Source organism: Arthrobacter sp. Soil761 (genome assembly GCF_001428325.1).
GTDB lineage: Bacteria > Actinomycetota > Actinomycetes > Actinomycetales > Micrococcaceae > Arthrobacter.
In genome coordinates, this window is the sequence record NZ_LMSF01000009.1 from 1 (window position 1) to 57,347 (window position 57,347).

A 57,347-nucleotide genomic window follows, 5' to 3' on the forward strand; every position below is an offset into this window, starting at 1 on the left:
TGTATTCAAAACAGTATGACGCCCGGTCCCATTCCGAACCCGGAAGCTAAGACCCACAGCGCCGATGGTACTGCACCCGGGAGGGTGTGGGAGAGTAGGTCACCGCCGGACACACATTGGTCGAGGCCCCAACCACCAGGTTGGGGCCTCCCACATTTAACCCACCAACACCACAACACGATCCCGCACCTGGGCCCGGTGACGCGCCATCAGGTCCTGTGCGGTTTGTGGGTGACGCGCCATCAGCTTTCGTCCCCTCACCGGAGACGCGCCATCAGCTTTCGTCCCCTCACCGGTGACGCGTCACCAGGTCCCGCGCCACGACAGAAGACTCTCACGAAGTGATGAGGCGTGGCCGGCGAACGGGCAGGATGTGATGGGGCGTCGCCTGTGAAGATGGCCACGATACCGCTCCCAAGGGGCCCGCTGTCCCTTGGGATTTCGCGGCTCCACTAGAATTGATGAAGATGTACGGACTTCGAAGCGCTTGATTTCGGGTTGCGTAGGAAACGAAACGAGCGGCTGCAGTTGCGCCAGTGGTCGGCTCACAACAGGAGGAATCCATATGGCCGAGCACAACGGGGGCAACCGCGGCAACGACCGCGGCGCGTTCCGCGGCAACAACAACTCCGGCGGGGATCCCCGCGGATTCCGGTCCCGCTCCGACCGCGACGGCAACAGCCCCTCCCGCGGCGGTTCCGGGGCCGGCGGTGAGCGGAAGCCTTTCGGTGATCGTGATCGTAAGCCGTTTGGTGACCGTCCCCGCCGCGACGGCGAGGGTGACCGTCGTGGTTTCACCGGTGGTACTGGTGGCGGTGAGCGGAAGCCTTTCGGTGATCGTGATCGTAAGCCGTTTGGTGACCGTCCGCGCCGTGACGGTGAGGGTGACCGCGACCGGAAGCCTTTCGGTGATCGTGATCGTAAGCCGTTTGGTGATCGTGATCGTAAGCCGTTTGGCGACCGTCCGCGCCGTGACGGTGAGGGTGACCGCGACCGGAAGCCTTTCGGCGACCGTGATCGTAAGCCGTTTGGTGACCGTCCCCGCCGCGACGGCGAGGGTGACCGTCGTGGTTTCACCGGTGGTACTGGTGGCGGTGAGCGTAAGCCTTTCGGTGATCGTGAGCGTAAGCCCTTCGGCGACCGTGATCGTAAGCCCTTTGGTGACCGTCCGCGCCGTGACGGTGAGGGCGACCGCCGCAGCTTTGGCGGTGGTGACCGTGACCGGAAGCCTTTCGGTGACCGTCCGCGCCGCGAAGGCGAAGGCGACCGCCGCGGCTTCGGTGGCGAGAACCGCAAGCCGTTTGGTGACAGGCAGGATCCCGCACCGCGCAGCTTCGACCGCGGCGACTCCCGGGCCGAATCAGGTCGTGGCGGCTCCGGCCCCCGCGGCTTTGGCCGCGACCGCCAGGAGGAGCGCCCTGTCCGCGTGCCCAACGCCGCAGACCTTCGCAGCGCCAACCGCCCTGACCGGGAACGCTCACCCGAGATCGATGAGGACGTCACGGGCAAGGAACTGGACCGAGCCACGCACCACCAGATCAAGACCCTTGAGCCCAAGAGCGCAGAGTGGGTTGCCCGTCACCTGGTGATGGCCGGCCGCCTTATCGACGACGAGCCCGAGCTTGCCTTCCAGCACGCCCTCGCCGCCAGTCGTCGTGGCGGACGGCTCGCAGCCGTCCGCGAGGCCGTTGGCCTGACGGCCTATGCTGCCGGCCATTACGGTGAGGCACTCCGCGAGTTCCGCACCTTCCGCCGGATCAGTGGTTCCAACGTGCACCTCCCCGTGATGGCCGACTGCGAGCGTGGCCTGGGGCGCCCCGACCGTGCCCTCGATGTTGCCCGCTCGGAGGAAGCCCGGGACCTTGACGCGCCCGGCAAGGTGGAACTGGCAATCGTGGCAGCCGGTGCACGGACCGATCTGGGCCAGCTGGACGCGGCAGTAGCGGAACTGGAGATTCCGCAGCTGGACATCAACCGTGCCTTCTCCTACAGTCCGCGACTCTTCCGTGCCTACGCCGATGCACTTGCAGCGGTGGGACGCCAGGAAGAGTCGGAAAAGTGGAACCGCCAGGCGGTCGTGGCAGAAAACGCGCTGGGCCAGGGTGCGGACCAGGAACCCGAAATCATCGACCTCGGCTGGGACGAGGAAGAAGAGGCACGGGAAGAGGCTGAGCGACGCCGGCTGCTGGAGCGTGCCTCCGGCGCCGCCGAAACCGAAGCTCCCGCTGAAACCCCCACCGCCGGTGACGCAGACGCCGAAGCTGAAAGCACCCGCGCTACCGAAGCGGAACCAGCCCAGGACAGCAACCTGGACGACCAGGACGCCGACTACTTCGTCTCCGACGACGCCGAATCGGACCAGGACTCGGTGGAACGGGACGAGCTGGATTCCGAAGCTGCCGGTGATGCCGAAGCGGAGGACAGCGGTGCCACCCAGCATGATGAAGAACGCCGGGAAGACTGACAAGCATGAGTGACGTTTCACTGGTTTCCCGCTTCGACGCACTGCTCGCCGACCTGGACGGCGTGGTCTATGCCGGGCCCCACGCCATTCCCGGAGCTGTGGATTCACTGCAGCAGCTCTCCGGCCTGGGTATCGGCCTGGGCTATGTGACGAACAACGCCTCCCGCTCCCCGGCGGAGGTGGCAGCGCATCTCCGTGAGCTTGGTGCCCCCGCCGAGGACAACCAGGTGGTCAGTTCCTCGCAGGCGGCAGCCGAGCTCCTGGCCTCGCTGCTTCCACCAGGGTCCAGGATCCTCATCACGGGCAGCACGGCGCTTGCCCGCGAAATTGAACTGGTGGGCCTGGTGCCGGTGGGCAGCCAGGCGGAGGAACCGGTCGCGGTCGTCCAGGGTTTCAGCCCAACCATCGGCTGGAAGGACCTGGCAGAGGCCACCTACGTGGTGTCCGCCGGGGCGCTTTGGGTGGCCACCAACACGGACATGTCCATTCCCCAGGCGCGTGGCATCGCCCCGGGAAATGGCACCTTGGTTGCCGCTGTCGCTGCTGCCACGGGGCAGCAGCCCAAGGTTGCTGGAAAGCCCGAAGCTCCGCTGTTCCATTCGGCAGCCAAGCGCCTCGGGGCCGAGCGTCCCCTGGTGGTCGGCGACCGGCTGGACACGGACATCCTGGGCGGCAACAACGCGGGCTTTGCCACCGTTGCTGTCCTGACCGGCGTCGACACGCGCGAAACCATTCTGGCCGCGAGGTCTGCGGAACGGCCCAACTACATCATCGAAAACCTGGCCGGCCTGCACCGCCCGTACCCCGAAGTGACGCACGACGACGGCACGTATACGTGCGGCCAGTCAACGGCGCGCGTGGCCAACGGAGCCGTGGGCATCATTGGCAGCCAGGACCAGCTCGACTCCTGGCGGGCCGCATGTGCGGCCTGGTGGGCGGCGACGCCGGACGCCGCAGCCCCGAAGGCGCCCAAGCTGGTGTGGCTGGATCACTAGACTGGTTGAATGACCGAGCTGACCGAACCGGACGACGCGACAGCCCAGCCGGCCCCGGAGTGGCCGCAGCCAGGCGGGATGGACCTCACCGATCCGCGGGTTGCGCAGGCCGTAGCCAGGCTTTTCGACATGCCCGGGCTCCCTGTCCCGGACCACGGGACCGTCTACGACGACCTCCACGATGAACTGCTGGCCGCCCTCAACGCCGATCCCGCAGACACCGATCCTGCAGACGCCGATCCAGCAGGTGCTGATCCCGCAAAGACCGCCCCCACCGGGACCGGCTCCACACTGCCCGGTCCCGCCGGGGGTGCAGCCTGATGCCGGTTCGCCTCGACCAGGCACTGGTGGCACGCGGGCTGGCGAGGTCGCGCACCCATGCCGCGACGCTCATCGCCGAAGGCAAGGTCAGCTCCGGTGGCCAGGTCCTCGCCAAGGCCTCCCTCCAGGTTGATGACAGCCGGGACCTCGCCGTCGAACACGATGACCAGGACAGCTACGCCAGCCGCGCGGGCCATAAGCTGGCCGGGGCCCTCGACGCCTTCCCCCAAGTTTCGGTGGCGGGCAAGAGGTGCCTGGACGCCGGCGCCTCCACCGGGGGCTTTACCGATGTCCTGCTTCGGCGGGGTGCCGCGCACGTGGTGGCTGTCGACGTCGGACACGGCCAGCTGGTGCCGCACCTCCGCGACGACCCCCGCGTGGACGTCCATGAAGGCATGAACGTCAGGTACATGGCGCCGGAAGACATTGGCGGCCCGGCAGCGCTGACCGTCGCCGACCTGTCCTTTATTTCCCTCACCCTCGTGGTCCAGCCACTGGCCGGCTGCACCGAACCAGGCGGGGACCTGGTGCTGATGGTCAAGCCCCAGTTCGAGATCGGCAAGGACCGCCTGGGCCGCACCGGCGTGGTCACCTCGGAGCGTGAGCGGCGGATGGCCGTGGAGAAGGTGGCCAGGGCAGCGCTCGACGCCGGCCTGGACCTTTGCGGGCTGGCGGCCAGTCCGCTGCCGGGGCAGGACGGAAACGTCGAATACTTCCTGTGGATAAAACGCAGGATCAGCAAAGACTTGCCTAAGATCGAAGAGCGAGAGGCAGCAGCCGCTGCGTTGCTCGGACAAATCTGGCCTAACCACTAGAGAGCGGAACCTGATGAGCAGGCGTGTACTGGTCCTTGCCCACACCGGCCGCGAGGAATCACTGAAAGCCGCCTGGGAAGCCTGCGCCCTGCTGCACGCCTCCGGCATGGTCCCCGTGATGCAGGAGTCCGAACTGGGGGACATGGAAAGGTTCTTTGGGCACCTGGCCCAGCCGGTGGAGGTCCTCCACGACCACGTCCAGCTGCCCGATGTGGAACTCGTCATGGTCCTTGGCGGTGACGGCACCATCCTGCGGGCCGCCGAACTGGTCCGTGAGGTGGATGTGCCGCTGCTGGGCGTCAACCTGGGCCACGTGGGCTTCCTGGCCGAAAGCGAGCGGGCGGACCTTGCCCAGACCGTGGAGTGGGTTGCCAGCCGCGAGTACACGGTTGAAGAGCGGATGACCATCGATGTCCAGGTCTGGGTCCGCGGCCAGAAGATTTGGCACACCTGGGCTTTAAACGAGGCCGCCATCGAGAAGGCCAACCGCGAACGCATGCTCGAAGTCGTGACCGAGGTGGACGAGCGCCCGCTGACGTCCTTCGGCTCAGACGGCATCGTGCTGGCCACCCCCACCGGATCCACGGCCTACGCGTTCTCGGCGGGCGGTCCGGTGGTCTGGCCGGAGGTGGAGGCCCTGGTCATTGTGCCCATCAGCGCCCACGCGCTCTTCGCCAAGCCCCTGGTGGTGTCGCCCAGGTCGAAGCTTGCGGTGGAGGTGCTGGGCCGGACCGACGCCCAGGGCGTGTTGTGGTGCGACGGACGGCGCTCGGTGGACCTGCCGCCGGGAGCCCGGGTGGAAGTGACCAAGTCCGCCACTCCTGTCCGGCTGGCCCGCACCCACCAGACGCCGTTCTCCGCCCGGCTGGTCCGCAAGTTCGAGCTGCCCATCCACGGCTGGCGCGGGCCGGTACCCAAGTCCGACGCCGTGCACACCGGCCCCATCCCCATTGTGCGGACGCCGCGGCCCATGCCGCCGCTGCCCGTGCCGCATGTGGAGAACTCCGACAGCGATCCCGATCCGTCGACTGCAAAGTGAATCCATGCTTGAAGAACTGAGAATCCGCGATCTGGGCGTCATCACCGACGCAACGCTTCCGCTCGGCCCTGGACTGAGCGTCGTCACCGGCGAAACCGGCGCCGGCAAGACCATGGTGGTCACCGCCGTTGGCCTGCTCCTGGGCGCCCGTTCGGATGCCGGGGCCGTCCGCAGCGGCGCCAAGAGCGCCACCGCTGAAGCAGTCCTGAAGCTCGACGCCGGCCACCCGGCCATTGCGCGTGCCCTGGACGCCGGTGCCGAGGCGGAAGAGTTCGACGGCGGCGCAGAGCTGATCCTGGCCCGGCGCCTTGGTGCGGATGGACGCAGCCGTGCCTTCCTGGGCGGCCGTGCTGCACCCGTGGGCGTACTGGCTGAGATCGGTGAGACCCTGGTGGTGGTGCACGGACAGTCGGACCAGATCCGGCTCAAGAGTGCCACGGCGCAGCGTGAAGCCCTGGACAAGTTCGCCGGCGACACCCTGGCCGGTCCACTGGCCGCGTACCAGGAGCTGTATGGCCGGTGGAAGTCCAGCCAGGCCGAGCTGGACAACCTCCGCAGCGCCGCCCGCGACAGGCTCCGCGAAGCTGAATCCCTGGAGGCTGCCCTTGCCGAGATTGACGAGGTGGATCCGCAGCCGGGGGAGGATGAGCTCCTGAAGGCCGAGGCCGTGAAGCTTGCCAACGTGGAGGAACTGCGAATCGCCGCGAGCACCGCCCACCAGGCACTCATTGCAGAGGACTTTGGTGAAGCCGGTGACGCCACCACATTGGTGGACTCCGCCAAGCGGACCCTGGAGCACGTGTCCGAGCACGATGCGCAGCTGGGATCCGCAGCCGCCCGGCTGGCCGAGGTGGGCTTCCTGCTTACTGACATCGCCGCCGAGCTGGCCAGCTACCAGGCCAGCCTGGACTCCGAGGGCCCGGAGCGGCTCGCCGAGATCGAGGACCGGCGCGCTGCGCTGGCCAAACTGGTCCGGAAATACGCCCCCACCATCGACGAGGTGCTGGAGTGGGCGGAGCAGGCGCGCGTCCGCTTCGACGAGCTCCAGGACGACTCGTCCCGCATCGAGGCCCTGGACGCTGAGGTGGTCCGCGCCGAGGCGGAGCTGAAGAAGCAGGCAGCGGGCATCAGCAGGATCCGCGCCAAGGCCGCAAAGGACCTGTCCGGCCGCGTCAGTGCGGAGCTCAAGGCCCTGGCCATGGCCGATGCCACGCTGGTGATCAACCTCGAGCCGACCGGTCAGCTGGGCCCGCACGGCGCGGACGACATCAGCTTCCTGCTGCGGCCGCATTCGGGCGCCCCGGCCCGGCCGCTGGGCAAGGGGGCGTCCGGCGGTGAGCTGTCCCGCGTCATGCTGGCCATCGAAGTGGTGCTTGCCGCCGTCGATCCCGTCCCCACCTTTGTCTTCGACGAGGTGGACGCCGGCGTGGGCGGCCGCGCCGCCGTAGAGATCGGCCGCCGCCTGGCCATGCTGGCACGCCACGTGCAGGTGCTGGTGGTCACGCACCTGCCGCAGGTGGCAGCGTTCGCGGACCAGCACATCACCGTCACCAAGACTTCCGTCAGGGGAGCCGACGGCGGCACCGCCACCGGGTTCACCTCCAGTGACGTCCGCCTCCTCGACGGCCCGGAGCGGGTCCGTGAGCTCGCCCGGATGCTGGCCGGCCAGGAAGACTCCGAAACCGCGCAGGCCCACGCCCAGGAACTCCTGGATGACGCCAAGCTCCTGCCCCAGCGGGCCTGACAGGGACAACCACGGGAGGGACGAATTGATGATAGGCTCGAATTCCGTGGTGCAGCGATCAAATTCCCGTGTAAATTCCCGGTTCCCGGGCTCCTCCAAGACGACGAAGCACATCTTTGTCACCGGCGGTGTGGCGTCCTCGCTTGGTAAGGGACTGACGGCGTCCAGCCTTGGTCACCTGCTCCGGGCACGCGGCCTGTCCGTGACAATGCAGAAGCTCGATCCCTACCTGAACGTGGATCCGGGCACAATGAACCCCTTCCAGCACGGCGAGGTCTTCGTCACAGACGACGGCGCCGAAACGGACCTGGACATCGGGCACTACGAGCGCTTCCTTGATGAAAACCTCGAGGGGTCCGCGAACGTCACCACCGGCCAGGTGTACTCCACGGTGATTGCCAAGGAACGCCGCGGCGAGTACCTGGGGGACACCGTCCAGGTCATCCCGCACATCACGGATGAGATCAAGCGCCGCATGCGTTTGCCCGCCGAGGGCAAGAACGCCCCGGACGTCATCATCACCGAAATCGGCGGCACCGTTGGCGACATCGAATCCCAGCCGTTCCTCGAATCGGCCCGCCAGGTCCGCCAGGACATCGGCCGCGGAAACGTGTTCTTCCTGCACGTCTCCCTGGTGCCGTACATTGGCCCCTCGCAGGAGCTGAAGACCAAGCCCACCCAGCACTCCGTGGCCGCGCTGCGGTCCATCGGCATCCAGCCCGAGGCGATCGTGATCCGTTCGGACCGTGAAGTGCCGGAGGCCATGCGGGAGAAGATCGGCCGCATGTGTGACGTCGATATCGACGCCGTAGTGAACGCCGCGGACGCCCCCAGCATCTACGACATCCCCAAGACCCTGCACGGACAGGGCCTTGACTCCTACATCGTCCGGGCCCTTGACCTGCCCTTCAAGGACGTTGACTGGACCAGCTGGGACAAGCTGCTTGAAGCCGTCCACAACCCCAAGCACCACGTCGAGATTGCCCTGGTGGGCAAGTACATCGACCTGCCTGACGCCTACCTCTCGGTCACCGAAGCGCTGCGTGCCGGCGGCTTCGCCAACGAGGCCAAGGTCAAGATCCGCTGGGTCCCGTCCGACGAATGCGAGACCCTCGAAGGCGCCATCAAGGCCCTCGACGGCGTGGACGCCATCTGCGTTCCCGGCGGCTTCGGCATCCGTGGACTCGAAGGCAAGCTCGGCGCCCTGAAGTTTGCCCGCGAAACCAAGCTGCCCGTGCTGGGCCTGTGCCTCGGCCTGCAGTGCATGGTGATCGAGTACGCCCGCAACGTGGTGGGCCTGGAGGGTGCCTCCTCCAGCGAATTCGAGCCGGACTCCAAGTACCCGGTGATCGCCACCATGGAGGAGCAGCTGGAGTACGTGGAAGGCCGCGGCGACCTGGGCGGCACCATGCGCCTTGGACTGTACGAAGCCAAACTGGATGAAGGCTCGGTCATCGCCGGAACCTACGGCAAGACCACCGTGAGCGAACGCCACCGGCACCGCTACGAGGTGAACAACAAGTACCGCCAGCAGATCGCGGACAAGGGCCTGGTCTTCTCCGGCACTTCCCCGGACGGCAAGCTGGTGGAATTCGTTGAGCTGCCCGCCGACGTGCACCCGTACTACGTGGCCACGCAGGCCCACCCCGAGCTGAGCTCGCGGCCCACCCGCCCGCACCCGCTGTTCGCCGGCCTGGTCAAGGCTGCACTTGACCACCAGAACGCAGGCCACCGGAACGCAGGCGGCCAGGGTGCAGGCCAGGAGGGCGTTGCCGACACGGCTGTGCCCCCGGCCGGCGAACATGCGGCATCGGGTACCGTTACCGCTAAGTAGTCGATAGAACACACAAAGGACGGCGCGATGCCTGGTACACCTGAAGCCACCCCTGCCAAACAGGTTTCGGATGCACCAAGCCCGCGCCGTCTTTTGTCTACGGAGAAGGTCTACCAGGGCAGGATCTGGGATGTCGTCAGCGACACCTTCCAGCTCTCGGACTCCGGGGACGCCCTCACCCGCGATTACATCGACCATCCCGGCGCCGTAGCCGTCCTGCCCATGAACGCCGAGGGCCAGGTCCTGCTGTTGAAGCAGTACCGGCACCCCGTGGGCATGGACCTCTGGGAGGTTCCGGCGGGCCTGCTGGATGTTGAAGGCGAAGACTTCGTGGTGGGGGCGGCGCGCGAACTGGCCGAGGAAGCGGACCTTGCTGCCGGGACCTGGAACGTCCTGGCGGATGTCTTCAATTCCCCGGGATCCTCCAGCGAGGCCATCCGTATCTACCTGGCCCGTGACCTCACCGAAGTGCCGCACCACGAACGCCACGAACGGACGGACGAGGAGGCGGAGATCGAGTTCCACTGGATCGGCCTGGATGATGCCGTGGCGTCCGTCCTGGCCGGACGCCTGCACAACCCGTCCGCCGTCGTCGGAATCCTGGCTGCCGCTGCCGCCCGCGCCAACGACTATGAAGGCCTCCGCCCCGCCGACGCCCCCTGGCCCGCCCACCCCAGCCAGCGCTGATGGCGCCTCCTTCGGCTGAAGCAGCGCCGGCGGTCGAACCGGGCCCGGCGGAGGCTGCCGCTGCCCCGGCACCTGTACCTTCCGCCATCGACCGTGCAATTACCGACTACCTCCAGCACATGGGTGTGGAACGGGGACTGGCAGCGAATACCTTGGCAGCCTACCGCCGGGACCTGGCCCGCTACGCCCGGTATGTTGCCGCAGCCGGCTGCGGCCGGCCGGAGGACATCACCCGGCACCACGTCACGGGTTACGTCCGCGCCCTGTCGGACGGTTCCGACGGCGGTTCCACCCTGGGGGTCCGGTCCGCGGCCCGGACGGTGGTTGCGGTCCGTGGCCTGCACAAGTTCTGGGCCCTCGAAGGTTATACGCCGGCCGATCCAGCCCGCGACGTCCACCCACCCATGGCAGGTAAACGGCTGCCCAAGGCCATCAGCGTTGACGAAGTGACCCGCATCCTGGAGGCGGCAGGAACGGACACCGCCGCCGGACTGCGGGACCGCGCCCTGCTTGAATTCCTCTACTCCACGGGAGCCAGAATCAGCGAAGCGGTGGGACTGGACGTTGATGACATCTCCCTTGCCGGGCCGGAATCCGGGCCTGCCATTGTCCGGCTGTTCGGCAAGGGGTCGAAGGAGCGGCTGGTGCCGCTGGGCTCCTACGGGGCCCGGGCGCTGGACGCCTACCTGGTCCGCGGCCGGCCGCTGCTTGCTGCCAAGGGCAAGGGCACGCCTGCGCTGTTCCTGAATGCCCGCGGCGGCCGGATCAGCCGGCAGAGCGCCTGGACCATCCTCAAGGCGGCGGCGGAGAAGGCCAACATCACCCGGGACGTCTCACCGCACACGCTGCGGCATTCCTTCGCCACCCACCTGCTCGAAGGCGGCGCGGACGTCAGGGTGGTGCAGGAACTTTTGGGCCACGCATCGGTGACCACAACCCAGGTGTACACGCTGGTCACGGCTGATACGCTCCGGGAAATCTACGCGGCCGCTCATCCCCGCGCGCTGGGCTGACGTTCCGCCAGGCAGGGCACGTCCGGCCGCCAGGGTCGCGCGGACAGCTAGAACATGGCCTCGATGGTCAGTTCCACGGGCCCCAGCAGGAAAGCCAGCACAGAAGTTCCCATGCAGGCGACCAACATCAGTCCGGGATGTGCCAGGCCGATCACCACCCGGCGCAGCCGTGGCCGGCCGCGGAGGAAGGATTTCGGTACGCGGGAGAGCGTGGGCACCTGCCGCCAGCCGCGAAGCCGCCGAAGGAACCAGGCGCACCGGGCGACAAACGCCAACCACAGGACGGCTACCACCAGCGGCACCAGGGCCGCCATCAGGGTGAAGCCCAGAGCCGTCACCTCGCGCTCTGAGTCTCCCGCCACCGCTTGGACAGTGGTTGAGATGGACGCACTCAACACCACCGAGATGGCCCAGACCATGAAGGCCGCAACAAGTGCCAGGAACCGCACGAAGAACAGGCCCAAAACCGACTCCCGGGCGGCTTTCACCTGCTGCCGGGGAGTCACGTGGAGAACGGCCAGGGTGCTGAGCAGCGTGGGCAGGGCCGCTGCTGCCACCAGCAGGTACCACGTCCAACCAGCCAGGTTCACGAACTCATCTGCAAGAATGAGCGCTGTCCAGACACAGGCCCAGGCCCAGCCCCAATACAAAGGGTTGCGCACCAGCCACCCCGGCAGGCGGGTGTCAATGGCCGAAATCCTGGCGGGCCGTATTCCGTGTCCTGTTTCGGGAGTCACACCTAGAGCTTGGCATATCCGGCGTCCCTTGGCGCTTCCCCGATGACAACTCCCGGACCCCATAGGCTTGAAGGCATGACCACAGCCTCTGTGACCCTTTGCTTCCTGCTCCGTGACGGGCCGGGCGGCCCCGAGGTACTCCTCGGGCTGAAACAGACCGGGTTCGGCAGGGGCAAGATCGTGGGCATCGGCGGCCACGTGGAACCGGGGGAGTCGGACGCGCAGGCCGTCATCCGGGAGGTCCTGGAAGAGACCGGTGTGGTGCTGCGGGTTGAGGACCTGGCGGACGCCGGATCGGTCCAATTCGTCTTTCCGGCCCGCCCGGAATGGAATATGCGGACCACCCTCTTTACCGCCCGGACCTGGCAGGGCGAGCCGGCACCCAGCGACGAGATCCTGCCCGAGTGGTTCCGGGTGGATACGCTGCCCGTGGACCGCATGTGGCAGGACGCCGACCACTGGCTCCCGGTGGTTCTGGAAGGCCGAAGGATCAACGTGGTGGTCACTATGCACACAGACAACGAATCAGTCGCCTCATCCGAGAGCCTGCTGGACTGAGCAGGCAATTAACGGCCGACGGCGGCCCGGGCACCTGGGTGCCGGGCCGCCGTCGGACGTTCCTGCCAGGAGTCAGGGGAGGTGCCGCTCCTCCGGACCGATGTACTCGCTCAGCGGCCTGATCAGGGAGTTCGCGTCCAGTTGCTCCATGATGTGGGCGGTCCAGCCTGTGATCCGGCTGGCCACGAACAGGGGAGTGAATGTGGGCGTATCAAAGCCCATCAGGTGGTACGTGGGCCCGGCCGGGTAGTCGAGGTTCGGCTTGATGGCCTTGGCTTCGTCCATGGCCTGCTCGAGCCCGTTGTACAGCCCCAGCAGTTCCGGCCGGCCGTAGTGGGCGATCATCTTGTCCAGTGCGGCTTTCATGGTGGGGACCCGGGAGTCGCCGTGCTTGTAGACACGGTGGCCGAAGCCCATCACCTTCTTCTTCTGCGCCAGGGCGTCTTCCATCCATGCCTTGGCCCGGGCCGCTGCTTCCTCCAGGGACTCCTCCTGCCGGATGCCGATCTCGTCGAAGGTGTGCATGACGGCTTCGTTGGCGCCGCCGTGCAGCGGACCCTTGAGGGCGCCGATGGCACCGGTCACGGCTGAATGCAGGTCCGAGAGCGTCGAGGTGATCACACGGGCGGTGAATGTGGAGGCGTTGAAGGAGTGCTCGGCGTAAAGAATCATCGAGACGTTGAAGGCATCCACCACCTCCGGCACCTGCTCCTCGCCGAAGGCCATCCACAGGAAGTTGGCCGAGTAGCCAAGGTCTTCGCGGGGCTCCACCACATCCTGCCCGTGGCGGCGGCGCTGGTCGTAGGCCACCACCGCGGGCATGGCGGCGAACAGGTCCACGGCCTTGGCCATGTTGGCTTCCCGGGAGGAATCCCCAGTCAGGGGATGCCGTGCCCCCATAACGGAAGCAGCAGTCCTGCAGACGTCCATCGGGTGCGAAGTGACCGGAAGGGTATCGATCACCTGCTTCACCACCGGATCGAGGGCGCGGCCGGCGCGTTCCTTCGCGCTGAACTCGGCAAGCTGGTCCTTGGTGGGCAGTTCACCGTTCCACAGCAGGTACGCCACTTCCTCGAAGCTGCACCGCGCTGCCAGTTCCTGGACAGGGTAGCCGCGGTAGAGCAGGGAGTTGGTGTCCGGATTGACCTTGGAAACGGCGGTGTAGTCCACCACCACGCCGGCAAGGCCTTTTTTGATCTCATTTTCAGCCATGCTGAAACTCCTTTGTTCCTAAAGCCTGTTCGTCCGGCGGAGGCCGGCCTTCCGATTGGGTGTCAGGTGCCGGGTGTCACGTTCCGGGAATCTGGAAATTGAACACGCCGGTGTCGAAGCGGTTGTAGGCCTCGTAGTCAACGAGGTCATAGAGCCGGGCACGGGTCAGCATGTTTGGAACCTGCGCCTCCTGGGTGCCGTCGGATTTGATCGATTCCAGAGTACGCTCAGCAGCCCCCATGGCACTACGGAGCAGCGTCACCGGATAGATCACCATGTTGACGCCGACGCCGGCCAGTTCATCCACGGTGAAGAGGTCGCTCTTGCCGAACTCGGTCATGTTGGCCAGGATCGGCACGTCCACCGCGTCGCGGATGGCCTTGAACTCGCCCAGGTCCTTCATGGCTTCGGGGAAAATTGCGTCGGCGCCGGCTTCGACGAGGGCTTTGGCGCGCTGCTGTGCGGCTTCCAGCCCCTCGGTGGCGCGGATGTCGGTGCGGGCCATGATCAGGAAGTTCGGGTCCCGCCGGGCGTCGGCCGCGGCCCTGATGCGTTTGGTGGCGGTGTCCTGGTCCACCACGTTCTTGCCGTCCAGGTGGCCGCAGCGCTTCGGGTTGAACTGGTCCTCGATATGGCAGCCGGCCAGGCCTGCGTTCTCGAGTTCCTGGACGGTGCGTGCCACGTTCATGGGCTCCCCGAAGCCGGTGTCCGCGTCAACGATCGAGGGCAGGTCAGTCATCCGCGCGATCTGCCCGGCCCGGGTGGCTACCTCGGTCAGGGTGGTCAGGCCGATGTCCGGCAGGCCGAGGTCGTTGGCGAGGACGGCGCCGGAGATGTACACCCCGGCGAAGCCCTTTTCCTCGATCAGCCGGGCGGAGAGCGGGTTGAACGCGCCGGGGAACTGCTGGATGGTCCCGGAGGCCAGCAGTTCCCGGAAGCGGACCCGCTTCTGTTCCGGGGTGGTCTTTGAGTACAGCATCTAGAACAGTCCCTTCGGTGCCGCCGCGAGGTCGATGACGCCGGGAGCGGCGGTGATGTTCAGCTGGTCCAGCTCACCGGCGGCGAGCTGTGGGAGGCGTTCGACGGCGGTGAGGAACCTTTCGATCTCAGCCTCCTCCACGAGCCCGGCGGCGAGGGTGCGGAACTTGTTGATGTACTGTTCCCGGGCGAAGGAACGGGCGCCGAGCGGGTGGGCGTCGGCAACGGCGATCTGGTCGGTGATGACGGTGCCGTCCTTGAGCGTGATCTCCACCGAGCCGCCGAAAGCCTTCTCTGCGATGTCCAGGGAGTGGTAGCGGCGGGTCCATTCGGGATCTTCCACCGTGCTGACTTTGTGCCACAGTTCCACGGTGTCTGGACGGGCGGCGCGCTGCGGGGCGTAGGAGTCCACGTGGTGCCAGGCCCCGTCCTGCAGGGCCACGGTGAAGATGTACGGGATGGAGTGGTCCAGGGTTTCCCTGGACGCGGTGGGGCTGTATTTCTGGGGGTCGTTGGCGCCGGAGCCGATCACGTAGTGCGTGTGGTGGCTGGTCTTGATCAGCACTGACTCGACGTTGGCCGGATCGGTGACCTCGGGTTGTTCGCGGTGCAGCTTGCGGGCAAGGTCGATCCACGCCTGGGCCTGGTACTCCGCGGAATGTTCCTTGGTGTAGGTGTCCAGGATGGCGCGCTTGGCTTCACCCGGGGTGGGAAGCGGGACCATGTAGGAGGCGTCCGGGCCATCGAGCATCCAGGCGATGACGCCGTCTTCGCCTTCGTAGATGGGCACGGGGGAGGTCTGGCCGCGCATGGCCCGGTCGGCGGATTCGATGGCCATCTTGCCGGCAAAGGCCGGGGCGTGGGCCTTCCAGGTGGAGATCTCGCCCTTGCGGGACTGCCGGGTGGCGGTGGTGGTGTGCAGCGCCTGGCCCACTGACTGGAAGATGGTCTCCACATCGAGGCCAAGCAGGGTGCCGATCCCGGCCGCGGCCGAGGGGCCGAGGTGGGCCACGTGGTCGATCTTGTGCTTGTGCAGGCAGATGGCCTTGACCAGGTTGACCTGGATCTCGTACCCGGTGGCGATGCCCCGGATCAGGTCGTGGCCGCTGGCGCCAACGTGCTGGGCGACGGCGAGGATCGGCGGGATGTTGTCCCCGGGGTGGGAGTAGTCGGCCGCGAGGAAGGTGTCGTGGTAGTCCAGTTCCCGGACAGCCACCCCATTGGCCCAGGCTGCCCACTCCGGGGACACGCGGTCCTCGATGCCGAAGACCTTGGACCCCTTGCCGCCGGTGCTGGGGCCGTGGGTGAGCGCCTGGGCACGGGCGGCGACGATCGGCGCGCGGTTCAGGGAAGCGATCGCCACCGAGGCGTTGTCGATGACGCGGTTGATCACCATAGCGGTCACGTCGTCAGACACAGCCACCGGGTCCGCGGCGACCTGGGCGATTTTGTAGGCCAGCTGGTCCTCGCGGGGCAGGTTTTCTTCGCTTTTATAGACGCGGACGTGGTGTTCCTTGACCATGGTGCTCCTTCGGGTGGGATGCGTGGGTTGCTTTGACGTGGGAGAGGCTTCGGTGCAGGTGGACGATGGTGGCCGCCTCGGCGAGCCTGGGGTTGCCGGCCGCGATGGCCTCCGCGATGGCGGCATGCTCGGCGGCTGCGGCAGTGAGCCGGCAGGCATCGTCGGCGGCAAGCCGGCGGATCCGGACCAGGTGAACGCGCAGGCTGCGCATGGCCTGGGCCAGGTAGGAGTTGGAGATGGCGGCGTCGATTGCTGTGTCCAGCCGGCCCACCAGTTCGTAGTAGTCATGCAGGGCCGGGTCGTCACCGCCAATCAATGCGGGAGCCTCGAGCAGTTCGCGCTGCAGGCGCTCGAACGTCGCAGCCTCGCCGCGCCGCGCAGCCAGTGCCGCCGCCCTGCCCTCAAGGGTTTCGCGGAGTTCGAACAGTTCGTCAATGTCCTCAAGGGAGATGTCGGTGACGACGACGCCGCGGCCGCCTGCCGTTGTGAGGCCTTCCGCCGTAAGGCGGCCCAAGGCTTCCCGCAGCGGTGTGCGCGAGACGCCCAGACGCTCGGACTGTTCCACCTCGGCAAGGACCGTACCCGGCGCCAGGCGCCATTCGATGATGTCATCGCGCAGGGCGGCATAGGCCTTGTCGCTGGCGCGCATGCTCGTCTCCTTCCTCGGCTGACTGCATCAGTGTATACACAATTGGGCTCAAAAGAATGGACCTTTGAGAAAATATGCCAGAAATTGACTTCCTTGTATACAGCGACCCTTGTGGTGGTTAACTCCGCCAGCTAGCATGAGCTGCATCACAACGTCGTGGACGGGATTACGTTATGATCACCACCAGCTATCGGGACAGTTACCGGCGCAGCATCGAAGAGCCCGACGACTTTTGGCTGGAGGCCGCGGGAAACATCGCCTGGAGCTCTCCTCCGGCGCAGGCGCTGGACTCCACGCGGGCACCGCTCTACAGCTGGTTTCCCGACGGCACACTGAATACCTGCTACAACGCCCTTGACCGGCATATCGCCGAAGGCCGCGGGGAGCAGGTGGCCCTGATCCATGACTCGGCCATGCTGGGAACCCGGCACCGCTACACGTATGCCCAGCTCACGGACGCCGTGGCACGCTTTGCCGGTGTGCTGCGCGGCCATGGCGTGGGAAAGGGGCACCGCGTGGTGATTTACATGCCAATGATCCCGGAAGCCGCTATCGCCATGCTGGCGTCGGCCCGGCTGGGCGCGGTCCATTCCGTGGTGTTCGGCGGTTTTGCGCCCAAGGAGCTCGCGGCCCGGATCCGGGACGCCGCACCCACGGCGGTGGTGACCGCTTCGGGCGGGATCGAACCCGCCCGCCGCATCGAGTATCTGCCGGCCGTCGCGGAGGCGCTGGAACTGGCGGGCACGCCGGACCTTCCCGTATTGGTCAAGGAGCGCGACGGATTCGCGTCCAAGGCTGCGGACCATGCGGGCTGGCTGGACTGGGACACGGAAATGGCTTCCGCAGAGCCTGCCGCTCCCGTTGAGGTGAAGGCCACCGATCCGCTCTACATCCTCTACACATCCGGAACCACCGGCACGCCAAAGGGAGTGGTGCGGGACAACGGCGGCCACGCCGTCGCCCTGCGCTGGACCCTGGAGAACATTTACGACGTCGGTCCGGGCGACGTGATGTGGACCGCGTCAGACGTCGGCTGGGTAGTGGGGCACTCCTACATTGTCTATGGCCCGCTGCTGGCCGGCGCCACCACGGTGATGTACGAGGGCAAGCCCGTAGGCACCCCGGATGCCGGCGCATTCTGGCGCGTGGTCCGGGACCACAGGGTCAATGTGCTCTTCACTGCGCCCACGGCACTCCGGGCCATCCGCAAGGCGGATCCGGCGGCGTCGCTGCTGCGGAAGTACGACATCTCCAGCCTGCGGACCCTGTTCACTGCCGGCGAGAGGCTGGACACGGACACTTTCCATTGGGCATCACGGGCCCTCGGCGTGCCGGTGGTGGACCACTGGTGGCAGACCGAGACCGGGTGGGCCATTTGCGCCAACCCGCGTGGCCTGGAGCAGTTGCCCATCAAGGCCGGCTCCCCGAGCGTGCCCATGCCCGGGTTCCGGCTGCAGATCCTCGACGGCGCAGGCGGAGAGGTGGAACCCGGCACCGAGGGCAACATCGTGCTTGGACTGCCGCTGCCGCCGGGCACCCTCACAACGCTGTGGCGGAATGATGAGCGCTACATCTCTTCCTACCTTCAGGCTTTCGAGGGCTGCTACGCCACCGGCGATTCGGGTTACCAGGACCGGGACGGGTACATCTTTGTCATGGGCCGTACGGACGACATCATCAATGTTGCCGGCCACAGGCTCTCAACCGGCGCCATGGAACAGGTGATCGGCCAGCATCCGGCCGTTGCGGAGTGCGCCGTGATCGGCCTCGCCGACCCCGTGAAGGGCCAGCGTCCCAGCGGCTACGTGGTGCTCAAAACCGGGGTGGACATCGCCGAAGATGTCCTGGCCAATGATCTAGTGGCACTGGTCCGGCGGGACATTGGTGCGGTTGCGGACTTCAAACAGGTGACAGTGGTGGATGCACTGCCCAAGACCCGTTCGGGAAAGATCCTCCGTAAGACCATGCGCCAGATAGCGGACGGCGAGGAGTACACCGTTCCGTCCACCATCGAGGATCCAGGCGTCATCGATCAATTGATCGGAGCACTCCGGGCGGGGGAGGCGGAGGCTGGCTGAGGCGCATGGCCGGGGCGCGCACGTCCAACCCCGAGCAGCTCAGCGGGTGTTCCAGCGGTATTCGTTCTCCGGCCTGCCGGGGGTGCCGTAGCGGGCGGTCCGGGAAACTGTTCCCGCATCGGCCAGGTACTCAAGGTAGCGCCGAGCCGTCACGCGCGACATCCCCAGGGCGTCCATGACCTCCGTGGCGGACACTGCTTCAGGCTGCCCCCGGAGGAACACCTGGACGGATCCGAGCGTCGAGGTTGAGAGTCCCTTGGGCAGCGGGAGTTCGGATGGCGCCCGGAGGCTGGCAAAGGCCTGGTCCACTTCGCTTTGCGAGGCGCCCCCCTTGCCGGGGCCACCGCCGGAACCGGCCAACTGCTGCCGGAACTGGCGGTAATTTTCCAGCTTGTCGGAGAACGTGGCGAACGTGAAGGGCTTGATCAGGTACTGGACCACGCCGATTGCCACGGCGCTGCGGACGATCGCCAGTTCGCGCACGGCGGTGATCGCAATGATGTCCGCCAGGATCCCCGCCGAACGCATCCGGCGGGCGATGTCCAGGCCGTGCAGGTCGGGCAGGTTCATGTCCAGCAGGACCAGTTCAACGGGCTCTCCCGCGGCCACGAATTCGTTCAGCAGCCGCAGGGCCGACTGGCCGTCGGGGGCTGTCCCGGCGAGCTCGAATCCTTCCAGCCTCCCCACGTAGGCCGCGTGCGCTGCCGAAGCGATGGCCTCATCTTCGACGACGAGGACCCGGATGTTGCTCACTGTCTGTGCTCCTTCTCCGCGGACACCGCTGCAGGCAGGAATACTTCGAACTTGGCGCCGCGCCGGCCGTTGATGGCCAGCGTACCGCCCAAACGCTGCACCGCCTGCCGCACCAGGGCCAGGCCGATGCCCCGGCCCCCGGCCCCCGCAGGCTTGGTGCTGAATCCGTGCCGGAAGATCTTTTCCGCATCGGTGGGGTCGATGGGCGTTCCGGAATCGTTGACGGCGATGTCCAGGCCTTCTTCATCGGCCTCCAGCGTCAGCACCACCCTCCGCGGAGGGGGTGCATCGGCGGCGGCATCGATGGCATTGTCCAGCAGGTTGCCCAGGATCGTCACCAGGTCCTGGACGGCCACCCCGGGTGCCGTGCCGGAGCCCAGGGTGGAGAGATCCAGCTGGACGCCGCGTTCGTGGGCCTCGGCCACCTTTCCCATGAGCAGGGCGCCCACCACCGGTTCATCGATCGAACTCACCATGTCATCTGTCAGCTGCTGGCTCAGGGCCAGGTCCTGGGTTGCAAAGTCCAGGGCTTCCCTGGTCCGGCCGAGTTCCAGGAGCGAAACCATGGTGTGCAGCCGGTTGGCGTGCTCGTGGGTCTGGGCGCGCAGCGCGTCGGAAAGGGTGCGCATGGTCTGCAGTTCGTTGCCCAGCGCTTCGATTTCTGTCCGGTCCCTGAGGGTGGCCACGGTCCCGTAGACGGGGACCTTTCCGCGGGTGCCCCGGGCCTCGGGACCCCGGGCCGGCCCCTGGTTGACCACCAGCACGCGGGAGCCGGTCAGGACCATCTCGTCCTTGGTGGTCCGCCCGGACTCGAACAGGCTGCGCAGTTCGTCGTCCAGGGGAAGGTCTGCCAGCGATGGGGGCCGGGTGGGGTCATTGTTGCCGGTGTCGGCCAGGCCCAGCAGCTCGGCAGCCTGGTCGTTGTACATCACCACGCGCTTCCGGGCATCGATCAGGATCAGGCCTTCCCGGACCGAGTGCAGCACCGACTCGTAGTAGGCGAACAGCTGTGCCAGCTGTTCGGGACCCCAGCCCCGGGTAACCCGCCGCAGGTACCTGCCCAGCAGCCACGACGCCAGTGAACCGCCCACCAGGAGGGCCATGCCGACGGCCAGCAGGACGGGAAGGCGCCCGGCAAAGGCGATATCGACGCTGCGGACGGTAACACCCACCGCTACGAGGGCCTTGACTGTCCCCGCGGAATCCTTGACCGGAACAATGGTCCGCACCGACGGGCCCAGCGTACCTGCCGTCACTTCGGTGTAGGTGTGGCCGCGGAGTGCTTCATCGATGGAGCCGATGTAGGGCCGGCCCAGCTCCTCGTCCCGCGGGTGGGTCCAGCGGGTACGGTCCGGCGCCATGATCGTGATGAAGTCCACGTGGGCCGCGGTGGTGACGTCTTTGGCATACGGCTGCAGGACGGTGGACGGGTCCGGCGTGGCAGCAGCCTGGAGCACCAGGGGATTGGCGGCGATGGAGGCAGCCACGCCTTCCATCCGGCGGCCCGCTTCGTCATACGTCCGGTCCCGCGCGTCCACGTAGGCGGCCGTTCCCACGATGGCGATAAACGACACGACGATCAGCAGGTTCGCCAGGAAGAGCCGGCGGGCGATACTCCAGCGGTGGATCATGCCTGCCTCCCTTGGACCCTGCCGTTACCGCGACCAATATGAACGCAACGGTGAGCTGGATCACGGGGTGCCCAATGATGGATATCACATTGGACGGACGTGTTGAGCCCAGAGACTGCGCCGCAACGTCTATCAGAATATCCACAAGGAGACACATCATGGCTTCTCAACGAGGAGAGTCGCTCGAGACCGCGACCCCGCGGCGCAAGGGACTGGACAAGTCCCACTACCTCTACATCGCAGTTATCGCCGCCGTCGTCCTCGGCGCGGTGGTGGGCCTGCTGTTCCCGGAGGTGGGCAAGTCCCTCAAGCCCCTGGGCGACGGCTTCGTCAAGCTCATCAAGATGATGATCGCACCGGTCATTTTCTGCACCATCGTCCTGGGCATCGGCTCCATCGCCAAGGCAGCCACCGTCGGCAAGGTCGGCGGCCTGGCACTGGGCTACTTCATCATCATGTCAACCTTCGCCCTGGCCATCGGCCTGGTGGTAGGCAACATCATCCACCCCGGCGAGGGCCTGAAGCTGACGCCGTACGACCCCAACAAAAAGGCGGCGACCGACAGCACCGTGGACTTCCTGCTGGGCATCATCCCCAGTGACGTCCCCGTGCTGCCCACCCTGCTGGCAGCCATCCTGGTTGGCTTCGCGCTGCAGAAGATGGGCGCCCAGGGTGCCCCGATCCTCAAGGCTGTCGGCTACGGCCAGGCACTGGTGTTCCGCATCCTCATCATGATCATGTGGCTCGCTCCGGTAGGTGCCTTCGGTGCCATCGCCGCCGTCGTGGGCGCAACCGGCGTGCAGGCCATCGTCAGCATGTTCACCCTGATGATCGCCTTCTACATCACCTGCGCACTGTTCATCGTGGTGATCCTGGGCGGCCTGCTCCAGGTGGTGGCCGGCGTCAACATCTTCAAGCTGATGAAGTACCTGGCCCGTGAGTACCTCATCATCTTCTCCACGTCGTCCTCGGAAGCGGCACTGCCGCGGCTGATCGCCAAGATGGAACACCTCGGCGTCTCCAAGCCGGTCGTCGGCGTCACCGTTCCCACCGGCTACTCCTTCAACCTGGACGGAACCGCCATCTACCTGACCATGGCGTCCCTGTTCGTGGCCAACGCCATGGGCACCCCGCTGGACCTCGGCGCCCAGATCTCCCTGCTGGTGTTCATGATCATCGCCTCCAAGGGTGCCGCCGGTGTGACCGGTGCCGGCCTTGCAACCCTCGCGGCCGGCCTGCAGGCACACAAGCCCGAACTGCTCGGCGGCGTGGGCATGATCGTCGGCATCGACCGGTTCATGTCCGAGGCCCGCGCCCTGACCAACTTCACGGGCAACGCGGTGGCCACCGTCCTGATCGGCACCTGGGTCAAGGAGATCGACGGCGGCCAGGTTGGCCGGGTGCTGTCCGGCGAAGAACCTTTCGACGAGGCAACCATGATGGTCCACCATCACGGCGAAATGGCACCCAAGGAAGAGGGCGCCCGCGAGGCTGCCAAGGCCTAGCCACCGCCAGGACACCCCACGAGACCGCCCCCGCAGCCATGTTGCGGGGGCGGTCCTGCGTTCCCCGGCAGCGTTCCCCGGCAGTGCAACCTTCGACCTCAGCTAGAGGGTCAAGGCTCAACATTCGCGGAAAGTCAAGTTCCGTCGAATGCCGTGTCGGGCGCTGTAACCTAGGGAGCAGAACGAACGGCGCTGGTGAGCCAGCGGCAGGAAATCACCGTCATCGAAAGTGTGGACAGATACGTGAGCAGCGAACAGGGTTCAGCAACTCTGGAGGGCACGGAATTCGACCTGGAAAACGCGGTGATGGGGCCCACCGGGCGCCCATACCGGGAGTTCCCGGAACCCGCGCCGCTGTCCTCCCACGGTCCGGCCCGCGTCATCGCCATGGTCAACCAAAAGGGCGGCGTGGGGAAGACCACCTCCACCATCAACCTCGCCGCGGCGCTCGCCGAGTACGGCCGCCGCGTCCTCCTGGTGGACTTCGACCCCCAGGGCGCGCTCTCCGCCGGCCTTGGTGTCAACCCGCATGAGCTGGACCTCACGGTGTACAACGTCCTGATGGACCGCAAGGTGGATATCCGTGACGCCATCCACCACACGGGCGTCGAGAACGTCGACCTGCTGCCCGCCAACATCGACCTCTCCGCCGCGGAAGTCCAGCTGGTCAACGAGGTGGCGCGCGAACAGGTCCTGGACCGTGCGCTCAAGAAAGTCGAAGACGATTACGACGTCGTCCTCATCGACTGCCAGCCCTCCCTGGGCCTCCTGACCGTCAACGCCCTCACGGCAGCCCACGGCGTCATCATCCCGCTCATTTGCGAGTTCTTCGCCCTTCGCGCCGTGGCGCTGCTGGTCGAAACCATCGACAAGGTCCAGGACCGGCTGAACCCTCGCCTTCAGGTGGACGGCGTACTGGCCACCATGTACGACGCAAGGACACTGCACAGCCGCGAAGTGATCACCCGTCTGGTGGAGGCGTTCGGCGACAAGGTCTTCGAAACTGTCATCAAGCGCTCCATCAAGTTCGCAGACGCTACCGTGGCCGCGGAGCCCATCACCAGCTACGCCGGAAACCACGTGGGCGCCGACGCCTACCGCCGGCTGGCAAAGGAGCTGATCTCCCGCGGCGGCGCACCCTAACCACGCCGTGGCCGAATCCAAACCCGGCTTCGAGGTGCGGCTGGCCAACTTCACGGGTCCCTTCGACCTCCTTCTGGGGCTGATCGCCAAACACCAGCTGGACATTACAGAAGTGGCCATTGCCACCGTCACGGATGAGTTCATCAAGTACATCCGTAAACTGCAGCGGCTCGGTGAAGAGTGGGCCCTGGACGAGGCGAGCGAATTCCTGGTGATCGCCGCCACGCTGCTTGACCTCAAGGCGGCACGGCTCCTTCCCGCGGGTGAGGTGGAGGACGACGAGGACATCGCCCTTCTGGAGGCGCGGGACCTCCTCTTTGCCCGGCTGCTGCAATACAAGGCTTTCAAGCAGGTGGCAGGAATCCTGGGCGAAACCCTGCACCAGGAAGGCCGGCGCTTTCCACGCCAGGTGGCCCTGGAGGAGCACTTCGCGTCGATGCTCCCTGAACTGGTGTGGAAACACACGCCGCAACAGTTCGCCGCGCTGGCCGAGGCCGCGCTCCGGCCCAAAGCGCCCGCCCAGCCGCCGCAAGTGGCACTCGGCCACCTGCATGGGAGCAACGTCAGCGTCAAGGAACAGGCCCGGATGATGGGGCTTCGCCTGCAACAGGAGTCGCCCCAGACCTTCCGTTCCCTGATTGCCGACGCCGATTCCACCCTGGTGGTGGTGGCCCGCTTCCTGGCGCTCCTGGAACTGTTCCGGGACCGGGCCGTGTCGTTCGATCAGCTGTCCCCGCTGTCCGAGCTTGCCATCCACTGGACAGCCGAAGGCCGCGACTGGTCGGCGGAAAACCTGAGCGAAGAGTATGAGGAGCAGGCGTGAATTCCAAGCCGCAGGACCTGGCCGTGGAAGGCGGGGCAATGCTTGAGGACACAGGGAAGCCGGAGGACACGGCGCCACGGGAGGACGCGGACCACGGCCCGGACTTCGACGACCTCCCCGGCGGTGCCAAGGCTGCCCTCGAAGCGGTGCTCATGGTCCTGGACCAACCCGCCACGGAGGAAGAGCTGGCAGCCGGGGTAGGCCTGACGGTCACAGCGGTCCGCTCCCTGCTGGCAGAACTGCAGCGTGAGTATAACGGCTATACTGTTAAAGCCCCGGAGATGGAGGATGCCAGCCACACTGGCATTGGTTCCAGCCCCCGGGGTTTTGAATTGCGGAACATCGCCGGTGGCTGGCGGATCTACTCGCGCACGGAGTTTGCCGACATTGTCGGCAAATATGTGCTTGAGGGGCAGACCGCCAGGCTTACCCAGGCGGCGTTGGAAACGCTGGCAGTCATCGCGTACCGCCAGCCCGTTTCCCGGGCCCGGGTGTCTGCAATTCGCGGTGTCAATGTTGATTCCGTCGTACGGACGCTTGCCCAGCGCGGGCTGATCGAGGACGCGGGAACGGATCCCGAGTCCGGCGCAATCCTCTACCGGACCACCTCCTATTTCCTTGAACGGATGGGAATCAGTTCAGTGGAGGACCTGCCCCAGCTGTCGCCGCACCTTCCGGGACTCGACGGGATCGCAGAGTTCTACGACGCCGGGACCATGTAGGCAGGACCCTTCTGCCGGCAGCGGTCTCATGAGCAGTTTGTTTATCAGGTTTTCTATCAGGGCAGACGAAGTCTGCGCGGCTGGCTAGGGTTGTCCTTGGACATCTCTGCCGGCCAAAACACATTGAAGGACGGGTCATGACACAGGCGGGACGCCAGGGTTCACCACGTAACAGTTCGGGACGCGGCGGCAACGAGCGCAACAACTCCCAGCAGCGCAGCGCACAGGGCGGCGGCTTCAGCGGCGGTTCCCGCGGCGGAACAGCCAAGCGGGCAGCAGGATTCGGCGGGGACCGGCCCCACCGCGCCCCCAAGCCGCGCGAGGAACGCTTCATCGACCCCGATCTGGCGGGGGACCAGCAGGCACGGGCATCGGAGGGCGCCCGTGGCGCCAAGCCGTCGTCGCGCAAGCCCGCGGCACGCAAGCCCGGCGCCAAGAAAGCTCCCGGAACTCCCGGTGCCCTCAAGCCCAAGCCGCGTACCGGTGCACCCGGGACAGCCGCTTCCCGTGCATTCGGCAGCGAACGCTTCGGCCAGAACCTGGGTCCGGTCCGCAAGCCCGGCCGGAAGAAGGGCCCCCGCGGTAACGTTCCGCAGTCCGAACTCCATGATGCAGACGGCGTGCGCCTCCAGAAAGTAATGGCGTCCGCCGGAGTCGCATCCCGGCGCGTCTGCGAAGAAATGATCGCCGAGGGCCGCGTTGAGGTGGACGGCCAGGTGGTTACGGAACTCGGCATGCGCGTCGATCCCAAGACCGCCGTCATTCATGTTGACGGCTTGCGGATCCAGTTGGACGAGAACCTGGTCTACATGGTGTTCAACAAGCCCAAGGGCGTGGTGTCCACCATGGAGGATCCCGAGGGCCGGCCGTGCATCAGCGACTTCCTGAAGAGCAACAAGAACACCGGCGAACGCCTCTTCCATGTGGGAAGGCTCGACGTCGCCACCGAAGGCCTGCTGCTGCTGACCAACGACGGCGAACTCGCCAACAGGCTGACCCACCCGTCCTACGAGGTTCCCAAGACCTACCTGGTGCAGGTGCGCGGGCCGTTCCCGCAGGGCGTAGGCGCCCAGCTGAAAGCCGGCGTGGAACTGGAGGACGGGTTCGCGTCCGTTGACTCCTTCCGCCTGGTGGACTCCACCCCGGGCCACGTGCTGATCGAGGTTGTGCTCCACTCGGGTAAGAACCGGATTGTCCGCCGCCTCTTTGATGCTGTCGGCTTCCCGGTCCAGCGGCTGGTCCGCGTCAAGGTGGGCCCCATCGGACTCGGGGACCAGCGCCAGGGCAGCATCCGCAACCTGGGCAAGCAGGAAGTCGGCCACCTGCTGGCATCCGTAGGACTCTGACGCATGTCCGCGTTCAAAAGCCAGGGCCGCGGCCACCTGGATGGCCCGGTGGTGGTGATTGGTACCGGACTGCTGGGCGCCAGCATTGGGCTGGGCCTGCGGGGGCGTGGCGTACCTGTGTTCCTTTCTGACCCGTCACCCACCAACCAGGCGGTTGCGGTGGACATCGGTGCCGGGCGTCCCCTGTCCGAGCTGGGCAGCCGCAAAGCGCAACTGGTTGTGGTTGCCGCCCCGCCGGACGTGACGGCCGGCGTCGTGTGCCAGGCGCTGGCTGACTACCCCGACGCCGTCGTGGTGGACATAGCCAGCGTCAAGGCTGACATCCTGGCCCGTCTGCGCAGCCTCGGTGCCGACCTCACCCGGTACGTGGGCACCCACCCCATGGCCGGGCGGGAAAAATCGGGACCGGTGGCCGCCCGCGGCGAGCTGTTCACCTCCATGCCTTGGGTGCTGTGCCCCTCCGGGGAGACCTCCGGCGCTGCCCTGCAAGTGGCACGGTCGCTTGCCTCGGATCTTGGAGCGGTTGTCTCGCAGTTCACGGCGGACGAACATGATGAAGCAGTGGCCCTGGTGTCGCACCTGCCCCAGGTCATGTCATCCCTGCTGGCCAGCCGCCTCCAGGGAACGCCACTGCACGCCCTGTCGCTGGCCGGCAACGGCCTCCGCGACGTCACCAGGATTGCCGCGAGCGATCCCACCCTCTGGGTGCAGATCCTCGGCGGGAATGCAGCCAAGGTCGTGGAGATCCTCTACGGCGTCCGCGAGGACCTGAACCGCCTCATCGGAACCCTGGAACAGCCCACGGCACCGGGAGCCCGGCTGGACCTGGCACAGCTGATCAGTGAGGGCAACGCCGGCCAGGCCCGGATTCCCGGCAAGCACGGAGGCCCGCCGCAGGCATACTCCTGGCTCACCGTCCTGGTGGATGACAAGCCCGGCCAGATCGCGCAGCTGCTCACCGAGATCGGTGAAATCGGTGTGAACGTCGAGGATCTTCGGCTGGACCATTCCTCCGGACAGAACGTTGGCATGGTGGAATTGTCTGTGTTGCCGAACAAGCACGACCACCTGATCGAAGCTCTCAACGACCGCGGATGGCGGGTACTTCAGTAATGACACAGGAACTCCTCGAGACCATGCGGGCCCTGCGCATCGGCCGGCCGCTGGTGGTTGCCATCGACGGACCGTCCGGCTCCGGTAAATCCAGCGTGAGCAAGGAGGTTGCCCGCAGGCTGCGGCTGGCCTACCTGGACACCGGAGCGATGTACCGCGCACTGACCTGGTACTGCGTAAACCAGGGGATTGACCTTGATGACACGCCGGCCGTGGAACAGGCCTCCCGGGACTTTGCGCTGGAACTGAGCACCAGCCCCCAGGAGGAATACGTGCGGGTAGGCGGCGTGGACGTCACCGATGCCATCCGCGAACCGGCAATTTCCGCCGCGGTCAGCTCCGTGGCCACCACGCTTGGTGCCCGGACCGAACTGATCCGCAGGCAGCGGGACCTGATTGAAAAGCACCACCGCCGAATGGTGGTGGAAGGCCGGGACATCACCACCGTCGTCGCGCCCGGAGCCGAGGTGCGCATGCTCCTCACCGCAAGCGAGGAAGCCCGCCTCCGCCGGCGCGGCATCCAGCTGGGCGGTACCCAGAACGCCGAACAGCTGGCAGCCCAGGTGACCCACCGGGATGCCAGGGACTCAACCGTGGTGAACTTCACCCAGGCGGCAGACGGCGTGGTCACGCTGGACTCCTCGGACCTGGACTTCGAGCAGACCGTCAATGCCGCCCTCGTGATAGTTACAAAGGTCCTCAACCGTGACTGAGGCCCGGGCGGGTGTGCCAACCCGACTGACCATGGCGTGGAGCAGGCCGGTGGGATGGATCCTGGACCACGTGGTCTACCGGACCACGGTGACGGGCAGGAGCAACGTCCCCACCGGCGGTCCTGTGATCTTCGCAGCCAACCACATCAGCTTCCTCGACGGGCCGGTCATGTTCGGCGCGGCGCCGCGGCCCATGCACATCCTGGTAAAACAGGAGATGTTCCAGGGCTTCCTGGGCCGGGTACTCACCGCCTCCGGGCAGCTTCCGGTGGACCGGCAGGGTGACCGGGCGGCGCTGCAGCGCTGCAAGGACGTGCTCGACGCCGGACGCTGCGTTGGGATTCTTCCGGAAGGGACGCGGGGGAGCGGGGCAGCCGCGGACATCAACGGGGGCGTGGCCTGGCTGGCGCTGAACTCCGGGGCACCGGTTGTTCCGGTGGCCATCCTGGGCACCCGGCAGGGCGACGAGCACCTGGACTTCGTCCCGCGGCCGGGGCGGCGATTCCACGTCAGCTTCGGATCAGCCCTTACCCTGGCCCGCCGGGCTGGTGAAAGCGGGCGTGCTTCAATGGACAGGGCGGCGCAGGACATCCGTGCAGCGCTGGCCGGGCACGTCCAGGACGCTATCCAACTCAGCGGGCAGCCTTTGCCTTCCGCTGACCACAACGACTTGACAGCAGTAGCCGGGGACGCCGGCAGATGACCACTAAGGACAGTGCAATGAGCGACACCACCCAGACTTCCGGGCCTTCCGGCACCGACGACGAATACACTCCCACCGGCACCGACCAGGTTGCCGAACGGCTGGCAGCGATTGGCGACGACGAAGCGGAGCTGCGTGCCGCCTCCCTCCGGGCCGGCCTGGAGGATTACGAGCTTGACGAGGACGATGCCGCCCTGCTGAGCGGGGAGTACGGCGACGAGGACTTTGACGGTCCCGTCAAGCTGGATCCCGTCCTGGCAATCATCGGCCGGCCAAACGTGGGGAAGTCCACGCTGGTGAACCGCATCCTGGGCCGCCGCGAAGCAGTGGTGGAGGACACCCCGGGCGTCACCCGTGACCGGGTCATGTACTCCGCGAACTGGAACGGCCGCAACTTCACGCTGGTGGACACCGGCGGCTGGGAGCACGACGCCCGCGGCATCCACGCCCGCGTCGCCGAGCAGGCCGAGATGGCCGTGGAACTCGCCGACGCCGTGCTTTTCGTGGTGGACTCCGCAGTGGGCGCCACCGCCACGGACGAAGGCGTCATGAAGATGCTGCGCCGCAGCAAGAAGCCGGTCATCATGGTGGCCAACAAGGTGGACGACTTCGCCCAGGAAGCGGACAGCGCCGCATTGTGGGGCCTCGGTTTCGGCGAGCCCTACCCGGTCTCTGCCCTTCACGGCCGAGGTGTCGCGGACCTCCTGGACCACGTCATGGACGTGCTCCCTGAATACTCAACGATCGAGGGAACGGACCGCTCAGGCGGCCCGCGCCGTATCGCCCTGATCGGCCGCCCCAACGTGGGCAAGTCCTCGCTGCTGAACAAGCTTGCAGGATCCGAGCGCGTAGTGGTGGACAACACCGCAGGAACCACGCGTGACCCCGTTGACGAATTCATTGAACTCGGCGGCCGCACCTGGCGCTTTGTGGACACCGCCGGCATCCGCCGCCGCCAGCACATGGCGCAGGGCGCTGACTACTACGCCTCACTTCGGACGCAGGCCGCGCTCGAGAAGGCGGAGGTCGCCGTCGTGCTCCTCGCCGTGGACGAGGTCCTCAGCGAACAGGACGTGCGCATCCTGCAGCTGGCCATCGAGTCCGGCCGCGCGCTGGTCCTGGCATTCAACAAGTGGGACCTGCTCGACGATGAACGCCGCCGTTACCTGGAGCGCGAGATCGAGCAGGACCTGGCCCATGTGGAATGGGCGCCGCGGGTCAACATTTCGGCAAAGACCGGCTGGCACAAGGACCGCCTGGTCCCGGCCCTGGACCTTGCCCTGGAGAACTGGGACAAGCGGATCGCCACCGGGCGCCTCAACGCCTTCCTGGGTGAGCTCGTGGCCGCCCACCCCCACCCGGTCCGCGGCGGCAAGCAGCCCCGCATCCTCTTTGGCACCCAGGCCTCCAGCCGCCCGCCCAAATTCGTGCTGTTCACCACGGGATTCCTGGACCCCGGGTACCGCCGTTTCATCACGCGCCGCCTGCGGGAGACCTTCGGATTCGAGGGAACTCCGATTGAGGTCAGCATGCGCGTGCGCGAGAAGCGTGGCCGGAAGCGTTAATTGCGACACACCTTGGGCTGATCACCGGAAAGTGTCACAGGCACCCCTCCGGATCGTGTAAGCTCTTCTAGGTGGTTCGGCCGGACTGCTGATGAAAACCCTCGGGTTGAGTTCAGCGGAGAACGGCGGAACCAGCGGGCTGTAGCGCAGCTTGGTAGCGCACTTGACTGGGGGTCAAGGGGTCGCAGGTTCAAATCCTGTCAGCCCGACCAGAAAGCCGCGGAAACCTTAGGGTTTCCGCGGCTTTTGCGTTGGTGGGATATGGACCAGTCCGTCGTTGGCCCAGCTAGCCGAGGGCGGCGTCGAGGGTGACGAAGCCGTAGCCTGCCGCCCGGAGCTGGGAGATCACCTGCGGGAGGGCCGCGGCGTCGAGCGTTGAACCGTCGTCGGGGTTCGAGCCGAGGTGCATCAGGACAATCTCCCCGGGCTGTGCGGAAGCCATGATGCGCTGGACGACAAAGCCCGGGCCGCGCGTTCCGTTCATGGTGCCTTGCCAACCCAAGGTGTCGACGGTCCACCGGATCGCCGCGTACCCGGCGGCGTTGGCGTCTGCAATCGTGCGGGAATCGCGGGCGCCGAACGGGAAGCGGAAGAACGGGAGCGGGTCGCCTCCAGCGGCCTCGATGGTCCTCTGCGCGCTGCTGATCTCAGCCGTGATCTGGGCGTCCGTCAGGGCGGTAAAGTCCGGGTGGGTCATGGAGTGATTGCCGATCCGATGCCCCGCGTTGTAGATCAGCGCCGGGTCGGAGGGGAACTGGTTGACCCAGTCTCCGGTGAGGAAAAACGTGCCCGGGACGCCGTTGGCTGCGAGGGTGGCGAGGATCGATCGGAGGCCGGCGTCGTTGGCGCCGGCGTCGAACGTGAGCGCGACAACCTTCTGCGCAGTCGGAATGCGCTCAAGATCCACGCCCAGGAGCGCCGGCGGGATGCTGGTATAGATGACCTCGATCCTGCCGCTGGCCGAGTGCCACAGGATCGAACCGTGCTGGAAGTCATTGCGGCGGCCGCCCGTGATGCCGTACTCGCCGCTGGTTGGGTAGCCGAGCCGGCTGCGCTCCCAGCCGAGGGCCGCCCACTGGGCCCGGATTGCGCCGTACACCTCGTGGGCTCCGGTGGCGGGCGACCAGTAGATCGACGAGCCGGCATTCGAGCCGCTGAAGTGGTTGTACCGGCCGACCCCGTCGGGGGTGCCTGTCTCGTCCGTCAGCGGGAATCCGAGCACGCCTGCCGGGCCGCCGAGCTCCAGATAGCGTCCGCGGATTGCCCCATGCACCTCGTGCGCTCCGGTGGCGGGGCTCCAGTAGATGGATCCTGCGGCGAAGTCGTTGTATCGGCCGGGGGCGCCCGGGGCGGCGGTCTCGTCAGTGAGTGGGAAGCCCAGGAGGCCTGCGGGTCCGCCGAAGGCGAGATAGCGTCCGCGGATTGCCCCGTGCACCTCNCGCTTCCTCTAGGAGGCTTCGTTGCCCCGGGAGGGTATTGCCCCGTGCACCTCGTGTGCTCCGGTGGCGGGGCTCCAGTAGATGGATCCTGCGGCGAAGTCGTTGTATCGGCCGGCGGCGCCCGGGGCGGCGGTCTCGTCAGTGAGTGGGAAGCCCAGGAGGCCTGCGGGTCCGCCGAAGGCGAGATAGCGTCCGCGGATTGCCCCGTGCACCTCGTGTGCTCCGGTGGCGGGGCTCCAGTAGATGGATCCTGCGGCGAAGTCGTTGTATCGGCCGGCGGCGCCCGGGGCGGCGGTCTCGTCGGTGAGTGGGAAGCCCAGGAGGCCTGCGGGTCCGCCGAAGGCGAGATAGCGTCCGCGGATTGCCCCGTGCACCTCGTGTGCTCCGGTGGCGGGGCTCCAGTAGATGGATCCTGCGGCGAAGTCGTTGTATCGGCCGGCGGCGCCCGGGGTGGCGGTCTCGTCGGTGAGTGGGAAGCCCAGGAGGCCTGCGGGTCCGCCGAAGGCGAGATAGCGTCCGCGGATTGCCCCATGGACCTCGCGTGCTCCGGTGCCGGGGCTCCAGTAGATGGTGCCGGCCGTGTAATCCTGGGCGCGGCCCCCAGCGATGTCGTACGCGCTCCCGACTGGCGTGCCGAGGAACGATGCGCTGCCGCCGAGCTGCTCGTAATGCTGGACAATCGCGTCGTCACCGGCCTGCTGCACCGCCATCGACGCCGGACCGCTCCGCTGCACCGCCACCGCTGGTACGGCGGCCGCGGCGGGCACCAGGGCCGTGCCCCCGAGACCACCGCCGAGGGCGAGGGCCAAGGCCATTCCGATGACTGTGGGGCGGGACCTGCGCATTGTGACCCCTTCGTGGTGACCGAGACATGCGAGCCTTGGTCAAGACGCTACGCCCCAGGGGTGTGCCGGGGCAGGGCCAGAGGTCCCGAACCGCAATCCGGTCACCCGCGACACCGTCCGCAGCCGCGGGATGCCTTGGATGCCGGATCTTCCTACTTCAGGAACTTCGAAGTCCTGCGGTCGGCCAGGATTTTGCCTTTGGTCTGGCAGGTGGGGCAGTACTGAAGGGCAGTGTCCGCGAATGAGACTTCCCGTACCGTGTCGCCGCAGACGGGGCAGGGCTGTCCGGTCCGGGCGTGAACCCGCATGTGGCTGCGTTTGACGTCCTTGAGGTCCTTGGGCGGCTTGCCGGCTGCTTCGGCCAGTGCCTCGCCCAGCACGCTGTGGATGGCGTCGTACAGCACCTGCACCGTCTCCCGGTCCAGGGATTTGGCGATGGCGAACGGAGAGACCCGGGCGGCATGGAGGATCTCGTCGCTGTAAGCGTTGCCGATGCCGGCGATCACGCTTTGGCTGCGCAGCAGTCCCTTGACCTGCTGCGAACTGCCGGCCAGGATCGCAGCCAGCATGTCGGCGTCGAACGCCTCGGTAAACGGATCCGGGCCCAACGTGGCGATGCCCGGCACGTCCCGCGGATCCCGCACGACGTAGACGGCCAGGCTTTTCTTGGTGCCCGCTTCCGTCAGGTCCAGCCCGCGCGGCCCGTCGGGACCGGAGAAAGCAGCCCGCACTGCGATGAGGCCCTTGCCCATCCGGAGCTGGCTGTCGGCGGGGGAGTCCGTGAAGCGCACCCAGCCCGCGCGCGCCAAATGGAACACCAGGGAAATGCCGTCCGTGTCAATGCTGATGAACTTTCCGAACCGGCGGACGCCGGACACGGTGCGGCCCTCGATGGCGTTGAACGGCGGATCGGCCGTCTTGAGCACGGCAAACGAGACAATCTGCAGTTTCGCTACAACGCAGCCCCGCAGCTGTTCATCAAGGAACGCGGCCAGACCGGCGACTTCAGGCAGTTCCGGCATGGCCTACCTTTCCTGTCCCCGGCATGCTGAACCGGTGCTTGCACTCATGGGTCCCATCTTGTCAGAAACGCCCGCGCCGGCCCCGGCAGTTATGCCTATACTTTCAGCGGCGGCCCGTTTTACGGGCCCCTTTTGACATTGGCGCGTACCCCGATGAAAGGCCACCCATGAGCAACATTCCCGAAGACCTGTCCTACACCGCCGAACACGAGTGGGTCACGGCCCCGAATGCCGACGGCGTGGTCCGCGTGGGAATCACCGACTTTGCCCAGGACGCCCTTGGAGATGTCGTCTACGCCCAGATGCCCGAAGTCGGCACGAAGATTACGGCGAACGAAGTGGTGGGCGAGGTCGAGTCCACCAAGAGCGTGAGCGACATCTACGCACCCGTTTCCGGCGAAGTGGTGGCCCGGAACGACTCCCTGGACAGCGATTCGGCCCTCATCAACACCGATCCCTACGGTGACGGCTGGCTCATCGAGGTCAAACTCGCCGAACCGGATGCAGTTGAGTCCCTGCTCAGTGCATCCGAGTACGAACAACAGGTAGGCTAAAGCTAACCGGTAATTCCGGTCCGGCCCCGCGCCGCAGGCAAAGCGTCTTCGCACGTCAGCCCCCGGATCGGGAGCCGGCGCCGGACCTGCTGGCAGGGCCGGAGAGCAAACGTTGGCTGCAGGTTTGCGCCTGCAGCGTCACAGAGGAGGAATCCATGGCTGGCCACAGACACAACCCTGCCGATGGGGATTACGGCACGGGTGCGGCTAAGGCGTCGGAGACCACCTCGATCCATCTCACCCCCATCACCGATGAACCCACCATCGCGCCCAGGCTGTCCTCGGAAGAGCGCAACTCGGTGGAAGCCCTGCCCGCCGGTTCCGCGCTCCTCGTGGCCCACAGCGGGCCGAATGCCGGCGCCCGGTTCCTGCTGGATTCGGACGTGACCACCGCGGGGCGCCACCCGGACGCGGACATCTTCCTGGACGATGTCACGGTTTCGCGCCGCCATGTCGAATTCCGGCGCACGGCACGCAGCTTCGAAGTCGTGGACATGAACAGCCTCAACGGCACCTACGTCAACCACGACCGCGTGGACCGCGTTGAGCTGAGGTCCGGCAGCGAAGTCCAGATCGGCAAATTCCGCCTCACCTTCTACCTGAGCCCTGCCACGGCTGCAGGCCGCAGCTGACCCGGGGACCGCTGCCTGTGGCAATGGCACAACCGGAACGCCGGGGCCCCCAGGTCCTGAACATTGGCGAAGTTCTCGCCCAGCTGAGCGCCGACTTCCCTGGCATGACCGCGTCGAAGATCCGGTTCCTTGAGGAAAAGGGACTGATCAACCCACGCCGCACCCCTGCCGGCTACCGCCAGTATTCCGACGGTGACGTGGAGCGGCTGCGCTTCGTACTGGCCCTGCAGCGGGACCAGTACCTGCCCCTGAAAGTCATCAAGGACTACCTTGACGCCATTGACAGGGGGGAACGGCCGGAGAACCTGCCTCCCGGCGTCGTGGTTTCCCCGCGCATAGTCTCCGACGAGCTGGCCGCCGAACTTCAGAACCGCGGCCGGAAACTGAGCGAGGAACAGCTCCGCACCGAATCCGGCGCCAGCGTGCCCCTGCTGCAGTCGCTCCTGAGCTTCGGCCTCATCAGCCACAGCAACGGCCAGTTCGACGAACATGCCCTCCAGGTGGCCCGCGCGTGCGTCCAGCTGGAAAGCCACGGGCTGGAACCAAGGCACCTGCGGCCTTTCCAGGCCGCGGCCGAACGGGAATTCGGCCTGGTGGAACGCGCTGTGGCGCCGCTTGCCTCGCGCAAGGACTCTGCATCACAGGCGCGCGCGGCAGAGGCGGCCCGCGAGATCAGCGATCTTTGCCTCACCCTGCACCGGGCCCTGGTGCAGGACCACATCTCACGCATGGACATCTGATGATTGAAGTCGAGATTGTAGGCGTTCGCATCGAACTGCCTTCAAACCAGCCGCTGGTCCTGCTCAAGGAGATGCACGGCGAACGCCACGTCCCCATTTGGATCGGCACCCCGGAAGCCAGCGCCATCGCCCTTGCCCAGCAGGGTGTGGTCCCGCCCCGGCCCATGACCCATGATCTCCTGGTGGACGTCGTGGAGTCCCTGGGCCACTCAGTGGTCAGTGTCAACATCGTCGCGGTGGAGGACAACATCTTCTACGGGCAGCTGCAGTTCGAAAATGGGACCACGGTGAGCTCGCGGGCGTCTGATGCCCTTGCGGTGGCGCTCCGCGCCAAGTGCCGGATCTGGTGCGCCGACTCCGTGATGGATGAGGCCGGCGTCCGCATCACTGAGCACGACGAAGGCGAGGATACAGAGCCCGGCCCCACCGTGGATGAGGAGCGCGAACTGCGCCGCTTCCGTGAGTTCCTTGACGATGTGGAACCTGAGGATTTCGACGGCTAAGGTCACGTTAAGGTTAAAGTTAAGCCTGAAAGTTTCGACACGCCTCTTCCAACCCCCGAAGGTCTTTGACCTGGGGACCTGCCGGGCCTAACGTCGAAGTATCAAGTTCCCTTGCTTACGGCAGCCGCGCAAGTCACACTGGAAAGTGCGCCCCGCGGAATAATTACACGCATGGTCTTCATGCCAAGGCTTGCCGTTACAAGTTCCCGGGAGCGTACGACAAGGAGGATCCAGGTGAGTCCCAAAGGCGAAGCAGGCGGGCTGAAACAGCCCACGGCTGGTGTTGCTGTGCCCGTGAGCGGTGCCCAGGGCCTCCTGTTCACCGAGGACCTTCCCGTACTGGACGAGGACGCCGGCTACCGCGGTCCTACGGCCTGCAAGGCAGCAGGCATTACTTACCGCCAGCTCGATTACTGGGCCCGGACGGGCCTGGTTGAGCCGGCCGTCCGCGGCGCGGCAGGATCCGGCTCCCAGCGGTTGTACGGATTCAGGGACATCCTGGTGCTCAAGGTGGTCAAGCGGCTCCTCGACACCGGCGTTTCCCTTCAGCAGATCCGCACCGCCGTTGAACACCTCCGGGAACGCGGCGTCGAGGACCTGGCCCAGATCACGCTCATGAGCGACGGCGCCAGTGTCTACGAGTGCACGTCCGCGGACGAAGTCATTGATTTGGTGCAGGGCGGCCAAGGCGTTTTCGGCATTGCCGTGGGACGCGTCTGGCGCGAGGTGGAAGGCAGCCTCGCGTCCCTGCCCAGCGAGCATGCCGCCGAGCAGTCCTTTCCGGACGATGAACTGAGCAAACGGCGCGCTGCCCGGAAGATCAGCTGACCGGTTCTTACACGTAAACAATCAGGGCGGCCCTCCAGTTGGAGGGCCGCCCTGATTGTTTAAGACGTGAGGTCCTAGCGGGCGCGGCTGCGCAGGCCCTTGCCGGACGCCATCAGGGTGGACAGCAGTTCGTCGAACAACCCGGCCGCGGACTTGGCTGAATCCCCGGGCCAGTGGTGGACGGGGTGCGCCGCGCCCTGGATCTGCTGCCAGTTGGCCTGTTCGGGAATCCGCGGGCTCAGGAGGAGTTCGCCGAACATGGACTCCATCTCCGCCAGGCGGTAGGTGTGCTCGGAAGAGCCGCTGCGGACGCGGTTGGCCACGATGCCCGCCGGTGACAGATTGGGCGCAAACTCCTGCTTGAACAGCTGGATGGCCCGCATGGTGCGTTCCGTGCCGGCAACCGAGAACAGGCCAGGTTCGGCAACCAGGGCGACCTTGTCGCTGGCGGCCCACGCCATGCGCGTCAGGCCGTTGAGTGACGGCGGGCAATCGATGAGGACAAGCTGGTACTCTTCCGTGCCGGCGAGCACGGCGGAAAGCCTGCGGAGGTCCCGGCGGCCAAGGTCCGGCCGGTCGTAGATTCCGGTGTAGGCAGAGCCGACGGCGACATCCAGGACAGCGGGCCCGGCGCCGTTGGAGGGGGTGCGGTCAGCCCAGCTGCTGCGCACCACGTTCCCGGCCAGTTTCGCCCTTCGTGGGCTCTTCAGCATCCGGCCGATATCCAACTGGTCGCCCGGCTGTACGCCGAGGGCCGTGGTGGCGTCGGCGTGCGGATCCAGGTCCACCACCAGCGTGCGGACTCCGGCGGCAAGCGCCGCAGACGCCAATCCTGTGGTGACGGAAGTCTTGCCGACTCCACCCTTGAGGCTGCTGATGCTGACTACTTGCACTTGAGAGACCAAAACCTAACGCCGGATGCCGTGTTGGGGGTAATGTTTGCCTCGGCAGAGCCGAAGCCGGACGGTCCTGCCGCCCTACTCATCATATGTTGATGCGTCGGCGAATCCTGCTTTACCGGGCGTCGGCATGGCACCGACTGTGCTGCCGGGGCGGTTTCCGCCAGCCAGGCTGAAAGCGATCGGGACATGACGGGAAAATCTGTGACTGTTGCCACAAAGATTTGTGTTTGTCCTTGTAGGTCCTAGACACTGTGACCACTCATCGATCCACCCCGCAATGATGCAGGAGAAGCATGTTTTCCAAAATTCTGGTGGCCAACCGCGGTGAAATCGCGATCAGGGCCTTCCGCGCCGGCTACGAGCTGGGCGCCAAGACCGTTGCCGTTTTTCCCCAAGAGGACCGAAACTCGATCCACCGCCAGAAAGCGGACGAGGCGTACCTGATTGGCGAGGAAGGCCACCCCGTCCGGGCATACCTCGACGTCGCAGAAGTGGTACGGGTGGCCAAGGAGTCCGGCGCGGACGCCATCTACCCGGGCTACGGCTTCCTGTCGGAAAACCCGGACCTGGCGCGTGCGGCCAAGGAAGCCGGCATCACCTTCGTGGGTCCGCCCGCCGAGGTGCTGGAGCTTGCGGGCAACAAGGTTGCCGCACTGAAGGCGGCCCGCGAGGCGGGTGTGCCGGTCCTGAAGTCCAGCGAGCCGTCCAAGGACCTGGACGAGCTCCTGGCCGCGGCCGATGAGATCGGATTCCCCATCTTCGCCAAGGCTGTGGCAGGCGGCGGCGGCCGCGGCATGCGCCGCGTGGATACCCGCGAGGCCCTGCCCGAGGCATTGAAATCGGCCATGCGCGAAGCGGACGCGGCGTTCGGTGACCCCACCATGTTCCTGGAGCAGGCTGTCCTGCGCCCGCGGCACATCGAGGTGCAGATCCTCGCGGACGCCGAAGGCAACGTCATGCACCTTTTCGAGCGCGACTGTTCCATCCAGCGGCGGCACCAGAAGGTCATCGAGATCGCTCCGGCCCCCAACCTGGATGAAGGCATCCGCCAGGCCCTCTACCGCGATGCGGTGAAGTTCGCCAAGGCCTTGAACTACGTCAACGCCGGTACCGTCGAGTTCCTGGTGGACACCGAGGGCGAGCGGGCAGGCCAGCACGTCTTCATCGAAATGAACCCGCGCATCCAGGTGGAGCACACGGTCACCGAGGAAGTCACGGACGTGGACCTGGTCCAGGCCCAGATGCGGATCGCCTCCGGCGAGACCCTCGCCGACCTTGGCCTGTCACAGGACTCCGTCAAGCTGCGCGGCGCAGCACTGCAGAGCCGCATCACCACGGAAGATCCCGCAAACGGTTTCCGGCCCGACGTTGGAAAGATCACCGGTTACCGTTCGGCCGGCGGTGCCGGCGTGCGGCTGGACGGCGGTACGGTCTACTCCGGCGCCGAAATCAGCCCCCACTTTGATTCCATGCTGGTCAAGCTCACCTGCCGCGGCCGGGACTACCCGGCAGCAGTGGCCCGGGCCCGCCGTGCCCTGGCCGAATTCCGCATCCGCGGTGTCTCCACGAACATCCCCTTCCTCCAGGCAGTGCTGGACGATCCCGACTTCATCGCCGGGGATGTGGCCACGAACTTCATTGACCAGCGCCCGGAATTGCTCAAGGCCCGCGTTTCGGCAGACCGCGGCACGAAGCTCCTCACCTGGCTGGCCGACGTCACCGTCAACAAGCCCAACGGTGAATTGACCGTGCACTCCAATCCCGCCCGGAAGCTGCCTGACGTAAAAGGCATAACGGCAGCACCGGGTTCGCGCCAGAAACTCCTCGAGCTGGGGCCGGAAGGCTTCGCGAAGGCGCTGCGGGAGCAGAACGCCGTGGCCGTCACGGACACCACCTTCCGCGATGCGCACCAGTCCCTGCTGGCCACCCGCGTCCGCACCCGGGACCTCGTTGCCGCCGGTCCGGCCGTCACGGCGCTCCTTCCACAGCTGCTGTCCGTGGAAGCCTGGGGTGGAGCAACCTATGACGTCGCGCTGCGCTTCCTGGGGGAGGACCCCTGGGACCGGCTCGCTGCCCTGCGCGCCGCCATGCCGAACGTCTGCATCCAAATGCTGCTGCGCGGCCGGAACACCGTTGGCTACACACCGTACCCGGAGGAGGTCACCGAGGCGTTCGTCAACGAGGCGGCCGCCACCGGCATCGACATTTTCCGCATTTTCGACGCCCTGAACGACGTCAGCCAGATGGCACCGGCCATCCGTGCCGTGCGCGCCACCGGCACCGCCGTCGCCGAGGTGGCCCTCTGCTACACGGGCGACATGCTGGACCCGGAGGAGAAGCTCTACACGCTGGACTACTACCTCCAGCTGGCACAGAAGATCGTCGACGCCGGAGCCCACATCCTGGCGATCAAGGATATGGCCGGCCTGCTCCGTCCCGCAGCTGCCGCCAGGCTCGTGGCTGCCCTCCGCGAACGGTTCGACCTGCCGGTCCACCTGCACACGCACGACACCGCCGGTGGCCAGCTGGCCACGCTGCTGGCCGCCGTCGACGCGGGTGTGGATGCCGTGGACGTTGCTTCCGCATCCCTGGCCGGCACCACGAGCCAGCCCTCGGCGTCGGCCCTTGTCGCCGCCCTTGCCCACACTCCACGGGACACCGGCATCAGCCTGGACGCCGTCAGCTCGCTCGAGCCGTACTGGGAGGCCGTCCGCCGCGTGTACGCACCGTTCGAGTCGGGCCTGCCCGGCCCCACCGGCCGCGTGTACAAGCACGAGATCCCGGGCGGCCAGCTGTCCAACCTGCGCCAGCAGGCCATGGCGCTGGGGCTGGGGGAGCGGTTCGAAGCCATCGAGGACATGTACACCGCCGCGGACCGCATCCTGGGGCATCTGGTCAAGGTGACGCCGTCGTCTAAGGTAGTGGGCGACCTTGCCCTGCACCTGGTGGGCCTGAACGCCGATCCCGCTGATTTTGAGGCGAATCCGCAGAATTACGACATTCCGGACTCCGTGATCGGCTTCCTGTCCGGCGAGCTCGGTGATCCTCCCGGAGGCTGGCCGGAGCCCTTCCGCACCAAGGCCCTCCAAGGCCGCAGCGTGAAAGTCCGCGACGTGGAACTCAGCGCCGAGGACAGCGCCGCACTGAAGTCTGATTCCAAGACCCGCCAGCGCACGCTGAACCGGCTGCTCTTCGACGGTCCCACCAAGGATTACCTGAAGAGCGTGGAGACCTACGGCAACATCTCCGTGCTGGATACCCGCGACTACCTTTACGGGCTGCAGCGCGGCACCGAGCACGAGATCCAGCTGGAGCGCGGTGTCCGGCTGATTGCTTCCCTGGAGGCGGTCTCGGAGCCGGACGAGAAGGGCATGCGCACCGTCATGTGCACCCTCAACGGCCAGTCCCGCCCGGTCATGGTGCGCGACCGGTCGGTGGTCAGCAACGTCAAGGCCGCCGAGAAGGCCGATCCCGCCCAGCCCGGGCAGGTGGCCGCACCGTTCGCAGGTGCCGTTACCGTCACGGTCAAGCCCGGCGATTCCGTCAACGCGGGTGACACGGTGGCAACCATCGAGGCCATGAAGATGGAGGCGTCCATCACGACGCCGGTGGGCGGCAAGGTTTCCCGCCTGGCCATCTCAGCGGTGGAGCAGGTCCAGGGCGGGGACCTGCTGCTGGTCATCGAAGAGTAGGGTAAGGCTGCACAACAAAGGAAGGGTCCTTCACAAGGTGAAGGACCCTTCCTTTGTTGTGGGACGTCAGGAACGCGGCGCGGAGTACATCTCCTCGATGACGGTTTCGAAGTCCTTCATCACCTGCGCCCGCTTCACCTTCATGGAGGGGGTCAGGTGCCCTGAGGCTTCGGTGAAGTCTGCCGGGACGATGCGGAAGGACTTGATGGCCTCGGCCTGGGAAACCGAGGTGTTTGCCGCGGTAATCAGGTCCTGCACTGCTGCCTTCACTACCGGGTTGCCCGCCGCCTGCTCAAGGGTGGTGTCCGCCGGAAGGCCGTGGCGCTGGAGCCACCCTGGCAGCGCTTCCTGGTCGAGGGTCACCAGGGCCCCGATGAACGGCCTGTTGTCACCCACCACCAGGACCTGCGACACCAGGGCGTCGGCACGGATCTGGTCTTCGAGCAACGCGGGGATTACGTTCTTGCCGCCCGCGGTGACGATGATCTCCTTCTTGCGGCCGGTGATCCAGACGAAGCCTTCATCGTCCAGCCGGCCGATGTCACCGGTGTGGAACCAGCCATCGGTGAACGCCTCTGCTGTGAGGTCGTCCCGCCGGTAGTAGCCCCGCATCACGCAGACCCCCTTGGCCAGGATCTCGCCGTCGTCGGCAATCTTCACGGCGTTTCCCGGGAGGGGCTTGCCCACCGAACCGATCTTGATCCGGGACGGGGTGTTGACCGTGATGGGGGCGGTGGTCTCGGTGAGGCCATAGCCCTCCAGCACCTGCATCCCGATGCCCTGGAAGAAGTGTCCCAGCCGCTCGCCAAGCGGGCCGCCGCCGGACACCGCGTGGGCAACGTGTCCGCCCATCGCCGCCCGCAGCTTGCCGTACACCAGTTTGTCGAACAGTGCGTGCCGCAGCTTCAGGCCCAGTCCCACGTGTCCGTTCTGGCGGGCTTTGGAAAACGCAATGGCAGTTTCGGCGGCGCGGTGGAAGATGGCGCCCTTGCCGCCGTCCTCCGCCTTGGTCAGCGCGGAGTTGTAGACCTTTTCAAAGACCCTGGGCACCGCAAGGATGAATGTCGGCTCGTAGCTTTGCAGGTCGGCCAGGAGGTTCTTGATGTCCGGAGTGTGGGCCACGGTGGTACCGGCCGCCATGGCCAGCACCGAAATGAAGCGGGCAAACACGTGGGCCAGCGGGAGGAACATGATGGTCTTGGCGTTCTCGTGGACGATTTCACCGATGATGGCCAGTGCGTTGTCGGACAGCTCCACAAAGTTGCCGTGCGTGAGTTCGCAGCCTTTGGGACGCCCTGTGGTGCCCGACGTGTAAATGATCGTGGCAATGTCGTGGAGGCCGGCTGCACTGCGTCGTGACTCCAGCTCTTCATCGCTGACGTCGCGGCCTGCCTCGCGAAGGCTGTCGAGGCCTTGGCCCTCGAGTTGCCACACATGCTGCACTGCCGTGAGTCCTTCGGCGGTGACGGCCTGCCGGATGACGTTTTCGTGATGGGCGGACTCGCCGAATGCCGCCACAGCGCCGGAATCGCCCAGGTTCCAGGCAACCTGGGAAGGGGACGAGGTTTCATAGATGGGCACCGACACAGCCCCGGCGAACCAGATGGAGAAGTCCACGAGTGCCCACTCGTAACGGGTGCGGGACATGATGCCAACGCGGTCGCCCGCCCCCACCCCACTGGCGATGAGCCCCTTGGCCAGCGCCTTCACGTCGGCGAGGAACTCGGTGGCGGACACGTCGCGCCACGAGCCTGCGGAGTCCAGGCGGGAAAACAGTGCCGGGTTGCTGGGCTTGGCTGCCTGCCGCAGCACCAGGTCGGTGATGTTGGTTTCCGGAGGGACAACAACCAGGGGCGGAACACTGAATTCGCGCACTATAGCTCCTTTGATATCTGAAGTCCCGCGCAGGGGTTTGCCTAAAGACTAGTACCCCTGCCGGAACTGTGCAGTACACAAACCTACTGGCGAGTAACTTAGCCGTCAATGGGCGCTGCATGGGGGACTGTATGTCAAGACAATCCTTCCGCCCGCCTAGAATGGTGCACTATGTACGGACCGTCGTCCGGCGATCAGGCCGGCCCCCTCAAAAGACCAGCGCCCTGGCGCCGCCGTCCCGCCACGTACCGCGCCGGACAGTTGCACGGAAGTGTGGGCGGGCACCTTCGCCTTGGCCGCAAGGGGCTGGCCATCGGCATAGACATCGGGGGGACCAAGGTGGCCGCCGGGGTGGTGGACGCGGAAGGCAGGATCCTCAGTGAAGCCCGCCGGTCCACCCCGGGCACCGACCCACGGGCAGTGGAGCAGGTCATCGTGGAACTGGTGGAGGAACTCGGCCGGGGGCACCGCATCTGGTCCGTGGGCATCGGTGCTGCGGGGTGGATGGACCTGGCCGGTGGAACCGTGCTCTTCAGCCCGCACCTGGCCTGGCGCAACGAACCGCTGCGTGAGAACCTCCAGCGGCTCCTCCGCCGTCCGGTGTTGCTGACCAACGACGCCGACGCCGCGGCCTGGGCCGAATGGCGCTTTGGCGCCGGGCAGGGAGAGGACCGGCTGGTCTGCATCACGCTGGGCACCGGCATCGGGGGCGCCATGGTGATGGACGGCAGGGTGGAACGTGGCCGGTTCGGCGTGGCAGGGGAGTTCGGCCACCAGATCATCATGCCCGGAGGCCACCGCTGCGAATGCGGCAACCGCGGATGCTGGGAACAATACGCCTCCGGCAACGCCCTGGGCCGCGAAGCCAGGCTCCTGGCCCGGTCGAACTCGCCGGTGGCCCACGACCTGCTGGCAGCCGTGGGCGGACATCCCGAGGCCATCACCGGAGCCATCGTGACCGAACTGGCCCTGGCCGGCGATCCCGCCTCACGGGAGCTGATCGAGGAAGTTGGCGAATGGCTCGGCCTGGGGCTGGCCAACCTGGCGGCGGCGCTGGACCCGGGCCTCTTCGTTATCGGCGGCGGGCTCTGCTCGGCGGGCGACCTGCTGGTGGAGCCGGCCCGCAAAGCGTTCGCGCGGAACCTGACGGGCCGCGGATTCCGCCCGGCCGCAGGGATCGAGTTGGCGGCCCTGGGCCCCAACGCGGGCCTCATCGGCGCGGCCGACCTTTCGCGCGTCAGCAGCCGCGTCCGCAATTGACGACGGCGGCTGGTCCGGCGGTGGCCCAGGAGGAGCTGCGCTAGACCCTCGCGCCGTCGTCGTCGCCGTTCTTTTCTTCGGGCAGCTTCATGATCAGGTACACCGTCCCCAGCACGAACACGGCAACAATGCCGACGATGGCCAGCAGGGGCGCCGTGCGCCAGAACATTGCCGACAGCAGCAGCGCCACCGGTCCACCTACGGCGCCGAGCCAGGCCAGCATGGTCAGGGGATCGGTGCCGGCCAGGCTGGGCGGTTCCTCCGGCACGAACTCCTCGCCGTCGTCGTCCACCTCATAGTCCCGCGGTCCCTCCGGGGACCCGCTTGCCGTAGGACCGTCCGGCCCACCTGACGCCTGGCGCTGCGCCGCAGACGGTTCGGCCGGCGGCCTCCCGGCCAGGCCCAAGGGATCGAAGTCGCGGAAGGAGGACGGGCCAGGCGTTTCGGGCGCGGTAGGTCCACTTCCGGTGGGCGCAGTTTCATTGGGCACAATCCCGGTGGGCGGTTGCTCCCCGGATACAGGAGTGTCGGGCCGAATGGCCACGGTGTCCGATTCGAGCCGCGCCACCAAGTCAAGCCATACGGCGTCGTCCTGGTTGGCACCCTGGTCCGGCTGCTCCGAATCAGGCCTGTTCACTGCGGACCTCCTGTCCCGGTCCGGCCGGGCTGGCGGGCCCGGATGCCAGCACCCGGCGGATAAAGTCCACCGACCCCTCGAAGATGCGGTCGGCGTCGTTGTCCAGCGTGGCGACGTGGTAGCTGTTCTCCAGCCGGACCACTTCCAGGGGCGCGTGTGCCAGGCCCCGCCGGAGGACATCCATGCTGGCATCGGACACCACGTGGTCCACAGCGGAACGGTACACCTGGACAGGTGCCGTGACCCGTGGGAGGAGCCGGACAGTGTCCTTGAACATTTTGTTGAGCTCATGGGCCGCGGCCACAGGGGTGCGGGCATACGCGCCCTCGTCCACACCTGCCTTGAGGATGTCATTGCCGATGGACGGGGTGCTTTTCAGCACCAGTTTGAGGAGCCCGGCCAGCGACGCCCGGGGATCGTCAATCACCAGGCCGGGGTTCACCAGGAGGACTCCGGCGACCGGCCGGGTGGCCGCGATGCGCAGGGCCAGGGCCCCGCCCATGCTAAGGCCCGCCGCGAAGACCTGGTCACACTCGGCGTCCAGTTCCAGGAAGGCGTCATCCAGGGCGCCGTGCCATTGCTGCCAGCGGGTTCGGGCAAGGTCCTGCCAACTGGTCCCGTGGCCCGGCAGCAGCGGCATCCGGACGGCGAAACCGGCCGCGGCGAAGGCCATGGCCCAGGCGCGCAGGCCATGGGGGCTCCCCGTGAAGCCGTGGGACAGGACGACTCCCGTGCGGGGCCCTTCGCCGCTGAAGGCACTGCTGAAGGGGCTGTGGTCCGGACCGGACGTCATGTCGTCTCCAAGGTGCTGGTGCGGCGGGCGTGGGCGGCGACGAATTCTGCCGACCGGGCGAAAATTACGGGCGCGTCAACGTCAAGAGTAGCCACATGTCCGCTGCTGGCAAGGTCCGTCACTTCCGCGAGGTGTCCGGCCAGCCCTTTGCGCAGCAGCGCCAGCGATGTTGGCGGAACAACGGCGTCAGTGCGCGACTTGAAGACCTGGACCGGGGCGTCCACCCGGGGCAGGCCGCGCACTGCCGCCCCGAACAGTTTCTTCAGCTCATGCACGGCAGCCAGCGGAGTCAGCGAATAGTCGCCGTCGTCCGTCGCGGGTGCCGTGGGTTGGTCCTCCTGAATGGGAACCGTGGTCCGCTGGAAGTATTTGAGGAGTCCTATGATCCGCACCCGCCGGTCGTAGAAGCTCAGCCCGGGGTTGACCACACTGACACCGGCCACGTGGTGGCGGGACGCCGCAAGCAGTGCAATGGCACCGCCCATGGACAGACCCGCGGCGAAGCAGGCATCGGTGCGCCCCGAGAGATCCAGGAGGGCCGTTTCGTAGCTGCGGTACCAGTCTTTCCAGCTTGTCCGCGCAAGCTGGCGCCAGTCCGTGCCGTGCCCCGGCAGCAGGGGGACGGATACGGCGTACCCCAGCTCCGCCAGGTGCTGCGCCCACGGCATGATGCTCAGCGGACTGCCCGTGAAGCCGTGGCATATGGCTACCCCGATGCGGGCATTGGCCCCGTGGCCTGGATAACTGAAAGCGGCCGGCCGGGTCGGGATGCTGCTTTCAGTCATGACTCCATCGTGTCACTGTTCCCGCCAAATCTCACTAGAGTAGGGTTGCATTGACTCGCTGGCCAGGCCCGACGCAGGGCCCGGGGGCTGCCTTCCGGAGAGGTTCACCACGTGTTCTATTGGGTTATGAAAAGGATCTTCCTCGGTCCGGTGATCAAGCTGCTGTTCCGGCCTTGGGTCAAGGGCCTGGACAATATTCCCGCGCAGGGGGCCGCCATCATCGCCTCCAACCACCTTTCATTCTCCGATTCCATCTTCATGCCACTCATGGTGCGGCGGCCCGTGGTCTTCCTGGCCAAGTCCGAGTACTTCACGGGCACCGGAATCAAGGGCAGGCTGACTGCCGCGTTCTTCCGCCTCACCAACCAGTTGCCCATGGACCGGTCCGGAGGCGCTGCCTCTGCCGCATCCCTGAATGCCGGGATGGAAGTACTTAACGCAGGCGGCCTGCTGGGCATTTACCCCGAGGGCACGCGCAGCCCCGACGGGCGGTTGTACCGCGGCAAGGTGGGCGTGGCCAGGCTGGCCCTGCAGGCCGGCGTCCCAGTGATTCCGGTTGCCATGATCGGCACTGACAAGGTCCAGCCCATCGGCAAACGGCTGCCCAACATCCGCCGGATCGGGATGATCTTCGGCGAACCGCTGGACTTCAGCCAGTACCGTGAGCAGGCAGAGGACAGGACGGTCCAGCGCAAGGTCACGGATGAGATCATGTCCCAGCTGATGAGGCTTTCCGGGCAGGAGTACGTGGACGAGTACGCCGCCGTGGTGAAGCTTCGGCTCGCCGGCAAGCCCGGAGAACCCGTGGCTGCAGCCGAACCGCTTGCCGCTCCGGTGGCCGCCGACAATGGTTTTGTCCCGGAGCCAGGCGCCGGAGGACCGTCCGTACCGCAGCCCGGTGCCCGCGACGACGCCGGGGACGACGCCGGAACATCGGCGACGGGGTAGCCGGACCTTCCACGGGGCGCGCCGCAGTTGTGACGGCGGCGGCGGTCAGCGTGACGGCCAGGTGCCCGGTGGTGCCGCCCTGCCGTTAGTCTTAGAGGGTGACTGAGCTATCTGCAAAACCCGTCTTTTCGCTGTCCAGCACCGCCCAGAGCGGAGCGGCAAACTATCCCGGACTGGACCACTGGCGGGACCTTCCCATTTCCCAGCAGCCCAGTTGGCAGGACCGGGATGTATTTGAGGCTTCGGTGAAGGAACTCTCCGTCCTGCCGCCGCTGGTGTTCGCCGGCGAAGTGGACGTGCTGCGCGAGCGCCTGGCTGCTGCCGCCCAAGGCAAGGCGTTCCTGCTGCAGGGCGGTGATTGCGCCGAAACATTCGAGGCCGCCACGGCTGACAAGATCAGCGCCCGGGTCAAAACCATCCTCCAGATGGCCGTGGTGCTTACCTACGGCGCAGCAATGCCGGTTATCAAGATGGGCCGGATGGCCGGCCAGTTCGCCAAGCCCCGCTCCTCCAATGACGAAACCCGTAACGGAGTGACCCTGCCCGCCTACCGCGGCGACATCGTCAACGGCTATGACTTCACCCCCGAGTCACGCGGCCACGATGCGTCGAGGATGCTGCGTGCCTACCACACTTCCGCATCCACGCTGAACCTCATCCGGGCCTTCACCCAGGGCGGCTTCGCGGACCTGCGCTCCGTGCACCAGTGGAACAAGGGCTTCACCGAGAACCCGGCCCACGCCCGCTATGAGTCGCTGGCCCGCGACATCGACCGGGCCATCAAGTTCATGGCGTCCTGCGGCGCCGATTTCGAAGCACTTAAGCGGGTTGAGTTCTTCGCAAGCCACGAGGCCCTGCTGCTCGACTACGAACGCGCCCTCACCCGCATCGACTCCCGCACCGGCTTCCCGTACGACACTTCGGCCCACTTCCTCTGGATCGGGGAGCGCACCCGCGAGCTGGACCACGCCCACGTCGACTTCCTTTCACGGGTGCGCAACCCGATCGGCGTCAAGCTCGGGCCGTCCACTACCGGTGATGACGCCCTCCGCCTGATCGACAAGCTGGATCCGGACCGCGAACCCGGCCGGCTCACCTTCATTACCCGTATGGGCGCCGGCAACATTCGCGAAAAACTGCCGGCCGTCGTCGAAAAGGTCACCGCCTCCGGCGCGCAGGTCCTGTGGGTGACGGACCCCATGCATGGCAACACCGTCACGTCGCCCAACGGTTACAAGACGCGCAATTTCGACGACGTCATTGACGAGGTGCGCGGTTTCTTCGAGGTGCACCACGGGCTGGGGACGGTACCGGGCGGCCTGCACGTCGAGATGACCGGCGATGACGTCGCGGAGTGCCTGGGTGGCGCGGACCCGATCGACCAGGAGGCCTTCCTGGACCGCTACGAGTCCGTCTGCGATCCCCGCCTGAACCACATGCAGTCCCTTGAGATGGCGTTCCTGGTGGCCGGCGCCCTCGCCAAGCACTAGGACCAGGGCAGTAAAAGGGTGGGCCGGCACTGCCGGCCCACCCTTTTTCATTGAAAGACAGGGGGCTACACCACGGTGATGGTGATGACTGAGCCCTCCGGAACTTCCCGGTTCACCGGCGACTGGTCCCTCACCGTGCCGAAGAAGCCGCCCAAAATGTTGTTCACCCGGACCTGGAAGCCGAGTGCTTCCAGCGCCTTGCGCGCTTCAGTTGCCTGCTTGCCGATGTAGCTCGGCACCGCCACCATCCTGGGGCCCTTGGAAATGGTCAGGGTAACAGTGCCACCCCGGGTCAGTGTCCCGTTGGCGGGGGACTGGCTGACGACGGCGCCCTCCGGGATGTTCCGGTCAAACACCGCCTCCGGGGCTACTTTGGCAGTGAGGCCTGCTGCCTTCAGTGCCGCCACGGCGTCGTCCCCGGATTTCCCGACCACCGAAGGGACGGCGATGGGCTGCGGGCCCTTGGAAACCACGATCGCAACGGGGGTGCCGTGGCGGGCAGGCGTGCCCGCGGCAGGGTCCTGCGACATGACGGTTCCAGCAGCCGCCTGTTCATCGAACTGTTCAGTGACAGTGCCCAGGGCCATGCCATCGGAGTTGAGGGAGGTCTTCGCCTCAGACAAGGTTCCGCCCGTGAGTTTCGGCAAGGGAAAAAGCTGGGGACCTTTTGAAACCAGCAGGGAAACCGGCTGGAACTTCCGGATCTCCGTCCCCGCGGCGGGGTCCGTGCCCACTACCAGCCCGGTGGGCACCTCGTCGTCGAAGACATCGCTCGTAGTGGAGCGGAAGCCCACTCCGCCCAGCAACTGCTGGGCTTGCGCCACAGTCTTGTTGGCGACCGCCGGTACGGCGGCCGCGGCGCCCGGACCCATTCCGAAAAACCAGCCGGCGCCCGTCGCCAGGAGTGCGGCGATGATGAGGACCAGGACCCAAAGGATGCCGCGGCGGCGGGGATTTCCCTCCCGAAGCGTGCGCACCGGCGTGGCAGCGGCAAGGGCGCGGAGTTTCCCGCTTTCCTTGTCCGCCCGGCGCTGGGCCCGCTTGCCCAGCCGCGGCGGCGGGGGAGACCATCCGCTGTCCGCATCGTCGTCGTCGGGCAATGCTAATCCGGGCCGTTGGTGATATGGCACCTGGGCGGCAGGGCCCGCCGATGCCGACGGGGCCGGTGCCTCCTGCCGGCCGGGCGGGTAGGCAGGGGCGGCGGGCCGGGCGGGAGGCATCAGCGTTGTGGGGTTGCTGCGCCGTGCCAGGACCTCGGTCTGGTGCTGGGACGCGGCGGCAGCGGCTGCAGGAGGCAGCAGGTCCAGTTCGGCATCAGTGAGGTTGGTCCGGATGTGGCGCAGTTCCTGCAGCAGGGCATTGCCGTCCACCGGCCGGTTTTCCGGATCATTGGCAGTACACCACTGCACCAGTTCGTCCACTTCCCCGGCCAGCCCCGGCACCAGGTCCGATGGCGGGCCCACGGTTCCGTTGACGTGCTGGTAGGCCACCTGGATGGGGACTTCGCCCTCGAACGGCTGCCTGCCGGTCAACATCTCATACAGCATGATGCCCACGGAGTAGACGTCGCTGCGGGCGTCTGCCGGCTTGCCCAGGACCAGTTCCGGGGAGATATAGGCCACCGTTCCGAGCAGGGCCCCGGTGCTGGTTGAACTGGTAACGGCACGGGCAAGTCCAAAGTCGCCTATTTTGATCCTGCCGTCATCGGCGATCAGGACGTTCTCGGGCTTGACGTCACGGTGGATAAAGCCGGCAGCGTGTGCCGCGCCCAGGCCCCCCACCACCGGATCGATCAGTGCCAGCGCCAGCCGGGGAGGCAGGGCACCCCTTTCCCTGAGAACGTCCCTCAGCGTGTGGCCCTTGATGTACTCCATTACGAGGTAGGCCGTGTTGCCGTCATTGCCCTGGTCAAGGACACCCACCACGTGCGGATGCGACAGCCGGGCGGCCGCCTTTGCCTCCCGGCCCAGCCGGTCCAGGAAGTTCCCATCAGCAGCGAGGTGGGGGTGCAGCACCTTCAGCGCCACCTCACGGTCCAGCCTTTGGTCTATGGCCAGGTAGACGGTGGACATTCCGCCACGGGCAAGCCTGGAGGTGACTGCATAACGGTTGTCCACCAGGGTCCCTGCAACTGGGTCTGACACGTGTTCCTGCACCATACGATCCTAATCCCGCAGCAAAACGCGTCCGACACGAAAACGGGTCCGAACCGGTAACGGTTCGGACCCGCACTCAGGACTGGCCGGCGGCCCGCTCAGCCGAAGTTCTTCTGGTGCGCCTTGATGGCAGCGAGGTAGGCCTTGGTGTCGTCGTACATGCCGTACTTGCTCACCGAGTACTGGCCCTGGTAGTACCCGGCAATGGCGGTGTCCTGGTCCTTGCTGGTGGCCAGCAACTGCCGGATGATGGCGATGCCGGCTGTGGCATTGTCGTAGGGGTCCAACAGGTTCAGCTTCCGGCCCACCAGGTCTGAGGCCCACTGCCCGGAACTGGGAATGACCTGCATGGTGCCGATGGCGTTGGCCGGTGACACGGCGCGCTGGTTGAAACCGGATTCCTGGAAGGCGAAGGCGAGGGCCAGGGAAGGATCCACTCCCATCCGGCGTGCCGTATCGGCAACGATGTTCTTCATTTCATCCCGCGAGGGAACGGGGGAGGCGTTCAGCAGGGCCTTGTTTTCATTGGCCGAGCTGACCACGGCAGCCGGGTAGCTGAAGCCCAGGAAGGAGCTGGGCACCAGGGGCGCGGCAGCAGGCTGCGGGGCCGCAGCAGCCGGCTGCGGATCCGACTGGCCGGAGCCGCCGGGAATGGCCAGCTTGCTGCCAGGGTAGATGATGCTGGTCATGCCCAGCTTGTTCGCCGAGAGCAGGTCAGACAGCTTTACCCCGTGCCGGGATGCAATCGCCGACAGCGTGTCTCCGGCTTTGATCGTGTAGGAGCCGGTTGCCGGTGCTGAGGTGGCGGCCAGCGCAGGTGCGGCCGGGGCGGGGGCCGGGGCCGCTGCGGGAGCAGGCGTGGAATCGCCGCCACCCACCTTGATCTTCTGCCCCGGGTAGATGATGGAGCGCATGGAGAGATTGTTCCAGGTGAAGACGTCGGAAAGGGCCACGTTGTGCTTTGCTGCGATCGCACCGAGGGTGTCGCCCGGCTTCACCGTGTACGTTGCTCCACCAGCAGGGGCCGGAGCAGCCGGGGCAGCCGCAGGTGCGGGGGCCGCAGGTGCAGCCGAACCGGACAGCTTTAGTTTCTGCCCCGGGTAAATGATGGTGTTGGCCTGCAGGTTGTTCAGCTTGAGGATTTCGCCGGTATCCAAACCGAAGCGGCCGGCAATCGCGCTGACGGTGTCGCCGCGGGCAATCGTGTACTCCGCAGGTGCCGCCGGCTGTGCGGGCTGGAAGGCGGCCGGGATGGTGGTGGATACCACGGCGGCGGGAATCACCGTTCCGGCTGCCTTCGCTGCAGCCTGGGCCTTCATGGCTGCTGCGAGGCTGCTGGGGATGTTCCGTGCGGGCTGCTGTGCTGCGGCAGGTTGAGCGAGGGCCAAGGATGACAATACGACCGCTGGCAGCGCCGCTGTGGTGGCGGCAATCATCGGCAGACTCGGCTTGGGGGGCTGCTTTGGCGAGCGGGACGTCGTCATCGGAAGGAATCCTCTTCTCAACTGCGGGTGCGGACGCGGACGGGGATGCCGCTGTCAATCTTGATACTACTGTGACTCAAGTTATTAGTGTTACAAATGTTATGAGTGTGAATCTCTCATGAATTAGCGGATAGCACAAGAATTTTGGGATTCCCCGTAATGCCCTCTTTTCGGGAGTGTCCGCAGGCCAGGAGCGGAATGGAATGCTCCGACTAGGCGCGGGGGTGCGCAGCGTGGCAACCTTGATCCGTGAATAACGTAGAAAACCTGGTGGGCGAGTGGCTGCCACTGCCCGACGTCGCCCGTTTATTGGATGTCTCCATCACCAAGGTCCACAGCCTGATTGACGAACATGCCCTCGCTGCATTGCGCGTTGGGGAACGGAAGATCCGGTCGGTTCCAGCGGAATTCATCCAGGACGGCCAGGTAGTGGACAGCCTAAAGGGGACCATCGTGGTGCTGGCAGATGCCGGCTATTCGGACGAGGACCTTATTGGCTGGCTGTTCACCGCCGACGAATCCCTGCGCGGCCGCCCCATCGATGCCCTTCGGGAAGGGCGCAAGACCGAAATCAGGCGCAGGGCCCAGACTCTGGCCTGGTAGCTGCCGCTTTCAGGAGGCTCGGCTGACGGTAGCTTCAGCCAGCTTCCGAAGGGCGGTCTTGGGCAGCTCGTCCAACGGAAGCCCGTCAAGGGCATCGAATGCTGCCGCGCCGAATTCATTGATAAGGACTTCCGTGGCCTGCAGCGCGCCGGAATCCTCGATAATCCGTCGAATTTCGACGATGTCGGATTCGGACAGATCGGGCCTGCCCAGGCTGGCATCGATGAACGCGGACTCTTCCGGCGAAGCCTGGTCCAGGGCGAGGGCCACCAGAACGGTCCGCTTCCCTTCACGCAAATCATCGCCGGCCGGCTTGCCTGTGGTCAGCGGATCCCCGAACACGCCCAGGACGTCATCGCGGAGCTGGAAGGCCTCGCCCAGCGGGAGGGCGAACGCTGAATAGCCGCGGAGCAGGTCATTGGACGCTCCGGCCAAAGCTCCGCCCAACGCCAAGGGGTGCTCGGTGGAGTACTTGGCACTCTTGAACCGGATGATCGATTGCGCCCTGCCAACGGCACCGGCGCGGTCCCGGACCGGTCCGGCCACTTCCTCCAGGATGTCCAGGTACTGTCCGGCCATGACCTCGGCGCGCATGAGGTTGAAGATGAGCCTGGCCCTGCTGCCCGACGCGGCCGGCTCGCCGATGTCGGTGAACGCCTCCTCGCTGAAGGACAGGCAAAGGTCGCCGGCAAGGATCGCTGCGGCCTGCCCAAACCGTTCGCTGTCCAGCGCCCAGCCCTGCGATGTGTGCAGCTGGCTGAAGCGGCGGTGCACGCTGGGACCGCCCCGCCGGGTGTCCGAACGGTCGATGATGTCGTCGTGGATCAGGGCGGCAGCCTGGAACAGCTCGAGGGCTGCGCCGGCCGTGACCACCTGGCCTGATCCGGCCTCGCCGCCTGCACCCCGCCATCCCCAGTAGCACATCAGGGCGCGGAGGCGTTTTCCGCCGGTCACCAAATTCGAGATGGAACCCATGATGGGCTCGATGTCCGGGGAAATGCCGGACATCACCGACTGGCGTGCGGTCAGGAAGCTGGTCAGCTCGCCGGCAACTCCTGCCACAAAATCAGCCTGTTCATTCCTCAACTGCTCCGCGGCCGTCACTTGGCTGACTCAGCTGCCACGTTGGCCCCGATGGTGAAAGTGGAAACACCGGCGGCTTCCACCACGGAGAGGTTCACGGTCTCGTTGTCACCGCGGACGAAATCCTTGGAAGCCACCGCGCCCACCTTGTCCCCGGGAACGGCCTTGAAGCCCTGGCCTTCCAAAGCCTTGGAATAAAAGTCCATCACGGAGGCAGTGGGCGCCGTGACAGTACCCACGAGGGCTGCAGTGGCGGGCGCTGAGGCCTTGTCAAAGCTGCTGGACACCACTGTTGCCCCCGGCATCAGGGGCAGGAGTTGCTGGGGGAAGCCCGCCACGACGGCGCCCACGGTTGCGGACGTGTTGGGCGACGCCGAGGGGCTGAGGGAGGCGGTCACAGTGGATTGGGTCGCGGCGACGGATGCGGACCGGGACGGCTCTGCCTGGCCGGACGGGGTCTGGCATGCCGCCAGGGTAAGTGCCCCGATGGCGGCAAGCGCGGCCAGGCCAGCTGGCTTGAAGTTTCCAATAGCCGTCACAGAGACTTTCCTCCTGGTGTTGTTGGCGGAACCAGCCTCCAGTTTAGCCAGCCTCCCCTGCCGCCCTGACAAACCTGCAGTCTCCGGTGAACCGATAGGATGGGATCCGTGGGGCCCGCAGGTACGAACCAGCCAACCGCCGCGCGCCCTCCGGGCCGCCGGCCCTCGTGCATCATGCACGTGGACATGGACGCTTTCTTTGTTTCAGTGGAACTCCGGACGCGCCCCGAGCTCCGGGGCAAGCCCGTCATTGTTGGCTTCCCCGGGGAACGCTCGGTGGTCCTCTCAGGGTCATACGAGGCCCGCGCCTTCGGTGTGAAGTCGGCGATGCCCATGGCCGTGGCCATGCGCATGTGTCCGCAGGCGGTGGTCATTGAACCCCGGCACAAGCTGTACTACGAGGTGTCCGGGCAACTGATGGCCATCTTCGAATCCATCACCGGGCTTGTGGAGCCGCTCAGCGTTGACGAGGCCTTCCTGGACGTCACGGGGGCGCTGCGGCGGCTGGGCCCGCCCAGGGGAATCGGCGAGCTCATCCGGCGGCGCGTGGCAGCGGAACTGGGCATTACTGCATCCGTGGGAATTGCGGAAACCAAGTTCGTGGCGAAGATCGCTTCAACCCGCTGCAAGCCCGACGGCCTGCTGCTCATCGGGCCGGACGAAACCGTGCCCTATCTTCACAGCCTTCCGGTGGGCGCCCTTTGGGGCGTCGGCGCCAAGACCGGAGAGGTGCTTGCCAAGATGGGAATCAGGACGGTGGCGGACGTGGCGGCGACGCCGGTGTCGTCCTTGAAGAAGGTACTGGGGGCAACGGGGGAGCACGTGCACCAGCTTGCCTGGGGCATCGATCGCCGTCCCGTTACCCCGGTGCGGCTGGAAAAGAGCATCGGCGCCGAAGAGACCTTCGCCGTGGACACCGCCGATGACGCCCTCCTTCGCCGGGAACTGCTGCGGCTCTCCCACCGCACCGCCGCGCGCCTGCGGAGCTCCGGAATGGTTGCCCGGACCGTGGCGCTGAAGCTGCGCTTCGCCGACTTTTCCACCATCACGCGCAGCAGGACAGTCCAGACTCCGGTGGACAGTGCCCAGCTGATCTACGCAGTGGTCATCCAGCTCCTGGAGTCGCTCGGGACCCGGGCCATGGCTGTGCGGCTGGTGGGAGTAAGGGCTGAGCAGCTGGAGGAAGCTGCAAGGACCTCGCTCCAGCTGAGCATCGACCGCAGGGATGACAACTGGCGGGCAGCCGAGCAGGCGCTGGACGAGGTGACGCGCAAATTCGGCAGCAAATCCGTCCTGCCGGCCCGCCTGATGGAGCACGAAAGCCGGCCGGGAGACAGTTCCCAGCGCCCCGCCTGAGTGCCCGCCGGAGGGGTCCGGCAAAGTCATTGCCGTCTTTCAGATCAGCCCTCAACAATCTATCCTTATAGATACATAGTTTTCGAGTGAATGGACTTACTGCCGGACCCTCTTGGACATGCTCCCGCTCCCGCGTACGCGTGCTGCGTTCCTGTTCTGGCCACTGTCGGCCAGGCGGGAACTTTCCAGCAACAGCAGGCGTTTCAAGGGAAGTAGAAGTAGTGGCTGGGATCAGCCCGGACGTTGGCCTACAAAAGGAGGTCGTGATGCCGCTGTCGGAGCACGAACAGAAGCTGCTTGAGCAGCTTGAGAAGCAGCTTCACGAGGACGACCCGAAGTTCGCGAACTCAATGGGTTCGGACCCGGGACGTTCCTGGTCCACGAGGCATGTGGTTATTGGGGTCCTTTGCGCACTTGCCGGCGTCTTCCTGCTACTGGTGGGGGTCACCCTCCAGAACATCTTTGTCGGCGTCCTGGGCTTCGTGGTGATGGGCGGTGGGGTGTACTTCGCCACCATG

Annotated in this window: 50 protein-coding genes, 1 tRNA gene, 1 rRNA gene and 1 pseudogene (1 of these 53 running past the window's edge); 34 read left to right on the top strand and 19 right to left on the bottom strand. The window is 66.3% G+C overall.

The features are described 5' to 3' along the window. The 10 genes from rrf to xerD all read left to right on the top strand — a co-directional run. Nucleotides 1–111 (top strand): 5S ribosomal RNA (gene rrf / locus ASG79_RS07020); the annotation flags it as partial. A 454-nt stretch (nt 112–565) separates the two neighbouring features. After that, nucleotides 566–2,464 carry a hypothetical protein gene (locus ASG79_RS07025; RefSeq protein WP_056389675.1) on the top strand — a complete coding sequence of 633 codons (1,899 nt, stop codon included), beginning with the start codon at nt 566–568 and terminating at the stop codon, nt 2,462–2,464. Between the two features lie 5 nt (nt 2,465–2,469). After that, entirely contained in the window at nt 2,470–3,459 is a 990-nt protein-coding gene (locus ASG79_RS07030) for an HAD-IIA family hydrolase (RefSeq protein WP_056389678.1), read from the top strand. Between the two features lie 9 nt (nt 3,460–3,468). Continuing rightward, nucleotides 3,469–3,780 (top strand): hypothetical protein, encoded by a 312-nt coding sequence (locus ASG79_RS07035; protein WP_186447700.1) that lies wholly within the window; start codon nt 3,469–3,471, stop codon nt 3,778–3,780. Beyond that, the gene (locus ASG79_RS07040) at nt 3,780–4,595 is read left to right on the top strand and encodes a TlyA family RNA methyltransferase (RefSeq protein ID WP_056389681.1); all 816 of its coding nucleotides are present in this window, start codon (nt 3,780–3,782) and stop codon (nt 4,593–4,595) included. The genes ASG79_RS07035 and ASG79_RS07040 overlap by 1 nt, the downstream gene beginning before the upstream one ends. A 13-nt stretch (nt 4,596–4,608) precedes the next feature. Then, the gene (locus tag ASG79_RS07045) at nt 4,609–5,634 is read left to right on the top strand and encodes an NAD kinase (RefSeq protein WP_018772005.1); all 1,026 of its coding nucleotides are present in this window, start codon (nt 4,609–4,611) and stop codon (nt 5,632–5,634) included. 4 nt (nt 5,635–5,638) lie between these two features. Next, on the top strand, nt 5,639–7,378 hold the full coding sequence (gene recN / locus ASG79_RS07050) for a DNA repair protein RecN (protein ID WP_056389683.1): 1,740 nt from the start codon (nt 5,639–5,641) through the stop codon (nt 7,376–7,378). Between the two features lie 28 nt (nt 7,379–7,406). Further along, a complete protein-coding gene (locus tag ASG79_RS07055) occupies nt 7,407–9,212 on the top strand; it encodes a CTP synthase (RefSeq protein WP_056389844.1) in 1,806 nt (601 codons plus the stop codon). Nucleotides 9,213–9,239: 27 nt separating this feature from the next. Beyond that, on the top strand, nt 9,240–9,899 hold the full coding sequence (locus tag ASG79_RS07060; RefSeq protein WP_018772008.1) for an NUDIX domain-containing protein: 660 nt from the start codon (nt 9,240–9,242) through the stop codon (nt 9,897–9,899). Beyond that, the gene (gene xerD, locus ASG79_RS07065) at nt 9,899–10,912 is read left to right on the top strand and encodes a site-specific tyrosine recombinase XerD (RefSeq protein ID WP_056389686.1); all 1,014 of its coding nucleotides are present in this window, start codon (nt 9,899–9,901) and stop codon (nt 10,910–10,912) included. Before ASG79_RS07060 ends, xerD begins: the two co-directional genes overlap by 1 nt. Nucleotides 10,913–10,959: 47 nt before the next feature. On the opposite strand, the gene ASG79_RS07070 is transcribed toward xerD, so the two are convergent. Then, nucleotides 10,960–11,649, bottom strand: a complete 690-nt coding sequence (locus tag ASG79_RS07070) for a hypothetical protein (RefSeq protein WP_235509757.1) — start codon at nt 11,647–11,649, stop codon at nt 10,960–10,962. Between the two features lie 75 nt (nt 11,650–11,724). Here ASG79_RS07070 and ASG79_RS07075 point away from each other — a divergent pair, with 75 nt between their 5' ends. Beyond that, a complete protein-coding gene (locus ASG79_RS07075) occupies nt 11,725–12,207 on the top strand; it encodes an 8-oxo-dGTP diphosphatase (protein ID WP_056389691.1) in 483 nt (160 codons plus the stop codon). Between the two features lie 72 nt (nt 12,208–12,279). Here ASG79_RS07075 and ASG79_RS07080 read toward each other — a convergent pair whose 3' ends face one another. The 4 genes from ASG79_RS07080 to ASG79_RS07095 form a co-directional block, all read right to left on the bottom strand. Then, entirely contained in the window at nt 12,280–13,419 is a 1,140-nt protein-coding gene (locus ASG79_RS07080) for a bifunctional 2-methylcitrate synthase/citrate synthase (RefSeq protein WP_018772012.1), read from the bottom strand. Nucleotides 13,420–13,495: 76 nt separating this feature from the next. Next, a complete protein-coding gene (gene prpB, locus ASG79_RS07085) occupies nt 13,496–14,398 on the bottom strand; it encodes a methylisocitrate lyase (protein ID WP_056389694.1) in 903 nt (300 codons plus the stop codon). Next, nucleotides 14,399–15,919, bottom strand: coding sequence for an MmgE/PrpD family protein (locus tag ASG79_RS07090; RefSeq protein ID WP_056389695.1), 1,521 nt, complete (start codon nt 15,917–15,919; stop codon nt 14,399–14,401). Then, nucleotides 15,888–16,568, bottom strand: a complete 681-nt coding sequence (locus ASG79_RS07095) for a GntR family transcriptional regulator (protein WP_056389698.1) — start codon at nt 16,566–16,568, stop codon at nt 15,888–15,890. Before ASG79_RS07095 ends, ASG79_RS07090 begins: the two co-directional genes overlap by 32 nt. Nucleotides 16,569–16,741: 173 nt before the next feature. Between ASG79_RS07095 and ASG79_RS07100 the strand changes: the two genes are divergently transcribed. After that, nucleotides 16,742–18,646 (top strand): propionyl-CoA synthetase, encoded by a 1,905-nt coding sequence (locus tag ASG79_RS07100; RefSeq protein ID WP_056389701.1) that lies wholly within the window; start codon nt 16,742–16,744, stop codon nt 18,644–18,646. Nucleotides 18,647–18,685: 39 nt separating this feature from the next. Here ASG79_RS07100 and ASG79_RS07105 read toward each other — a convergent pair whose 3' ends face one another. Both ASG79_RS07105 and ASG79_RS07110 read right to left on the bottom strand, forming a co-directional pair. Further along, nucleotides 18,686–19,399, bottom strand: a complete 714-nt coding sequence (locus ASG79_RS07105) for a response regulator (protein ID WP_056389710.1) — start codon at nt 19,397–19,399, stop codon at nt 18,686–18,688. Then, a complete protein-coding gene (locus tag ASG79_RS07110; protein WP_056389713.1) occupies nt 19,396–21,030 on the bottom strand; it encodes a sensor histidine kinase in 1,635 nt (544 codons plus the stop codon). The genes ASG79_RS07105 and ASG79_RS07110 overlap by 4 nt, the downstream gene beginning before the upstream one ends. Nucleotides 21,031–21,188: 158 nt before the next feature. Between ASG79_RS07110 and ASG79_RS07115 the strand changes: the two genes are divergently transcribed. The 10 genes and pseudogenes from ASG79_RS07115 (at nt 21,189) to ASG79_RS07160 (ending at nt 30,875) form a co-directional block, all read left to right on the top strand. Further along, complete coding sequence (locus tag ASG79_RS07115) at nt 21,189–22,535, top strand: C4-dicarboxylate transporter DctA (protein WP_018772019.1); 1,347 nt, start codon at nt 21,189–21,191, stop codon at nt 22,533–22,535. Between the two features lie 243 nt (nt 22,536–22,778). After that, nucleotides 22,779–23,678, top strand: coding sequence for a ParA family protein (locus ASG79_RS07120; RefSeq protein WP_026266195.1), 900 nt, complete (start codon nt 22,779–22,781; stop codon nt 23,676–23,678). Nucleotides 23,679–23,685: 7 nt separating this feature from the next. Beyond that, on the top strand, nt 23,686–24,501 hold the full coding sequence (locus ASG79_RS07125; RefSeq protein ID WP_018772021.1) for a segregation and condensation protein A: 816 nt from the start codon (nt 23,686–23,688) through the stop codon (nt 24,499–24,501). Beyond that, nucleotides 24,498–25,223, top strand: a complete 726-nt coding sequence (gene scpB / locus ASG79_RS07130) for an SMC-Scp complex subunit ScpB (protein ID WP_082581692.1) — start codon at nt 24,498–24,500, stop codon at nt 25,221–25,223. Before ASG79_RS07125 ends, scpB begins: the two co-directional genes overlap by 4 nt. 137 nt (nt 25,224–25,360) lie before the next feature. Continuing rightward, nucleotides 25,361–26,569, top strand: coding sequence for a pseudouridine synthase (locus ASG79_RS07135; protein WP_018772023.1), 1,209 nt, complete (start codon nt 25,361–25,363; stop codon nt 26,567–26,569). Nucleotides 26,570–26,572: 3 nt separating this feature from the next. Beyond that, the gene (locus ASG79_RS07140) at nt 26,573–27,682 is read left to right on the top strand and encodes a prephenate dehydrogenase (protein ID WP_056389716.1); all 1,110 of its coding nucleotides are present in this window, start codon (nt 26,573–26,575) and stop codon (nt 27,680–27,682) included. After that, nucleotides 27,682–28,395, top strand: a complete 714-nt coding sequence (cmk, locus tag ASG79_RS07145) for a (d)CMP kinase (protein WP_018772025.1) — start codon at nt 27,682–27,684, stop codon at nt 28,393–28,395. The genes ASG79_RS07140 and cmk overlap by 1 nt, the downstream gene beginning before the upstream one ends. A 31-nt stretch (nt 28,396–28,426) precedes the next feature. Then, nucleotides 28,427–29,105 (top strand): annotated as a pseudogene (locus ASG79_RS07150) (lysophospholipid acyltransferase family protein). A gap of 10 nt (nt 29,106–29,115) precedes the next feature. Next, complete coding sequence (gene der / locus ASG79_RS07155) at nt 29,116–30,663, top strand: ribosome biogenesis GTPase Der (RefSeq protein ID WP_018772027.1); 1,548 nt, start codon at nt 29,116–29,118, stop codon at nt 30,661–30,663. A gap of 135 nt (nt 30,664–30,798) precedes the next feature. Then, nucleotides 30,799–30,875: transfer RNA gene (locus tag ASG79_RS07160), tRNA-Pro, on the top strand. A 74-nt stretch (nt 30,876–30,949) separates the two neighbouring features. Here ASG79_RS07160 and ASG79_RS23825 read toward each other — a convergent pair. From ASG79_RS23825 to ASG79_RS07175, 3 genes are all read right to left on the bottom strand, one after another. Then, nucleotides 30,950–32,101, bottom strand: a 1,152-nt coding sequence (locus tag ASG79_RS23825) for a polysaccharide deacetylase family protein (RefSeq protein WP_235509758.1), incomplete at its 5' end; no start/stop codon positions are given. A gap of 9 nt (nt 32,102–32,110) precedes the next feature. Further along, a complete protein-coding gene (locus ASG79_RS07170; RefSeq protein ID WP_056389721.1) occupies nt 32,111–32,947 on the bottom strand; it encodes an LGFP repeat-containing protein in 837 nt (278 codons plus the stop codon). 152 nt (nt 32,948–33,099) lie between these two features. Then, nucleotides 33,100–33,969, bottom strand: a complete 870-nt coding sequence (locus ASG79_RS07175) for an Fpg/Nei family DNA glycosylase (RefSeq protein ID WP_056389725.1) — start codon at nt 33,967–33,969, stop codon at nt 33,100–33,102. Between the two features lie 167 nt (nt 33,970–34,136). Here ASG79_RS07175 and gcvH point away from each other — a divergent pair, with 167 nt between their 5' ends. From gcvH to ASG79_RS07200, 5 genes are all read left to right on the top strand, one after another. Further along, nucleotides 34,137–34,523, top strand: coding sequence for a glycine cleavage system protein GcvH (gene gcvH / locus ASG79_RS07180; RefSeq protein WP_018763524.1), 387 nt, complete (start codon nt 34,137–34,139; stop codon nt 34,521–34,523). Nucleotides 34,524–34,678: 155 nt separating this feature from the next. Beyond that, nucleotides 34,679–35,155: an FHA domain-containing protein gene (locus ASG79_RS07185; protein WP_018771493.1), complete on the top strand. Its 477-nt coding sequence runs from the start codon at nt 34,679–34,681 to the stop codon at nt 35,153–35,155. A gap of 23 nt (nt 35,156–35,178) precedes the next feature. Then, nucleotides 35,179–35,895, top strand: a complete 717-nt coding sequence (locus tag ASG79_RS07190) for a MerR family transcriptional regulator (protein WP_018763526.1) — start codon at nt 35,179–35,181, stop codon at nt 35,893–35,895. Beyond that, complete coding sequence (locus ASG79_RS07195) at nt 35,895–36,398, top strand: bifunctional nuclease family protein (RefSeq protein WP_018771495.1); 504 nt, start codon at nt 35,895–35,897, stop codon at nt 36,396–36,398. Before ASG79_RS07190 ends, ASG79_RS07195 begins: the two co-directional genes overlap by 1 nt. 234 nt (nt 36,399–36,632) lie before the next feature. Beyond that, nucleotides 36,633–37,226, top strand: coding sequence for a MerR family transcriptional regulator (locus ASG79_RS07200; protein ID WP_018763528.1), 594 nt, complete (start codon nt 36,633–36,635; stop codon nt 37,224–37,226). A gap of 74 nt (nt 37,227–37,300) precedes the next feature. Here the strand turns inward: ASG79_RS07200 and ASG79_RS07205 are convergent, their stop codons facing one another. Beyond that, nucleotides 37,301–38,119, bottom strand: a complete 819-nt coding sequence (locus tag ASG79_RS07205; RefSeq protein ID WP_056389727.1) for a ParA family protein — start codon at nt 38,117–38,119, stop codon at nt 37,301–37,303. A gap of 302 nt (nt 38,120–38,421) precedes the next feature. Here ASG79_RS07205 and ASG79_RS07210 point away from each other — a divergent pair, with 302 nt between their 5' ends. Then, the gene (locus tag ASG79_RS07210) at nt 38,422–41,820 is read left to right on the top strand and encodes a pyruvate carboxylase (RefSeq protein WP_018771497.1); all 3,399 of its coding nucleotides are present in this window, start codon (nt 38,422–38,424) and stop codon (nt 41,818–41,820) included. 66 nt (nt 41,821–41,886) lie between these two features. Here ASG79_RS07210 and ASG79_RS07215 read toward each other — a convergent pair whose 3' ends face one another. Continuing rightward, entirely contained in the window at nt 41,887–43,695 is a 1,809-nt protein-coding gene (locus ASG79_RS07215; RefSeq protein WP_056389730.1) for an AMP-dependent synthetase/ligase, read from the bottom strand. A 171-nt stretch (nt 43,696–43,866) separates the two neighbouring features. On the opposite strand from ASG79_RS07215, the gene ASG79_RS07220 reads away from it, so the two are divergent. After that, complete coding sequence (locus ASG79_RS07220; protein ID WP_026266105.1) at nt 43,867–44,955, top strand: ROK family glucokinase; 1,089 nt, start codon at nt 43,867–43,869, stop codon at nt 44,953–44,955. 40 nt (nt 44,956–44,995) lie between these two features. Here the strand turns inward: ASG79_RS07220 and ASG79_RS07225 are convergent, their stop codons facing one another. Genes ASG79_RS07225 through ASG79_RS07235 form a run of 3 tightly spaced genes read right to left on the bottom strand, consistent with a single transcriptional unit; the run spans nt 44,996 to nt 47,170 of the window. Next, nucleotides 44,996–45,592: a hypothetical protein gene (locus tag ASG79_RS07225; protein WP_018771500.1), complete on the bottom strand. Its 597-nt coding sequence runs from the start codon at nt 45,590–45,592 to the stop codon at nt 44,996–44,998. After that, nucleotides 45,579–46,385, bottom strand: a complete 807-nt coding sequence (locus ASG79_RS07230) for an alpha/beta hydrolase (protein ID WP_018771501.1) — start codon at nt 46,383–46,385, stop codon at nt 45,579–45,581. The genes ASG79_RS07225 and ASG79_RS07230 overlap by 14 nt, the downstream gene beginning before the upstream one ends. Continuing rightward, nucleotides 46,382–47,170 (bottom strand): alpha/beta hydrolase, encoded by a 789-nt coding sequence (locus tag ASG79_RS07235; protein WP_018771502.1) that lies wholly within the window; start codon nt 47,168–47,170, stop codon nt 46,382–46,384. Before ASG79_RS07235 ends, ASG79_RS07230 begins: the two co-directional genes overlap by 4 nt. A gap of 111 nt (nt 47,171–47,281) precedes the next feature. On the opposite strand from ASG79_RS07235, the gene ASG79_RS07240 reads away from it, so the two are divergent. Both ASG79_RS07240 and ASG79_RS07245 read left to right on the top strand, forming a co-directional pair. Further along, a complete protein-coding gene (locus ASG79_RS07240) occupies nt 47,282–48,118 on the top strand; it encodes a lysophospholipid acyltransferase family protein (protein ID WP_026266106.1) in 837 nt (278 codons plus the stop codon). Between the two features lie 98 nt (nt 48,119–48,216). After that, on the top strand, nt 48,217–49,608 hold the full coding sequence (locus ASG79_RS07245; protein WP_056389733.1) for a class II 3-deoxy-7-phosphoheptulonate synthase: 1,392 nt from the start codon (nt 48,217–48,219) through the stop codon (nt 49,606–49,608). 65 nt (nt 49,609–49,673) lie between these two features. Here ASG79_RS07245 and pknB read toward each other — a convergent pair whose 3' ends face one another. Then, entirely contained in the window at nt 49,674–51,767 is a 2,094-nt protein-coding gene (gene pknB, locus ASG79_RS07250) for a Stk1 family PASTA domain-containing Ser/Thr kinase (protein WP_056389735.1), read from the bottom strand. A 95-nt stretch (nt 51,768–51,862) separates the two neighbouring features. Next, complete coding sequence (locus tag ASG79_RS07255; protein WP_026266107.1) at nt 51,863–53,248, bottom strand: lytic transglycosylase domain-containing protein; 1,386 nt, start codon at nt 53,246–53,248, stop codon at nt 51,863–51,865. A gap of 249 nt (nt 53,249–53,497) precedes the next feature. Here ASG79_RS07255 and ASG79_RS07260 point away from each other — a divergent pair, with 249 nt between their 5' ends. Continuing rightward, on the top strand, nt 53,498–53,851 hold the full coding sequence (locus tag ASG79_RS07260) for an Rv2175c family DNA-binding protein (RefSeq protein ID WP_026266108.1): 354 nt from the start codon (nt 53,498–53,500) through the stop codon (nt 53,849–53,851). A 9-nt stretch (nt 53,852–53,860) separates the two neighbouring features. Here the strand turns inward: ASG79_RS07260 and ASG79_RS07265 are convergent, their stop codons facing one another. Together ASG79_RS07265 and ASG79_RS07270 are read right to left on the bottom strand one after the other, a co-directional pair. Further along, nucleotides 53,861–54,955 (bottom strand): polyprenyl synthetase family protein, encoded by a 1,095-nt coding sequence (locus ASG79_RS07265; RefSeq protein ID WP_056389738.1) that lies wholly within the window; start codon nt 54,953–54,955, stop codon nt 53,861–53,863. Beyond that, the gene (locus ASG79_RS07270; RefSeq protein ID WP_056389741.1) at nt 54,952–55,473 is read right to left on the bottom strand and encodes a hypothetical protein; all 522 of its coding nucleotides are present in this window, start codon (nt 55,471–55,473) and stop codon (nt 54,952–54,954) included. The genes ASG79_RS07265 and ASG79_RS07270 overlap by 4 nt, the downstream gene beginning before the upstream one ends. Nucleotides 55,474–55,572: 99 nt before the next feature. Between ASG79_RS07270 and dinB the strand changes: the two genes are divergently transcribed. Continuing rightward, the gene (gene dinB, locus ASG79_RS07275; RefSeq protein WP_051081447.1) at nt 55,573–56,829 is read left to right on the top strand and encodes a DNA polymerase IV; all 1,257 of its coding nucleotides are present in this window, start codon (nt 55,573–55,575) and stop codon (nt 56,827–56,829) included. A gap of 266 nt (nt 56,830–57,095) precedes the next feature. Continuing rightward, nucleotides 57,096–57,347, top strand: the 5' portion of a protein-coding gene (locus tag ASG79_RS07280; RefSeq protein ID WP_018771511.1) for a DUF3040 domain-containing protein. The gene runs 120 nt beyond the window's last position; only the first 252 of its 372 coding nucleotides appear in the window; the start codon lies at nt 57,096–57,098; the stop codon falls past the right edge of the window.

Coding starts and splice junctions, on each gene's coding strand:
- ASG79_RS07025 (WP_056389675.1), top strand. CDS start 566: ATGGCCGAGCACAACGGGGGCAACCGCGGCAACGACCGCGGCGCGTTC.
- ASG79_RS07030 (WP_056389678.1), top strand. CDS start 2,470: ATGAGTGACGTTTCACTGGTTTCCCGCTTCGACGCACTGCTCGCCGAC.
- ASG79_RS07035 (WP_186447700.1), top strand. CDS start 3,469: ATGACCGAGCTGACCGAACCGGACGACGCGACAGCCCAGCCGGCCCCG.
- ASG79_RS07040 (WP_056389681.1), top strand. CDS start 3,780: ATGCCGGTTCGCCTCGACCAGGCACTGGTGGCACGCGGGCTGGCGAGG.
- ASG79_RS07045 (WP_018772005.1), top strand. CDS start 4,609: ATGAGCAGGCGTGTACTGGTCCTTGCCCACACCGGCCGCGAGGAATCA.
- recN (WP_056389683.1), top strand. CDS start 5,639: ATGCTTGAAGAACTGAGAATCCGCGATCTGGGCGTCATCACCGACGCA.
- ASG79_RS07055 (WP_056389844.1), top strand. CDS start 7,407: ATGATAGGCTCGAATTCCGTGGTGCAGCGATCAAATTCCCGTGTAAAT.
- ASG79_RS07060 (WP_018772008.1), top strand. CDS start 9,240: ATGCCTGGTACACCTGAAGCCACCCCTGCCAAACAGGTTTCGGATGCA.
- xerD (WP_056389686.1), top strand. CDS start 9,899: ATGGCGCCTCCTTCGGCTGAAGCAGCGCCGGCGGTCGAACCGGGCCCG.
- ASG79_RS07075 (WP_056389691.1), top strand. CDS start 11,725: ATGACCACAGCCTCTGTGACCCTTTGCTTCCTGCTCCGTGACGGGCCG.
- ASG79_RS07080 (WP_018772012.1), bottom strand. CDS start 13,419: ATGGCTGAAAATGAGATCAAAAAAGGCCTTGCCGGCGTGGTGGTGGAC.
- prpB (WP_056389694.1), bottom strand. CDS start 14,398: ATGCTGTACTCAAAGACCACCCCGGAACAGAAGCGGGTCCGCTTCCGG.
- ASG79_RS07090 (WP_056389695.1), bottom strand. CDS start 15,919: ATGGTCAAGGAACACCACGTCCGCGTCTATAAAAGCGAAGAAAACCTG.
- ASG79_RS07095 (WP_056389698.1), bottom strand. CDS start 16,568: ATGCGCGCCAGCGACAAGGCCTATGCCGCCCTGCGCGATGACATCATC.
- ASG79_RS07100 (WP_056389701.1), top strand. CDS start 16,742: ATGATCACCACCAGCTATCGGGACAGTTACCGGCGCAGCATCGAAGAG.
- ASG79_RS07110 (WP_056389713.1), bottom strand. CDS start 21,030: ATGATCCACCGCTGGAGTATCGCCCGCCGGCTCTTCCTGGCGAACCTG.
- ASG79_RS07115 (WP_018772019.1), top strand. CDS start 21,189: ATGGCTTCTCAACGAGGAGAGTCGCTCGAGACCGCGACCCCGCGGCGC.
- ASG79_RS07135 (WP_018772023.1), top strand. CDS start 25,361: ATGACACAGGCGGGACGCCAGGGTTCACCACGTAACAGTTCGGGACGC.
- ASG79_RS07140 (WP_056389716.1), top strand. CDS start 26,573: ATGTCCGCGTTCAAAAGCCAGGGCCGCGGCCACCTGGATGGCCCGGTG.
- cmk (WP_018772025.1), top strand. CDS start 27,682: ATGACACAGGAACTCCTCGAGACCATGCGGGCCCTGCGCATCGGCCGG.
- der (WP_018772027.1), top strand. CDS start 29,116: ATGAGCGACACCACCCAGACTTCCGGGCCTTCCGGCACCGACGACGAA.
- ASG79_RS07170 (WP_056389721.1), bottom strand. CDS start 32,947: ATGCGCAGGTCCCGCCCCACAGTCATCGGAATGGCCTTGGCCCTCGCC.
- ASG79_RS07175 (WP_056389725.1), bottom strand. CDS start 33,969: ATGCCGGAACTGCCTGAAGTCGCCGGTCTGGCCGCGTTCCTTGATGAA.
- gcvH (WP_018763524.1), top strand. CDS start 34,137: ATGAGCAACATTCCCGAAGACCTGTCCTACACCGCCGAACACGAGTGG.
- ASG79_RS07185 (WP_018771493.1), top strand. CDS start 34,679: ATGGCTGGCCACAGACACAACCCTGCCGATGGGGATTACGGCACGGGT.
- ASG79_RS07190 (WP_018763526.1), top strand. CDS start 35,179: ATGGCACAACCGGAACGCCGGGGCCCCCAGGTCCTGAACATTGGCGAA.
- ASG79_RS07195 (WP_018771495.1), top strand. CDS start 35,895: ATGATTGAAGTCGAGATTGTAGGCGTTCGCATCGAACTGCCTTCAAAC.
- ASG79_RS07210 (WP_018771497.1), top strand. CDS start 38,422: ATGTTTTCCAAAATTCTGGTGGCCAACCGCGGTGAAATCGCGATCAGG.
- ASG79_RS07220 (WP_026266105.1), top strand. CDS start 43,867: ATGTACGGACCGTCGTCCGGCGATCAGGCCGGCCCCCTCAAAAGACCA.
- ASG79_RS07230 (WP_018771501.1), bottom strand. CDS start 46,385: ATGACGTCCGGTCCGGACCACAGCCCCTTCAGCAGTGCCTTCAGCGGC.
- ASG79_RS07235 (WP_018771502.1), bottom strand. CDS start 47,170: ATGACTGAAAGCAGCATCCCGACCCGGCCGGCCGCTTTCAGTTATCCA.
- pknB (WP_056389735.1), bottom strand. CDS start 51,767: ATGGTGCAGGAACACGTGTCAGACCCAGTTGCAGGGACCCTGGTGGAC.
- ASG79_RS07255 (WP_026266107.1), bottom strand. CDS start 53,248: ATGACGACGTCCCGCTCGCCAAAGCAGCCCCCCAAGCCGAGTCTGCCG.
- dinB (WP_051081447.1), top strand. CDS start 55,573: ATGGGATCCGTGGGGCCCGCAGGTACGAACCAGCCAACCGCCGCGCGC.